The 57,149-nt window shown below is 73.0% G+C and carries 48 protein-coding genes, 1 pseudogene and 1 riboswitch (2 of these 50 running past the window's edge); of the genes and pseudogenes, 15 read left to right on the plus strand and 34 right to left on the minus strand.

Annotated features, from left to right (window positions below; translation table 11 throughout):
- The 3 genes from JE024_RS09070 to JE024_RS09080 all read right to left on the minus strand — a co-directional run.
- A protein-coding gene (locus tag JE024_RS09070; RefSeq protein WP_205373094.1) for a helix-turn-helix domain-containing protein crosses the window boundary here: on the minus strand, nt 1-884 show its 5' portion. 4 nt of this gene lie to the left of the window's left edge; only the first 884 of its 888 coding nucleotides appear in the window; the start codon lies at nt 882-884; the stop codon falls past the left edge of the window.
- Nucleotides 885-1,119: 235 nt separating this feature from the next.
- Nucleotides 1,120-2,676 carry an endonuclease domain-containing protein gene (locus JE024_RS09075; RefSeq protein ID WP_244882719.1) on the minus strand — a complete coding sequence of 519 codons (1,557 nt, stop codon included), beginning with the start codon at nt 2,674-2,676 and terminating at the stop codon, nt 1,120-1,122.
- 264 nt (nt 2,677-2,940) lie between these two features.
- The gene (locus JE024_RS09080; protein ID WP_205373095.1) at nt 2,941-3,933 is read right to left on the minus strand and encodes a hypothetical protein; all 993 of its coding nucleotides are present in this window, start codon (nt 3,931-3,933) and stop codon (nt 2,941-2,943) included.
- Between the two features lie 350 nt (nt 3,934-4,283).
- Here JE024_RS09080 and aspT point away from each other — a divergent pair, with 350 nt between their 5' ends.
- From aspT to JE024_RS09095, 3 genes and pseudogenes are all read left to right on the plus strand, one after another.
- Nucleotides 4,284-5,960: an aspartate-alanine antiporter gene (gene aspT / locus JE024_RS09085; protein WP_205373096.1), complete on the plus strand. Its 1,677-nt coding sequence runs from the start codon at nt 4,284-4,286 to the stop codon at nt 5,958-5,960.
- A 120-nt stretch (nt 5,961-6,080) separates the two neighbouring features.
- A pseudogene (locus JE024_RS09090) lies at nt 6,081-6,962 on the plus strand (aspartate-alanine antiporter-like transporter); the annotation flags it as partial.
- A gap of 120 nt (nt 6,963-7,082) precedes the next feature.
- Nucleotides 7,083-8,735: a bifunctional aspartate transaminase/aspartate 4-decarboxylase gene (locus JE024_RS09095; protein ID WP_205373097.1), complete on the plus strand. Its 1,653-nt coding sequence runs from the start codon at nt 7,083-7,085 to the stop codon at nt 8,733-8,735.
- A gap of 82 nt (nt 8,736-8,817) precedes the next feature.
- Here JE024_RS09095 and JE024_RS09100 read toward each other — a convergent pair whose 3' ends face one another.
- A complete protein-coding gene (locus JE024_RS09100) occupies nt 8,818-9,756 on the minus strand; it encodes a DMT family transporter (protein WP_205373098.1) in 939 nt (312 codons plus the stop codon).
- Between the two features lie 124 nt (nt 9,757-9,880).
- On the opposite strand from JE024_RS09100, the gene JE024_RS09105 reads away from it, so the two are divergent.
- The gene (locus JE024_RS09105) at nt 9,881-10,558 is read left to right on the plus strand and encodes a TetR/AcrR family transcriptional regulator (RefSeq protein WP_205373099.1); all 678 of its coding nucleotides are present in this window, start codon (nt 9,881-9,883) and stop codon (nt 10,556-10,558) included.
- 61 nt (nt 10,559-10,619) lie between these two features.
- On the opposite strand, the gene JE024_RS09110 is transcribed toward JE024_RS09105, so the two are convergent.
- From JE024_RS09110 to JE024_RS09130, 5 genes are all read right to left on the minus strand, one after another.
- Entirely contained in the window at nt 10,620-11,222 is a 603-nt protein-coding gene (locus JE024_RS09110) for a helix-turn-helix domain-containing protein (RefSeq protein WP_205373100.1), read from the minus strand.
- Nucleotides 11,223-11,322: 100 nt separating this feature from the next.
- Complete coding sequence (locus JE024_RS09115; protein WP_205373101.1) at nt 11,323-12,654, minus strand: Cmx/CmrA family chloramphenicol efflux MFS transporter; 1,332 nt, start codon at nt 12,652-12,654, stop codon at nt 11,323-11,325.
- 338 nt (nt 12,655-12,992) lie between these two features.
- Nucleotides 12,993-13,457 carry an SUKH-4 family immunity protein gene (locus JE024_RS09120; protein WP_244882721.1) on the minus strand — a complete coding sequence of 155 codons (465 nt, stop codon included), beginning with the start codon at nt 13,455-13,457 and terminating at the stop codon, nt 12,993-12,995.
- A gap of 203 nt (nt 13,458-13,660) precedes the next feature.
- Nucleotides 13,661-14,995, minus strand: a complete 1,335-nt coding sequence (locus JE024_RS09125; protein WP_205373102.1) for a class I SAM-dependent RNA methyltransferase — start codon at nt 14,993-14,995, stop codon at nt 13,661-13,663.
- A gap of 370 nt (nt 14,996-15,365) precedes the next feature.
- Nucleotides 15,366-17,414: an APC family permease gene (locus JE024_RS09130; RefSeq protein ID WP_205373103.1), complete on the minus strand. Its 2,049-nt coding sequence runs from the start codon at nt 17,412-17,414 to the stop codon at nt 15,366-15,368.
- A 205-nt stretch (nt 17,415-17,619) separates the two neighbouring features.
- Here JE024_RS09130 and JE024_RS09135 point away from each other — a divergent pair, with 205 nt between their 5' ends.
- On the plus strand, nt 17,620-18,288 hold the full coding sequence (locus tag JE024_RS09135) for a potassium channel family protein (RefSeq protein ID WP_205373104.1): 669 nt from the start codon (nt 17,620-17,622) through the stop codon (nt 18,286-18,288).
- The gene (locus JE024_RS09140) at nt 18,288-18,956 is read left to right on the plus strand and encodes a potassium channel family protein (protein WP_147988520.1); all 669 of its coding nucleotides are present in this window, start codon (nt 18,288-18,290) and stop codon (nt 18,954-18,956) included. Before JE024_RS09135 ends, JE024_RS09140 begins: the two co-directional genes overlap by 1 nt.
- Nucleotides 18,957-19,106: 150 nt before the next feature.
- Here the strand turns inward: JE024_RS09140 and JE024_RS09145 are convergent, their stop codons facing one another.
- The 8 genes from JE024_RS09145 to JE024_RS09180 form a co-directional block, all read right to left on the minus strand.
- Nucleotides 19,107-19,862: a DUF3159 domain-containing protein gene (locus JE024_RS09145; protein ID WP_205373105.1), complete on the minus strand. Its 756-nt coding sequence runs from the start codon at nt 19,860-19,862 to the stop codon at nt 19,107-19,109.
- A gap of 3 nt (nt 19,863-19,865) precedes the next feature.
- Entirely contained in the window at nt 19,866-20,291 is a 426-nt protein-coding gene (locus JE024_RS09150; RefSeq protein WP_205373106.1) for an OB-fold nucleic acid binding domain-containing protein, read from the minus strand.
- Nucleotides 20,292-20,324: 33 nt separating this feature from the next.
- Nucleotides 20,325-21,011 (minus strand): response regulator, encoded by a 687-nt coding sequence (locus JE024_RS09155; RefSeq protein WP_147988517.1) that lies wholly within the window; start codon nt 21,009-21,011, stop codon nt 20,325-20,327.
- Nucleotides 21,012-21,115: 104 nt separating this feature from the next.
- Nucleotides 21,116-23,662 carry a DUF4118 domain-containing protein gene (locus JE024_RS09160; protein ID WP_205373107.1) on the minus strand — a complete coding sequence of 849 codons (2,547 nt, stop codon included), beginning with the start codon at nt 23,660-23,662 and terminating at the stop codon, nt 21,116-21,118.
- Nucleotides 23,663-23,953: 291 nt separating this feature from the next.
- A complete protein-coding gene (locus JE024_RS09165; RefSeq protein WP_205373108.1) occupies nt 23,954-24,682 on the minus strand; it encodes an ABC transporter ATP-binding protein in 729 nt (242 codons plus the stop codon).
- 230 nt (nt 24,683-24,912) lie between these two features.
- Nucleotides 24,913-25,686 (minus strand): DUF3710 domain-containing protein, encoded by a 774-nt coding sequence (locus JE024_RS09170; protein ID WP_205373109.1) that lies wholly within the window; start codon nt 25,684-25,686, stop codon nt 24,913-24,915.
- 1 nt (nt 25,687) lies between these two features.
- Entirely contained in the window at nt 25,688-26,200 is a 513-nt protein-coding gene (gene dut, locus JE024_RS09175) for a dUTP diphosphatase (RefSeq protein ID WP_187742796.1), read from the minus strand.
- A complete protein-coding gene (locus JE024_RS09180) occupies nt 26,200-26,832 on the minus strand; it encodes a PaaI family thioesterase (protein ID WP_355654269.1) in 633 nt (210 codons plus the stop codon). Before JE024_RS09180 ends, dut begins: the two co-directional genes overlap by 1 nt.
- Nucleotides 26,833-26,890: 58 nt before the next feature.
- On the opposite strand from JE024_RS09180, the gene JE024_RS09185 reads away from it, so the two are divergent.
- Nucleotides 26,891-27,358: a DUF3093 domain-containing protein gene (locus JE024_RS09185; protein WP_205373111.1), complete on the plus strand. Its 468-nt coding sequence runs from the start codon at nt 26,891-26,893 to the stop codon at nt 27,356-27,358.
- A 127-nt stretch (nt 27,359-27,485) separates the two neighbouring features.
- On the opposite strand, the gene JE024_RS09190 is transcribed toward JE024_RS09185, so the two are convergent.
- The 4 genes from JE024_RS09190 to JE024_RS09205 all read right to left on the minus strand — a co-directional run bounded on the left by JE024_RS09190 (nt 27,486) and on the right by JE024_RS09205 (nt 31,068).
- Nucleotides 27,486-28,478: a hypothetical protein gene (locus JE024_RS09190; protein WP_205373112.1), complete on the minus strand. Its 993-nt coding sequence runs from the start codon at nt 28,476-28,478 to the stop codon at nt 27,486-27,488.
- A 13-nt stretch (nt 28,479-28,491) separates the two neighbouring features.
- On the minus strand, nt 28,492-28,788 hold the full coding sequence (locus JE024_RS09195; RefSeq protein WP_147988512.1) for a DUF4193 domain-containing protein: 297 nt from the start codon (nt 28,786-28,788) through the stop codon (nt 28,492-28,494).
- 382 nt (nt 28,789-29,170) lie between these two features.
- Complete coding sequence (locus JE024_RS09200; protein WP_205373113.1) at nt 29,171-30,409, minus strand: sensor histidine kinase; 1,239 nt, start codon at nt 30,407-30,409, stop codon at nt 29,171-29,173.
- 5 nt (nt 30,410-30,414) lie between these two features.
- Nucleotides 30,415-31,068, minus strand: a complete 654-nt coding sequence (locus JE024_RS09205) for a response regulator transcription factor (protein ID WP_147988510.1) — start codon at nt 31,066-31,068, stop codon at nt 30,415-30,417.
- 323 nt (nt 31,069-31,391) lie between these two features.
- Between JE024_RS09205 and JE024_RS09210 the strand changes: the two genes are divergently transcribed.
- Nucleotides 31,392-31,559, plus strand: coding sequence for a hypothetical protein (locus tag JE024_RS09210; protein ID WP_187742792.1), 168 nt, complete (start codon nt 31,392-31,394; stop codon nt 31,557-31,559).
- A 221-nt stretch (nt 31,560-31,780) separates the two neighbouring features.
- On the opposite strand, the gene JE024_RS09215 is transcribed toward JE024_RS09210, so the two are convergent.
- Together JE024_RS09215 and JE024_RS09220 are read right to left on the minus strand one after the other, a co-directional pair.
- A complete protein-coding gene (locus JE024_RS09215; protein ID WP_205373114.1) occupies nt 31,781-32,581 on the minus strand; it encodes an inositol monophosphatase family protein in 801 nt (266 codons plus the stop codon).
- Nucleotides 32,582-32,601: 20 nt separating this feature from the next.
- Nucleotides 32,602-33,729 (minus strand): ferrochelatase, encoded by a 1,128-nt coding sequence (locus JE024_RS09220; RefSeq protein ID WP_205373115.1) that lies wholly within the window; start codon nt 33,727-33,729, stop codon nt 32,602-32,604.
- 167 nt (nt 33,730-33,896) lie between these two features.
- Between JE024_RS09220 and JE024_RS09225 the strand changes: the two genes are divergently transcribed.
- Nucleotides 33,897-35,156, plus strand: a complete 1,260-nt coding sequence (locus JE024_RS09225) for an MFS transporter (RefSeq protein WP_205373116.1) — start codon at nt 33,897-33,899, stop codon at nt 35,154-35,156.
- Nucleotides 35,125-36,435, plus strand: a complete 1,311-nt coding sequence (locus JE024_RS09230; RefSeq protein ID WP_205376462.1) for a D-arabinono-1,4-lactone oxidase — start codon at nt 35,125-35,127, stop codon at nt 36,433-36,435. The genes JE024_RS09225 and JE024_RS09230 overlap by 32 nt, the downstream gene beginning before the upstream one ends.
- 13 nt (nt 36,436-36,448) lie before the next feature.
- Here the strand turns inward: JE024_RS09230 and JE024_RS09235 are convergent, their stop codons facing one another.
- A complete protein-coding gene (locus JE024_RS09235; RefSeq protein WP_244882724.1) occupies nt 36,449-37,321 on the minus strand; it encodes a hypothetical protein in 873 nt (290 codons plus the stop codon).
- Between the two features lie 484 nt (nt 37,322-37,805).
- On the opposite strand from JE024_RS09235, the gene sepH reads away from it, so the two are divergent.
- Nucleotides 37,806-38,843 (plus strand): septation protein SepH, encoded by a 1,038-nt coding sequence (sepH, locus tag JE024_RS09240; RefSeq protein ID WP_205373117.1) that lies wholly within the window; start codon nt 37,806-37,808, stop codon nt 38,841-38,843.
- A 60-nt stretch (nt 38,844-38,903) separates the two neighbouring features.
- On the opposite strand, the gene JE024_RS09245 is transcribed toward sepH, so the two are convergent.
- Nucleotides 38,904-39,734, minus strand: coding sequence for a sulfurtransferase (locus tag JE024_RS09245; protein WP_205373118.1), 831 nt, complete (start codon nt 39,732-39,734; stop codon nt 38,904-38,906).
- A gap of 264 nt (nt 39,735-39,998) precedes the next feature.
- Between JE024_RS09245 and JE024_RS09250 the strand changes: the two genes are divergently transcribed.
- Nucleotides 39,999-40,778, plus strand: a complete 780-nt coding sequence (locus JE024_RS09250; RefSeq protein ID WP_205373119.1) for a VOC family protein — start codon at nt 39,999-40,001, stop codon at nt 40,776-40,778.
- Nucleotides 40,779-40,926: 148 nt separating this feature from the next.
- Here the strand turns inward: JE024_RS09250 and JE024_RS09255 are convergent, their stop codons facing one another.
- The 4 genes from JE024_RS09255 to JE024_RS09270 all read right to left on the minus strand — a co-directional run bounded on the left by JE024_RS09255 (nt 40,927) and on the right by JE024_RS09270 (nt 46,839).
- On the minus strand, nt 40,927-41,613 hold the full coding sequence (locus JE024_RS09255) for a thymidine kinase (protein WP_205373120.1): 687 nt from the start codon (nt 41,611-41,613) through the stop codon (nt 40,927-40,929).
- Nucleotides 41,614-41,674: 61 nt separating this feature from the next.
- Nucleotides 41,675-42,907 (minus strand): alkaline phosphatase family protein, encoded by a 1,233-nt coding sequence (locus JE024_RS09260; RefSeq protein ID WP_205373121.1) that lies wholly within the window; start codon nt 42,905-42,907, stop codon nt 41,675-41,677.
- Complete coding sequence (locus JE024_RS09265; protein ID WP_205373122.1) at nt 42,907-43,491, minus strand: DUF5998 family protein; 585 nt, start codon at nt 43,489-43,491, stop codon at nt 42,907-42,909. The genes JE024_RS09260 and JE024_RS09265 overlap by 1 nt, the downstream gene beginning before the upstream one ends.
- Nucleotides 43,492-43,536: 45 nt before the next feature.
- On the minus strand, nt 43,537-46,839 hold the full coding sequence (locus JE024_RS09270) for a GNAT family N-acetyltransferase (protein WP_205373123.1): 3,303 nt from the start codon (nt 46,837-46,839) through the stop codon (nt 43,537-43,539).
- A 164-nt stretch (nt 46,840-47,003) separates the two neighbouring features.
- Between JE024_RS09270 and JE024_RS09275 the strand changes: the two genes are divergently transcribed.
- The gene (locus JE024_RS09275; RefSeq protein ID WP_205373124.1) at nt 47,004-47,285 is read left to right on the plus strand and encodes an HPr family phosphocarrier protein; all 282 of its coding nucleotides are present in this window, start codon (nt 47,004-47,006) and stop codon (nt 47,283-47,285) included.
- 206 nt (nt 47,286-47,491) lie between these two features.
- Here the strand turns inward: JE024_RS09275 and JE024_RS09280 are convergent, their stop codons facing one another.
- From JE024_RS09280 to JE024_RS09295, 4 genes are all read right to left on the minus strand, one after another.
- Nucleotides 47,492-48,169 carry a GntR family transcriptional regulator gene (locus tag JE024_RS09280; RefSeq protein ID WP_205373125.1) on the minus strand — a complete coding sequence of 226 codons (678 nt, stop codon included), beginning with the start codon at nt 48,167-48,169 and terminating at the stop codon, nt 47,492-47,494.
- Between the two features lie 358 nt (nt 48,170-48,527).
- A complete protein-coding gene (locus JE024_RS09285) occupies nt 48,528-49,313 on the minus strand; it encodes a M23 family metallopeptidase (protein ID WP_205373126.1) in 786 nt (261 codons plus the stop codon).
- Between the two features lie 12 nt (nt 49,314-49,325).
- Nucleotides 49,326-49,486, minus strand: a riboswitch (cyclic di-AMP (ydaO/yuaA leader).
- Between the two features lie 242 nt (nt 49,487-49,728).
- Nucleotides 49,729-51,096 carry a M16 family metallopeptidase gene (locus JE024_RS09290; protein WP_205376463.1) on the minus strand — a complete coding sequence of 456 codons (1,368 nt, stop codon included), beginning with the start codon at nt 51,094-51,096 and terminating at the stop codon, nt 49,729-49,731.
- 17 nt (nt 51,097-51,113) lie between these two features.
- Complete coding sequence (locus JE024_RS09295; RefSeq protein WP_205373127.1) at nt 51,114-52,454, minus strand: M16 family metallopeptidase; 1,341 nt, start codon at nt 52,452-52,454, stop codon at nt 51,114-51,116.
- 181 nt (nt 52,455-52,635) lie between these two features.
- Between JE024_RS09295 and JE024_RS09300 the strand changes: the two genes are divergently transcribed.
- Nucleotides 52,636-55,086, plus strand: coding sequence for a DNA gyrase/topoisomerase IV subunit A (locus tag JE024_RS09300; protein WP_205373128.1), 2,451 nt, complete (start codon nt 52,636-52,638; stop codon nt 55,084-55,086).
- Nucleotides 55,087-55,131: 45 nt separating this feature from the next.
- Here JE024_RS09300 and JE024_RS09305 read toward each other — a convergent pair whose 3' ends face one another.
- Complete coding sequence (locus JE024_RS09305) at nt 55,132-56,286, minus strand: CobW family GTP-binding protein (RefSeq protein WP_205373129.1); 1,155 nt, start codon at nt 56,284-56,286, stop codon at nt 55,132-55,134.
- Nucleotides 56,287-56,529: 243 nt separating this feature from the next.
- Here JE024_RS09305 and JE024_RS09310 point away from each other — a divergent pair, with 243 nt between their 5' ends.
- On the plus strand, nt 56,530-57,149 hold the start of the coding sequence (locus tag JE024_RS09310; protein WP_205373130.1) for a sensor histidine kinase. Its footprint extends 1,132 nt past the window's final position; the window shows 620 of its 1,752 coding nt (coding positions 1-620); the start codon lies at nt 56,530-56,532; its stop codon lies beyond the right edge, outside the window.

Consider the following 57,149-nt stretch of genomic DNA (forward strand, 5'->3'; position numbering starts at 1 on the left):
GGCGCTCCTCGAAGTTGCCTCAGCAGGCGCCTGGAGTCCTCGGGGGTGAGGGCCTGCGAACGCAGTCTCGCATACCGCTGGAGCATGATGCTGACCTCCTTCGGGTCCGTGATCAGCATTCCGCCGCGCTGGCCTTCCGCGTAGCCGGACCACTTGTGGTTAGGGGATTCCAGGAGCCTCAACGGCCCGTCGAATCCCGCGTGATCGGGCTGATGCCGCGGCATGATCTGCAACTCGACGTTGAACTGCGACGAGCGTTCCAGGAGGCGGTCCAGCACTCCCCGCGTCACCGCGGGACCGCCCGTGCCGCGCTCGAGGAGGGCCTGCTCGACGATGAAGCTGAAGGCGATCGGCGGCCTGCGGTCGAAGAGCCGCTGACGCTCCAGCCGGGCCGCGACCTGTTCGGCGACCTGCTGCTCGTCCTTGACCGGCGGCACACTCTCGGTCACCGCCCGCGCGTACGCCTCCGTCTGGAGCAGGCCGGGCACGACCCGGCACTCGTACGTCCACAGCGTCACCGCCTGCGCCTCCAGCCGCGCCCACTGCCGGAACCAACTGGCCAGCCCCGCCTGCCGCGAGAGGTGCGGGGCGGCCCTGCGCAGCGCCCCCGTGTTGCCGAGGAACTCTTCCGCGCGGTCCACGAAGTCGCTGTCCGGCATGCGCCGGCCCAGTTCGACCGAGGCGACGGTGTGCTTGGAGTACCTGATCAGGGTGCCGAACTCCTCGCGGCTCAGCCCCGCGTGCTCGCGTAACGCCTGGACGACCGCGCCGAAGGTGCGCAGACTGTCCGAGACCTCGGGCTGGGCACCGGTGCCCGCCGCCCCGGGACCCGACGTCGGTCCTGCGACACCGTCCCCGTCACCGCCTGTGTGTTCGTAGGCCACCTGCGGCCACCTCCCGTGCCCGTGCTGCCGAACCGCCGGCTGCTCCGGTTCATCGTCACGCCACGTGATGCGTACCGTCCATCGAACACCGCGTACGCAGCCCCCGCGTACACGGACCGGGACGCGTGCCGGACACCGCGCCCAGGAGCCGCCGATCGAACGGCGTGTCGGGGCGGTCGGGGTCACCGAAGGCCCGCGGCCCCGCCCCGCCGCCGAACACGGCACGGGCTCCGGATCAGAACAGTCCCATGCCCTCGCCGCCGGGGTCCGCCACGACCGGCCGGGGCCGTTCGGGGAGGTCGTCCACCCGGTCGGGGCCTGCCGCGGCGGCGACGGCCGGGGCCGTCTCGGCCAGCCAGCCGCGGAACCGGTCGGCGGCCTCACGGTAGGGCACCCGCGCCAGCACACGGTGCTCACCGGCGGGGCAGAAGTCGACCGAGACGGTGAACAGGCAGGTACGGGGCGTTTTCTGACTGCCCGTCCAGGACACGCGCAGATCTCCGCAGGGCTCGCGTCCGCGCGAGGCCCGATGGGTCGGGCGCAGTGACCGGCAGGCTATGAAGGCGGTCCACGCGGCGAGGTGCGGCAACGGCAGCACGGTGCGAGCGCGGCAGCCGGTGCAACGGTGCCAGTGGCGGAGCCAGTCCCCGGCGCCGGTCCCGAAGAGGCGCGTGTAGCGGTTCGCCACGCGGACGTCGTCGGCGTACAGGTGGTCGGGGCGCTCCCGGGTGTTGCAGGACTGGCAGACGGGGGCGCGCACATAGCCGTGCTCGTGGCAGTGGTCGAGGACGGTGGCGGGTGCTTCCCGGCAGACGGCGCAGAGCCACTCGCCGACCTTCCGGGAGATACCGGGCTTCCTGCTGAGCACCGAGTACAGCCGGCCCTCGAATTCCCTCCCGTAGGGGCGCGGCGCGGCATCGGGCCCCTCGGGGCCCGCCGCCCGCCGGTCCTCGGCCACTCCGGGTGCCGGCGCGGTGGGCGGTGCGCTGCTCCGCGCCGACACCCGCCGGTTCTCGGCCACCCCGGGTGCCGCCCGCCGGTTCTCGGCCACTCCAGGTGCCGGCGCGGTGGGCGGTCCGCTGCTCCGCGCCGACACCCGCCGGTCCTCGGCCACTCCGGGTGCCACCCGCCGGTCCTCGGCCACTCCAGGTGCCGGCGCGGTGGGCGGTGCGCTGCTCCGCGCCGACGCCCACCGCCGGGCGGCGGCGGGCGGCCCGGCCACGGCTGCCCCCGGCCCACCGGGCCGCGCGGCTCGCAGCCACCGGGCCTCGGCGTGCTCGGCCGCGTCGAGCAGCCTCACGACCGTGCGCGGCAGCCACCACGTACGGGACCCGTCACGGACGCGCTCCACGAGCACCTGCCGCCAGTCGACACCCGCCAGATGGCCGGTCCGGTCGGCCCCGTCCCGGGGACCGCCCGGCTCACGCAGCTCCTCCGCGACGCGCCGCCGCCAGCGCAGCGCTGTCCCGCCGTCGCGCTCCGGCTCAGGAGCCTCACGGAACGGACCGACGCGCACCAGGTCCCGCCGGTCCATCCCCACCGCGTTCAGTTCCGCGGCCGCCAGCCGCACCTCACGCTCCGGAGCGCCCCACAGCCCGCCGTCCACCGCGACCGTCGTCACCACCCGGCTCCCGAGCAGGACATACCCCGTCCGGGCACGCGCGGGCGGCCGGGTGCACGCCCCGGAAACCGTCGGGACGTCACCACCGGCGGTCAGACCGGCCCACAGCGCGTCCGCGGCCTCCAGGCTGATCGGACCGTCCGCCCGGCCGGTCACGGCAAGCTCCCTCATCCCGACAAGCTAGCGGCGCGGGCCCCCGGGCCGCGACCAGGTCCTGTGTGACCGTCGCCGACGGCCCCACAGGAGCGTCGGCGTCTCCGGGAACGGACGGGCGGCCGGTCACGCCACCTTCCCGTCAGCCGACGCCGAGCGGACCGGGCCGGTGGCACCTGTGGCCGACGCCGCGAGGAGGCGGGCCGGTGGCGCCTGTGACTGACGACGACGCACCGGCCCGCCTCCTCGCGGCGGACGGCACCACACCCACCCCCGCGCCCCTCAGCCTTCGGCGCAGCCGTGCCGGTCCCCGGACGCCTCGGCGAAGGACGCGAGGATCTGGTTCACGGCTTCCCGCTCCGGGCCGGTGAGCGGCGCGGGGCTGCCGTCGGGGAGTTGGGGCGGTGTGGCCTTGAAGTACGCCGCACCGAGCGCGCCGGGGCAGGTGCGGGAGCGGGTGACGATACCGTCGACGCTTCCGGGGTAGCGCTTGTCGAGATACGTCTCCTGCATCGCGGAGGGCCCGTAGTACGCGTTGACGCGCATGCGGTGGTCCCGCAGGTGCACGTCGCACTCCTCGGTCAGGGCGCCGGCAGGGTACTCGTGCACGGTCGCGATGCCGAGGACCTCGGCGCTGCGGGGGCCGACGACACCGCGGCAGGTCTCCCGCGCCTCGGCGGCCGGACGCTCCGTGGCCCGCGTCGTGTCGACCGTGTCGGGCCGCCGCCCCAACGTCCCCTCGCAGCCGAATCGTTCGGCTGCCCGCCGGGCCGTCTCCGTGGCGAGGCGCGCGACACCGAGGACCTGGGCGCGGCTGAGCTCCTCGGCGTCCTCCGTGGCCTCGGCGAGCACGAGGAGCCCCTTGCCGGCCAGCGGCGCGCAGTCCACCAGGACCGCCGCCTCGGGCCGTCCCCGGACGATGAAGGACCCGTTCCAGCCGTACCCGACCGGCGCGGCGGCGGCCTCGTCCGCCGCCCCGGCGGCCCGGTGGGCGGCGGAAGGACGTATCTGCAACCGGAGGACGGCGCCGTCCTCCTCGTCCCGCGCCCATACCGAGCAGTACTCGACCTCCTGGCCGACCCACTCAGCCGTGTGCCCCCGGGACTCCAATTCCGCGCCCCCGTAGAACCCGCTCGCCTCATCCACCGCCAGTGACCCACGGCAACTGCCGCGCAGCGGATCCTCCGGCTGCCCGACGACCCCCCAGGTCACACCACCCACGACCAGCACAACCGCCGCGACCGCCGCGCCCTTCGCCCTGCGGTTCCACTCCACGCCGCCCCCGCCTCTCCCACTCCACCGTCCGACACCGGCCGCGCCGACTCCGGTTCACGCCACGGGTGCCACGCGGGCCCGGGGGCCTGCGGAACCGCTCACCGCGACCCTTGCCCGCCGATTGTCCCGAGGAGGAGCGGGACGCCGTTCACGGGGTCCCGAGGCGGCGTGCGCCACGAGCAGGTCAACTCCGCCGGAAGCGGGGTGTCGTCGCCCCCGGGCGACGACATGGCCGAGCAGGGTTCGACCCGCGGTCCGCGCGCCCGCCGCCGACGCCACAGCGTGCGCACTATATTTCCGATATGCACCGATTCAGGTACAAGCCCGGCACAGAGACCGGCTGAGCCGGCATGGGCGTGTTCAAGGACAACCCCGAACTGGTCCTGTTCGCGAGCCTCGCGCTCGGCTACCTCGTGGGGAAACTACGGGTCGGGCCGCTCACCCTGGGCGGCATCTGCGGAACCCTGATCGTCTCCCTGCTGTTCGGCGCCTGGACCAAGGCCCAGGTCTCCGACGACGTGAAGACCGTCTTCTTCGCCCTGTTCATCTTCGCCCTCGGCTACCTGGCCGGGCCGCAGTTCTTCCGGAACCTCAACCGCGGGAGCCTGCGGTTCTTCGTGCTGTGCGGGATCGAGCTGGTCTGCGTGCTCGGCATCGCCCTCGGCCTCGCCGAGTGGTTCGACCTCGACGTCGGCACGGCGTCGGGCATCCTGGCCGGCGCCGCCACCGAGTCCGCGGTCGTGGGCACGGCCACCGAGGCCATCGGCGAGCTGTCGAACCTGACGGCGGCCCAGATCAGCGAGTACCAGGGCAACGTCGCCACCGCCTACACGGTCTGCTACCTGTTCGGCCTGATCACCGTCGTGCTCTACACGAGCCAGATCATGCCGATCCTGATGCGCGTCAATCTGCGGGACGCCTCGCGGGAGCTGTGGGAGCGCACGCGCCGCTCCGGCGGCCTGGACGCGGACGAGCGCCCGGCGATGCCCGGTGTGGTGGGGCGCACCTACCTCGTCACCACGGCCGACGGCAGGTCCGTGGCGGAGCTGGAGGCCGGGCACGCCGAGCGGATCACCGTGGAGGCCGTCAAGCGCGGCAGCGTGATCCTGGACGTCACGCCCGAACTGGAGCTGACCCTCTCCGACCTGGTGCTGCTGGTCGGCCGCCGGGCCAACGTGATCGCGGCGGGCCGGCTCATCGGGCCCGAGACACCGGGCGTGCCAGGTCTCGACTCCCCGCTGGCGACCCAGCAGGTGTCGGTCACCGAGAAGGCCACCGAGGGCCGCACCATCGACGAACTCCAGCGGACCCACCCGGAGTTCTACCGGGACGGCGTCTACGTCAGCGACGTGGTCCGCGGCGACCAGGACCTGCCCGCCAACGGCGACACCGTGCTGCACCGCGGGGACGTCCTCACGCTGGTGGGCGCACGGGCGGGGCTCGGCAAGCTGGTGGCGAGGATCGGCTCCGTCGTCAGGAACGACGCCACCGACTTCATCTATCTGGGGCTCGGCATCGCGGCGGGCTCGCTGCTCGGCCAGGTCGTGGTCACCTTCGGGGACGTTCCGCTCTCCCTCGGAACCGGCGGCGGCTGCCTGGTGTCGGGGCTGCTCTTCGGCTGGTTCCGCTCCCGCAGCCAGACCTTCGGAGCGTTTCCGCCGCAGGCCGCCACCACCATCAAGGACATGGGGCTGGCGATCTTCATCGCCTGCACCGGCCTGGTGTCCGGCCCGCAGGCGTGGCCGCTGCTGAAGGAGTACGGAGCGCTGCTGCCCTTCGCGGGGATCGCGATGGTCCTCGTGCCCGCGACCCTCTCCCTCGTCGTCGGCCGCAAACTCCTCAAGATCGAGAAGCCGCTCCTGGTGGGCGCCATCGCCGGCCAGCAGTGCTCGACCCCCGCGATCACCGCCATCACCCAGGTGGCGCAGTCGTCGGTACCGATGCTCGGCTACACGGTCACCTACGCACTCTCCAACTTCCTCCTCCCGCTGACCGGTCCGGTACTCGTCGGGATCCTCGGCCACTGACAGACGCGAGACCCCGTGATCGACTTCCTCAACCGCAACGTCTTCCAGCCCTACCCGGAACTCCTGGTCTTCCTCACCGTCGCCGTCGGTTTCCTGGTCGGGCGGGCCCTGGCCCACTGCGACGTCATCGCCGTGAGCGCCCTGCGGACGTCACTCGTCGACTACGACCCCCGCACCCACATCGGCGGGGAGACCGACGACGTCGAACTCCTCGGCTACCGGACCGAGTCGCTCCATGTGGTCGCCTCCGAGAGGGCCCAGCTGGGCAGGACGGTGGCCCGGCTCCGGAGCGAGCCGTTCATGGTGGGCGTCTACATCGAGAAGATCTACCGGTCCGGCGCGGAGTTCCCGTACCGCCTGTCCACCAGGATCGATCGCGGTGACACCCTCGTCCTGACCGGCCCCAAGCGACTCGTCGACCCGGCCGGCGCGGCCATCGGCACACCGGTGCCGACCTCGTTCGCCACCGACATGATCTGGGTGGGCCTCGGCGTCTTCCTCGGCGGCTGTATCGGAATCCCCGCGCTGACCGTCGGCGGCGTCCCCATCTCGCTGTCGACCTCCGGCGGCGCGCTCATCATGGGCCTGGTCTTCGGCTGGATCCGCGGCAAGTACCCGACGTACGGCAACGTCCCGCCCGGTGCGCAGTGGTTCATGGACACGCTCGGGCTCTGCCTGTTCGTCGCGGTCGTCGGCATCAACGCGGGCCCGAGCTTCACGTCGGGCCTGTCCCAGGCGGGCTGGGGTCTGCTGCTCTTCGGAGCGGTCGCCACCGTCGTCCCGCTGGCCGTCGGCTTCCTGTTCGGCCACCACGTGCAGAAGCTGAGGTTCCCCGTCCTGATGGGCGTTCTCGCGGGCGGCCAGACCACCACGGCGGCGATCGGCGCGATCAACGAGGCCTCCCGGTCCCAGGTGCCCACGCTCGGCTACACGATCCCCTACGCCGTCGGCAACGTGCTGCTGACGATCTGGGGCGCCGTGATCGTCCTCCTCCGGCACTGATCCCGACAGCACCGACCCGACACCCCACCGCGCCGACCGCACCCACCGCTCCGACCGCGCCCAGCCAACCGCACCGAGCCGGCCGACCCCGGTCCGACCTGAAGAGAATGAGGCCGCGTGATGACCAGGACCACCCTGACCCGCGAGCAGATCCAGCGGTACGCCCAGCTGTCCCCGTTCGAGCTGAAGAACGTCTTCATCGAGCTGGCCCGGCAGGCGCAGGCGGACGAGCCCGGGCAGAAGGAGAAGTCCTCCGTCCAGATGCTCAACGCGGGGCGGGGCAACCCGAACTGGATCGCCACCGGCCCGCGCGAGGCGTTCTTCGCCCTCGGCCACTTCGCGCTGGAGGAGTCCCGCCGGGTGTGGACCGCCGACAACCTCGGCGGCATGCCCGAGCAGCAGGGCGCCTACGAGCGCTTCGACACCTTCGTGCGGTGCCACCCCGGCATGCCGGGCATCGAGCTGCTCGCCCAGTGCGTACAACTCGGGATCCAGCGGTTCGCGTTCGACAAGGACGCCTGGGTCCACGAACTCGCGGACGCCGTCATCGGCGACAACTACCCCGTGCCCGACCGGATGCTGCCCCACGGCGAACAGGTCGTCCGCGGCTACCTCGCCGACGAGATGTTCGACAAGCGGCCCCCGGAGGGCGGCCTGTCGCTGTTCGCCACCGAGGGCGGCACGGCGGCCATGTGCTACATCTTCGACTCCCTCATGAAGAACGGCCTGCTCGAGAAGGGCGACAGGATCGCCCTGATGGTCCCGCTCTTCACGCCGTACATCGAGATCGCCGAACTCGACACCTACGGATTCGACGTCACGTACATCGCGGCCGACAAGTTCGCCGAGACGGGCGTACGGGAGTGGCGCTACCCCGAGGAGGAGGTCGCCAAGCTGGAGGACCCGGAGATCAAGCTGCTCTGCCTGGTCAACCCCTCCAACCCGCCCTCGCTGGCGCTGAGTTCACGGGTGGCCGGGCAGATCCGGGACATCGTCGCGTCGAAGAACCCGAACCTGGTGATCGTCACCGACGACGTCTACGGAACGTTCGTCGAGGGCTTCCGCTCCATCGCGGCCGACCTGCCCCGCAACACGCTCCTCGTCTACTCGTACTCGAAGCACTACGGGTGCACCGGCTGGCGGCTGGGCGTGATCGGCCTGCACGACGACAACGTCATCGACGAGCTGATCGCCGCCCTGCCCCAGGAGGAGAAGGACCGCCTCGACAAGCGCTACGGCTCGCTGAGCCTGGAGCCGTCGAAGATCAGGTTCATCGACCGCCTGGTGGCGGACTCCCGCCAGGTCGCGCTGAACCACACGGCCGGGCTCTCCCTGCCGCAGCAGGTGATGATGACCCTCTTCTCCCTCTTCGACATGCTCGACGAGGGGCAGGCGTACAAGCACCGGATCCGCGCGATCGTCCACCAACGCCTCGACCTGCTGCTCGAAGGCGCCCACATGAAGATCAGCCAGGACCCGCAGCGGGCGGGCTACTACATCGAACTGGACCTGCTCGCCGAGGCCGAGCGCGTCCACGGCACACCCTTCGCGGACTACCTGCAGGCGACCTACGAGCCGGTCGACGCCCTGTTCCGGCTCGCCCGGCAGACCGGCGTCGTCCTGCTCAACGGCGGCGGCTTCGAGGGCCCGCAGTGGTCGGTCCGCGTCTCCCTGGCCAACCTCGACGACCTCGACTACCTCAAGATCGGCCACCACCTGAGGGTGATCTTCGACGACTACGTGCAGGAGTGGAAGGACACGCAGGGCGGCTGAGCCGCGGGTCGGGGCACGGGCTCGGGGCGTCGCCGAGCAGTTCGACGCGAAGCCCGGCCCGCCCCGACGGCACCCTCGCCGGTCAGACGAGCTGGATGGTCAGGGAGCCGGCGATCAGCAGAGCGAGGCCCGCGGCGCGCGGCTTCGTGAGGGAGCGCCGGGGGAGCCTGAAGAGACCCCGGTGGTCGATGAGGGCCGAGGTGAGCTGCTGCCCGGTGACGGTGAGTGCGATGGTCACGGCCGCGCCGATCTCGGGGATGAGCAGGAAGGTGCCGGTGACATACGCGGCGGCGCAGACGCCGCCGAGCCAGCCCCACCAGGGCATTCTTCTCAACGGGGCGATCCTGGGCTTCGGCGTCCTCCGAGTCGCGGACAGCACGAGCAGGACGACGGCGATGGTGAGGGTCGCCACGGCGAAGCTGATCGCGGCGACGACGACGGGTTCCTGCAGCTGTGTGCGCAGCCGGGCGTTGACCGCGCCCTGCACGGGCAGGCCGGCTCCGGCGACGATGCCGAGGGCGAGCCAGCCGGCCCGGCGGGGGCTCGACATCCCGGGCACACCGGGAGGGGCCGCGGCCTTCACACCCCGAATGATCACGACGATGCCGGCGAGCACGGCCACGGCGCCGACGAAGATCCCGGCGTTCAGGTCCTGCTGCCGGAGGCCGAGCAGGCCGAAGAGGTCGAGCGCGAGCGAGGCGAACATCTGGCCGGTGACGAAGAGCCCGACGGCCGCCAGGGCGCCGAGCCGGGGGAAGAGCAGGATGCCGCTGGTGATGTAGAGCGGACTGGCGAGTCCGCCGAGCAGGTGCCAGGGCGCGACGTCGGGCAGCCTGCCGAGAGCGCCGAGCGCTCCGGCCGCGATCGCGAGCACCGCCAGCAGTCCGGTGGCGACGCCGAGTTGGACGGCCGAGGCGCCGTAGGGGGTGCCGACGGCCGAGTTGAGCTGGAGGTTCACCGAGGCCTGGACGGCCAGGAGGCAACCGACCAGCAGGGCCGCGGCGAGCAGCGCGGTGTGCATCTGGATCTCCCTGGGACGGGAACGGCGAGGAGGTAAGTGGACAGCGTGTCCGCTTGCACCCAGATGATGCACGGGAAGCGGACACGCTGTCCACTTGCTTTCCGGGGGAAGTAGGGTCTGCTCCATGAGCGACGACGAGCGGCGGGGCCGCGCAGCCGCCTCCGTCCACCGGACCGGAGGGCGACCCGACGATCTCCGACCCGACGATCTCCGGGCCGCGGACGACCAGCCCTGCGCGCCGCCCAGACGCGCGGACGCCGAGCGCAACCGCACCCGGATCCTGGCCGCGGCCGAGCAGCTCTTCGCCCAACAGGACCCGCGCACGGTCACCATGGACCGCATCGCCAAGGCCGCGGGGGTGGGCCGGGCGACGCTCTACCGGAGCTTCCCGGACCCTTCGTCGGTCGCCGTCGCGCTGCTCGACGAGCACGAGCGCACGCTCCAGGGCCGGCTCATCCACGGTCCACCGCCGCTCGGCCCCGGCGCCCCTGCGGGCGAGCGGCTCGCGGCGTTCTACCTCGCGATGCTCGACCTCCTGGAACAGCACCTGCCCCTGGCGCTCGGCGCGGAGACCGGACCCGCACGCTTCCGCACGGGCGCCTACGGCTTCTGGCGCGTGCACGTCCGCACACTGCTCGTCGACCACGGGATCCAGGACCCGGACGCGCTCGTCGACATCGCCCTCAGCCCGCTGTCACCCGAACTCTTCCAGTTCCAGCGGCACGGACTCGGCCTCTCGACCGCACGCCTCGGCCGCTCCCTCGCGGACTTCGCCCGGCAGCTTCTGCGCTCGGGAGAGTGAGGCGGGGCGCCGCCGCGACGGCACCGGCCCCGGCGTCGCCGCCTCCCCGCCCGCCTTCGGGTCACTCGCCGGAGGCGGGCGTTCCCCCGGCCGGCCGGGCGCGGACGTGCATCCGCTCGCCCTGGCGTCCGAAGAGACTGAGCACCTCGACCGAGCCCTGCCCGGTGCTGCCGAACCAGTGCGGCAGGCGGGTGTCGAACTCGGCCACCTCGCCCGGGTCGAGGACCATGTCATGCTCCGCCAGCACGAGCCGAAGCCGCCCGGAGAGCACGTACAGCCACTCGTACCCCTCGTGGGTGCACGGCTCGGGGGTGTCGCGGCTCGCGGGGAGAACCATCTTGTAGCTCTGCAGCGGGCCCGGCCGACGGGTCAGCGGCAGCACCGTGTTGCCGCTGACCACGTGCGGCTTGAGGCGCACCCTGGGGTCGCCCACCTCGGGGGCGCCGACCAGCTCGTCGATCGGGACCCGGTGGGCCCGGGCGATGGGCAGCAGGAGTTCCAGGCTGGGGCGGCGCCGGCCGTTCTCCAGGCGCGAGAGCGTGCTCTTGGAGATGCCGGTCACCTCCGAAAGCCCGGCGAGGGTGACGCCGCGAGCGCTGCGCACGCGCTTCAGCCGGGGACCGACGGCGGCCAGGGCCTGGGTGATGGACGAACACCGCTCCATGCCGTCATGGCATGCGCCGGACCCCGAACGGGCAGAGAGGAATGCTGTTCCCGGACGGCGCGTGCCGGGCGGGCTGCCTCGCCGAAGGTCTCCTCGCGGGTCACGAGGCACTGCTCGCACCACCCCGGGCCGGGGGCCGCGCGCCGGGGATGTCCGGTGCACCGGTGGTCGGCCGACCGGTGACCTCCTGCGCGGCCGTGCCCGCCGGAGCACTCGTGGGCTCGGACGGGCGGGCCGCCCGGTTGCGGGCCATCGTGCGCTCGGCCAGGACGACCGGGAGGGTGACGGCGGCCAGCCCCGCGCCCAGCCACGGGATCGAGGTGAGGCCGGCACCGGTGCCGAGCGCCGTCCCGGCGAGGACGGGAACCACGCTGATGCCGAGCTGGAACATGGAGACGGCCGTCGCCCCGGCGAGAGTCGGAGCGCCGGATGCGACGCTGAACACCCGTCCGTAGAGCGCCGGGTTGAGGACGAAACCGGCGATGCCCAGGAGCAGCACCAGAGGGACGACGGCCACCGCGTGATCGGCGAGGAGCGCGAGCAGCACGGAGCAGACGAGGATCCCGCCGGCTCCGGTGAGCAGGGCGCCGTGGGGGCGTCCGTCGGCGAACCGGCCGCCGACGGAGAGGCCGGTGAAGGCCCCGATGCCGAAGAGGACGAGTATGCCGGGCACCCACACCGGGTCGACACCGGTGATGTCCGTGAGGAAGGCCGCGAGGTAGTTGTACGAGATCATGTACGCGGCGGTGCTGAGCAGGGTCGCGGCGTACACCACCCACAGTTGCGGCTGCCGCATCGTCCGCAGTTCGCGCTGCACGCTCGGCTCCTGCGCGGCCTTGGTGGCGGGCACGGCGACGACCGTGGCGACCGCGCTCGTCACCGTCAGCGCGACCACCGCCCAGAACCCGCCCTGCCAGCCGGTGAAGTGGCTGAGGAAGGCACCGGCCGGGCCGCCGGCGACCATCGCGATGCTGAGGCCGCTGACCACCGCGCCGGATGCCCGGGCGGTGCGGTCGGGGGTGACCAGGGAGATCGCGGTGACCGCGGCGACGGCCCAGAACCCGGCGTACGCCAGGCCGGTCACGAAGCGGGTGACCAGCAGCAGGGCGAACTCGTCGGTCAGCAGACCCACGGCCACGCCGGCGGCGAACACCGCCTGGGAGACCACCAGAGTGGTCCGGCGCGGCCGGCGCAGCGTCAGGACGGCCGACGTCGGCCCGCCGATCACCACCCCGAAGGCGAAGGCCGAGATGAGGGCACCGGCGGAAGAGAGCGAGATGTCGAGGTCGTCGGCGACGTCCGGAAGGACACCGGCGAGCAGGAACTCCGCGCTGCCCATCGCGAACAGGCTGAACGCGAGCAGATGGACGGCGAGGGGAAGCCTTCCGCCGGCCGCCGGAGCGGTGGCTTCCTGGCCGGTCCGGACGCTCATCGGCAACCACCGCCCACCCGCGTGCCCGCGGTCCCCGTGGTCGGGGCCGGGTGCGGGACTGCGAGGTGAACGGGAAGCGGGGGAACGCGTCGCACAGCCACGGGGGCGGCCAGAGACATGAGGGGACTCCTCGTCGAGACGGTTCGGGCATACGGAGCAGGGCGGTCGCGCGCCGGTCTGACGACTGCGGCGGCCCGCCCGATCACGGTGATCACCAGTGGCCTCATGCTGGGACCGAACTCCGCGTCGCGACAACACTTGTTGCCGAAACGGGAACGCTCCGGCGATCCGCGGGCTGCGCGGGATCGCTTCCCAAGCCCTGAATCCGTCGACCGCGGTCAGTGGAGCCGGCGGTCCAGGAGCCCTGGCCAGAGGAACCCCTCGTAGCCGTCGAAGGCCGCCGGATCGATCTCCTTCAGCTCCTCGGCCAGCCGGTCCGACTCGGCGACGGCCCGCTCTTCCTCGTCTTCCGAGAGGTACTCCTCGGGGCCCTCCGGCTCGCCGAGGAGTTCCGAGGCTGTGACGCGACTGCCGTAACGGTGCAGGACGTCGAGCCCCACACCGACACCCGAGTCCGCGAAGACCGCCTCCCCGTCCGGCAGGACGAAGTAGACGGCCCCGGCTTCCGGCTCGACGCCGAACGACGACCGCTCGGCCTGATCACCGGGCTCCGCATGCTCGGTGAGACGGTAGAGCGGGCCCCGGGACGTGAGCAGGGCCGGCTCGGCCTCGCTCTGTATCCCGACCCGTCCGATGAGGCGCGGGGCCGCCGGGATGTCCACCTGGACGAGCCGCGCCTTCATGAGCCCCGGGATCCGCCGGCCGGCCACAACGTCCCGTCCGGCTCGCGTCACCTGCCCGGACGCCGGCCCACCCGGTCAGCTGGTCGAACGTCGCCATCGCACGCCCTCTTCCGCTTCCGTCGGCTGAGGCCCGGCCCCCTGTCGAGCCGGTCTCAGGACACGGCCCGGCCGCGCGTGCGGGACAGCCCGTGCGACACCCCGGGTCAGGCGTCGTTCTTGACCGGCTCCAGAATCGCCACGCACTCCACGTGATGCGTCATCGGGAACAGGTCGAACGCCCGCAGCGTGCGCGGCTTGTAGCCCGACTCCGCGAAGTAGGCGATGTCGCGCGCCAGGGCCGCCGGGTCGCACGCGACGTACGCGATGCGGCGGGCGCCGAGCGAGGCGAGGTGGCGGACGGTCTGCTTGCCGGCGCCCGCGCGGGGCGGGTCGAGGACGATGAGGTCCACGCTGTCGATGCCGGTGCGCGGCAGGACCGCGTCGACCTTGCCGTGCTCGATGCGGACGCGGTCGAACTGCTGGAGGTTGTGGCGGGCGTCCTCCACCGCGCGCTTGCCGGTCTCGATGCCGAGGACCGCGCCCTTGTCGCCGACGCGGTCGGCGAGGGCGCCCGCGAAGAGGCCGACGCCGCAGTAGAGGTCGAGGGCCATGTCGCCCTTGCGGGGCAGCAGACCCTGCATCACGGCGCGCATGAGGGTGTCGGCGGCCTGCGGGTGGACCTGCCAGAAGCCGCCGTTGCCCACGCGGTGGGTGCGCTCGTCGGCGCGCTCGCGGACGAAGGCGCGGCCGTGCACCCGGTGGACGCCGCCGTCCTTCTCGTCGACGCGGAGCACCGAGACGGGCTTGTCGAGCTCGACGAGCGGCAGCCGGGCGCCCGGGCGCGGGGTCAGGATGACCTGGCGGTCGCTGGAGCCGGAGGCGGCGATGGCCTCGACGGTCTCCATGCCCTCCCAGAGGCGCTCCTCGATGCCGAGCTCGCTGACGCCCTCCGCGGCGATCATGCAGTGCTCGATCGGCTCGACCTCGTGGGAGCGGTGGCGGCGCAGGCCGACGTGGCCGGCCTCGTCGATCGCGTACTGGACCCGGGTGCGCCACTGCGGGACCTGGCCGGCGGGCAGCTTGTCGCCCTCGGCCGGCATGACGGTGCCGTCCCAGCCGGCTTCCTCGGGGGTGAGGCCCGCGAGCCGCTGGAGCTGCTCGGCGATGACCTCGCCCTTGAAGCGGCGCTGCGCCCCCGGCTTGGCGTGCTGCCAGTCGCAGCCGCCGCACCTGCCCGGCCCGGAGAACGGGCAGGGGGCCTCGACGCGGTCCTTGGATGCCTCGATGATCGTGACGGCGTCGGCGCGCAGGAAGCGGGAGCCCTCGTCGCCCTCGGTGACCCGGGCGACGACCTTCTCGCCGGGCAGCGTGTGCCGGACGAACAGGACGCGGCCCTCGTCGGTGCGGGCGATGCAGTGGCCGCCGTGCGCGACGGGCCCGACCTCGACCTCGTACTCCTCCCCGACCAGCGACGGCGACGTCTCGGGTGCGTTCTGCATGAGGGGGTGACTCCAGTGATCGGGGGCGGCCGCGGACGGTGGGGATCGTGGGGACGACCCGCGCGCGGACAACGACCCACCAGTCTACGTCCGCCCCGGGGTGCTTCCGACCGCTGTGCGCACGCGCCGGGCTGAGCGTGTTTCCGACGGCCCGGACGCGGGCCGCCCGCCAGTTTTCCGACGGCCCGGGCACGGGCCGCCCGTCAGCCTTCCGAGCGCCACGCGTACACGTACGGCCCGCCCCAGCGTGCCTCCAGACGCCGTCCGCCGTCCGCGCCGTCCGTCGGCCGCCGTCCGCACGGGCGCCCGTCCCCGAAAGCGCTCCGGCGCACCCCGGAGAGCACCCCCCGCCCCCGCGCAGGCCGCCGCCTCACGACTTGCCGCTGTGCTCCTTCTGCCTGCGGTCGACCGGGCCCCGCCGCACCGACCCGGGCGCGTCCCAGTCGGCACGCCTGCGGGCCCGCTTCCTGGCGGCCTCGGAGGATTCGAGCTGGTAGGGCACGGAGGTCACCATCACACCGGCGGTGAACAGCAGCCGCCCCTTGAGGCGCAGCGCGCTCTGGTTGTGGAGGAGGTGCTCGTACCAGTGGCCGACCACGTACTCGGGGATGATCACGCTGACCGCGTCACGCGGGCTCTCGCGGCGCAGGCCCTTGACGTACTCGATGATCGGCCGGGTGATCTCGCGGTAGGGCGAGTCGAGGATCTTCAGCGGCACGTTGATGCCGCGCCGCTCCCATTCGTCGCGCAGCGCCTTGGTCTCCACCGGGTCGACGTTGATGCTGACGGCCTCCAGCTTGTCGGAGCGCATCAGCTGGGCGTACGAGAGGGCGCGCAGGGTGGGGCGGTGGACCTTGGAGACGAGGACGATGGAGTGCACCCGGGAGGGGCGCACGGTGTCGTCGCTCGGCTCGTCGGGGGCGGCGATCTCCTCGGCGACGCGGTCGTAGTGGCGGCGGATCGCGGTCATGGTGCCGAAGAAGATGACCATGCCGAGCAGGGCGACCCAGGCGCCGTGGGTGAACTTGGTCGCGAGCACGACCACCAGCACCAGGCCGGTGAAGAAGGCGCCGAAGGTGTTGATCGCGCGGGAGCGGATCATGTGGCGCCGCTTGGCCTTGTCGCGTTCGGTGCGCAGGTGCCGGTTCCAGTGCCGGACCATGCCGGTCTGGCTGAGGGTGAAGGAGACGAAGACGCCGACGATGTAGAGCTGGATCAGCTTGGTGGAGTCGGCTCCGTAGGCCCAGACCAGCAGGACGGCGGCGCCGGAGAGCAGCACGATGCCGTTGGAGAAGGCGAGGCGGTCGCCGCGGGTGTGGAGCTGGCGCGGCAGGTAGCGGTCCTGGGCAAGAATCGAGCCGAGCAGCGGGAAGCCGTTGTAGGCCGTGTTCGCGGCGAGGAACAGCACCAGCGCGGTGGCGGCGGCGAGCAGGACGAAGAAAAAGGTGCCGTCGCCGAAGACGGCGGCCGCGACCTGGGAGATCACCGGGTGCTGGACGTAGTCGGAGCCGACCGGGACGCCGTTGCTGATCAGGTCCTTCGCCGGGTTCTCGGCCATCTTGACGTCGGTGGCCATGGCGAGCCCGATGATGCCGCAGAACATGGTGACGGCGAGGGTGCCCATCAGCAGCAGGGTGGTGGCGGCGTTACGGCTCTTGGGCTTGCGGAAGGCGGGGACGCCGTTGCTGATCGCTTCCACACCGGTGAGCGCGGCGCATCCGGAGGAGAAGGCGCGCAGCAGCAGGAAGAAGAGCGCGAAGCCGGCGAGTCCGCCGTGTTCCGGCTTGATCTCGTAGTCGGCGGTCGGCGCGCGCATGCTCTCGTCGAGGACGAGTCCCTGGTAGGCGCCCCAGATGATCATGACGAAGACGCCGAAGACGAAGACGTACGTGGGAATCGCGAAGAGCTTGCCCGACTCCTTCACCCCGCGCAGGTTCATCAGCGTGAGCAGCACGATTATCACGATGGCGCTGAGCACCTTGTGCTCGACGACGAACGGGACGGCCGAGCCCAGGTTCTCCACGCCGGAGGAGATCGACACGGCGACGGTCAGCACGTAGTCGACGAGCAGGGCGCTGGCGACGGTGAGTCCGGCCTTGGGCCCGAGGTTGGTGGTGGCGACCTCGTAGTCCCCGCCGCCGCTGGGGTAGGCGTGGACGTTCTGGCGGTACGAGGCGACGACGGTGAACATCAGCACCACGACCGCGACGGCGATCCAGGGACTGAAGTGGTACGCCGACAGACCTGCGATGGACAGGACCAGCAGTACTTCGCCGGGTGCGTACGCCACGGAGGAGAGCGGGTCGGAGGCGAAGACGGGAAGTGCGATGCGCTTGGGGAGAAGGGTCTCGCCAAGTCTGTCGCTGCGCAGCGCCCGGCCGATCAGAATCCGTTTGGGCAGGTCGGTCAGTTTGGACACGCAGAGGATCGTAAGCGTTCGAAATGCGCCGACCGCACACACCATGCGGGCCTTAACGGAATCCTGTTGCGTCTTAGCGGAATGTCATCTCGCCATGACACAGCGGTCCACGGTATGACCGCGCGTGGTTGGCTGGGGTCGTGGTCTGAGACCCTGTAGGGCCTTGACAGCGAGATGAGACCAAGAGACAGCCGGAAGGACGGTCGTGCACATCGTCATCATGGGTTGCGGGCGAGTGGGAGCCGCTCTCGCGCAGACCCTGGAGCAGCAGGGGCACACGGTCGCCGTCGTCGACCAGGACCCCACGGCCTTCCGCCGCCTGGGATCGGGGTTCGGCGGTCGCCGCGTCACCGGTGTCGGCTTCGACCAGGACACCCTGCGCGAGGCGGGCATCGAGGAGGCCGGCGCGTTCGCGGCGGTCAGCAGCGGCGACAACTCCAACATCATCGCGGCCCGGGTGGCCCGCGAGATGTTCGGCATCGAGAACGTCGCCGCCCGTATCTACGACCCGCGCCGGGCCGAGGTGTACCAGCGCCTCGGCATCCCGACGGTCGCGACCGTCCGGTGGACCGCCGACCAGATGCTGCGCCGGCTGCTGCCGTCGGGCGCGGAGCCGCTGTGGCGGGATCCGAGCGGGACGGTCGAGCTGGCCGAGGTGCACACCTCGCCGGCGTGGATCGGCCACAAGATCAGCCGTCTCCAGGAGGAGACGGGGGTGCGGGTGGCGTTCCTCACCCGGTTGGGTGAAGCGGTGCTGCCGACGTCGCAGACCGTGCTCCAGGAGGGCGACCTCGTGCACGTGATGCTGCGCACCGACGAGATCGGAAAGGTCGAGGCGGCGTTCGCCGAGGGCCCCGAGGAGGGCGGTCACTGATGCGGGTCGCTATTGCGGGCGCCGGCGCGGTGGGTCGTTCCATCGCCGCCGAGCTGCTGGAGAACGGGCACGAGGTGCTCCTGATCGACAAGGCGCCGACCGCGATCTCGGTGGAGCGGGTGCCGCAGGCCGAGTGGCTGCTGGCCGACGCGTGCGAGATCACCTCGCTCGACGAGGCCGCCCTGCAGCGGTGCAACGTGGTGATCGCGGCGACCGGTGACGACAAGGTCAACCTGGTCGTCTCGCTGCTCGCGAAGACCGAGTACGGGGTGCCGCGGGTGGTGTCCCGGGTGAACAACCCGAAGAACGAGTGGCTGTTCAACGAGTCCTGGGGCGTGGACGTCGCCGTCTCGACGCCGCGGCTGATGTCCGCGCTGGTCGAGGAGGCGGTGAGCGTCGGCGACCTGGTCCGGCTGCTCCGTTTCAGCCACGGCGACGCGAACCTCGTCGAGCTCACGCTGCCGCCGGAGTCGGCCCTCGCGGGCACCCGGGTCGGGGAGGTGGACTGGCCGCAGGACACCTCGCTGGTCACGATCATCCGCGGTTCCCGGGTACTGACGCCGAGCGTGGAGGAGTCGCTGGAGGCCGGCGACGAGCTGCTCTTCGTCGCGGCCCAGGCCCGTGAGGAGCAGCTGGAGGACCTGCTGTCGGTCCGCCGCGAGTCCTGAGCACAGGGGGGCGCCCCCGAGTACAGGACGCCCGCGCGTCCCGTGCTCGGGCCGCCCGCACGTCCCCGAGCACGGGACGCCTCGCAGCGAAGGGCCCGGAACCGTGACCGGTTCCGGGCCCCCTCGATGTACGGCGTGTACGCGGTACGTCTACTGCACGGTGTCCTGCCGGGCCGCGGCCTTGCGGGCCTCCTCGGCGCGCTCCTCGGCCTCCATCTCGGCGAACACGTCGATCGGCGCCGGCGCCTTGGCCAGGAAGACCCAGGTCAGCCAGACGGCGAGCAGGAACGGCGGGATCTTCAGCGCGACCAGCACCCAGCCGAGCTGGGTGGTGTCGGCCCACCAGTAGAGCGGGAAGAGGATCGCGCACTTGGCGAGGAGGATCAGCCCCCACGCGTAGCTGGCCTTGGTGTACGCCTTCTTGCGGCCGGGGTTGCGGGTGCGCCAGGAGAGGTTCTCCTTGAAGACCGGCCCGAGGATCAGCCCGATCAGCGGGACGCCCGCGGCGGCGGTGACGAGGTACGCCGTCGCCAGGCCCAGCGTGTAGAGCATGCCCGGCAGGTAGAAGTCCTTGGCGTCGCCGGTCATCATCGCGAAGACGACACCGAAGCCGACGCCGAAGACGCCGCTGAAGGCGTGCTTGACGGTGTCCCTGCGGATCAGCCGGACGGCGACCAGCGCCAGCGAGACCGCGACCGCCGCGATCGCCGACATCTGCAGGTTCTTGTTGACGGTGTAGATCGTGACGAAGAGCAGGCCCGGCAGGACCGTCTCCACCATGCCGCGCACGCCGCCGAACGCCTCGAACAGCGCCGCCTCCGTGACTGCCCTGGAGTCGGCCGGGTCACCCGGGTCGCCCGGCTGCTGATCGTTGGTCGTGGGGGTCGGCTTGTCTGCGGACGTCACCGGCTACTCCTGTCCGAGCGGTCGGAGTTCGTATTTGGGATTGAACAGCACCCGGCGGCCGTGGCTCATCGAGATCCGGCCCGAGGCGATCAGTCGCCGTCCCGGTTCGATGCCGACGATGGAACGGCGGCCGAGCCAGACGACGTCCAGCGGGGCGGTGCCGTCGAAGAGCTCCGCCTCCAGCGCCGGCACCCCGGCCCGCGGCCGCAGGGTCACCGTGCGCAAGGTACCAGTGACCCGGACGATCGCGCGGTCGTCGCAGTCGCAGATCCGGGTGCACCCGGAGGCCTGGGTGTCCTCCTGGAGCTCCTCCGACTCGAGGTCCTGCTGCGAGGACGCGAGCCGGTCGAACATGCGGCGGAAGCGGCCGGCCGGTCTGACCGCCCTCTCGTCGCGCGCCGCCTTCTCGGAGCGGGGTGTTGCACTCATACGGAAAGCGTACCGGCCCCCCTCAGGGACGCATCAACGTTCGAAGCGGTAGCCCATGCCCGGCTCGGTGACGAAGTGGCGGGGGTGCGAGGGGTCGGCCTCCAGCTTGCGGCGGAGCTGCGCCATGTACACGCGCAGATAGTTGGTCTCGGTGCCGTACGAGGGGCCCCAGACCTCCTGGAGGAGCTGCTTCTGGCTGACCAGCCGGCCGGTGTTGCGGACCAGGACCTCCAGCAGGTGCCACTCGGTGGGGGTGAGCCGCACGTCGCGTCCGTCGCGGTGCACCTTCTTCGCGGCGAGGTCGACGGTGAAGGACGCGGTGTCCACGCTCACCACGTCGTCGTCGCCCCCGCCGACGGGCTCGGCCCGGCGCACGGCGGCCCGCAGCCGGGCGAGCAGCTCGTCCATGCCGAAGGGCTTGGTGACGTAGTCGTCGGCGCCGGCGTCGAGCGCCTCCACCTTCTCGTCGGAGGAGTGGCGGGCGGAGAGCACCAGGATGGGCACCCTGGTCCAGCCGCGGAGGCCCCTGATCACCTCGACGCCGTCCATGTCGGGCAGCCCGAGGTCGAGCACGACGACGTCGGGATGGCGGGCGGCCGCGAGTTCGAGGGCGGTGGCGCCGTCGTGGGCCGAGTCCACCTCGTACTTGCGCGCCTTCAGGTTGATCACGAGGGCGCGCACGATCTGCGGCTCGTCGTCGACCACGAGCACCCGGGTCATGACCGGTCCGCCTTTCTGCCGTGCGGGATGGGACTGGGGAGTGGGCTGGGGATCGGGCTGCGGCCGCGGCCGGCCGTCGGGGACGGGCGGCGGTGGCCGGAGGGTCATGAGGTCGCCTCCGCCGGCATCTCGGCGGACGTCCCGGGCCGCGGGCCCGGCGCCGCGCCGAGGGTCAGCACCATCGTCATGCCGCCGCCGGGGGTGTCCTCGGCGCTGAGCGTGCCGCCCATCGCCTCGACGAAGCCGCGCGCCACCGCCAGCCCCAGACCGACGCCCGCGCCGCGCGGGGCGTCGCCGACCCGCTGGAACGGCTCGAAGATCCGTTCCTTGGCGTCGTCGGGGACGCCGCTGCCGCGGTCCACCACGCGCAGTTCGACCCGGTCGCCGAGGGTGCTGGCCGCGACGACGACCGGGGTGCCGTCGGGGGTGTACTTGACGGCGTTCTCGACGATGTTGGCGACGGCCCGCTCCAGCAGGCCCCGGTCCACGGCCACCATCGGCAGCGTCTCGGGGATGTCGAGGCCGACGCTCTCCGGCGGGACGCCCGCGAGGGCGAGCGGGATGACCTCGTCCAGGCTGGTCTGGCGGATCAGCGGGGTGACGGTGCCGGTCTGGAGCCGGGACATGTCGAGGAGGTTGCCCACCAGGTGGTCGAGCCGGTCGGCGCCCTCCTCGATGCCGGCGAGGAGTTCGGCCTCGTCCGCCTCGGACCAGGCGACGTCGTCGGAGCGGAGCGAGGTGACGGCGGCCTTGATGCCGGCCAGCGGGGTGCGCAGGTCGTGGCTGACGGCGGCGAGCAGCGCGGTCCGTATCCGGTTGCCCTCCGCGAGCGCGCGGGCCGCCTCCGCCTCCCCCACCAGCCGCTGGCGGTCCAGGACGACGGCCGCCTGGGCGGCGAACGCGGCGAGCACCCGGCGGTCCTCGGCGGGCAGCACCCGGCCCGACAGGGCGAGCGCCATGTGGTCGCCCACGGGCATGTCCACGTCGGCGTCGTCGGGCCGGGCGGCGGGGGCGGGGCCGACACTGGCGGTGCAGGTCCAGGGGTCTATGTCGCCGGCGCGCTCCAGCAGGGCGACCGACTCCATGGCGAACGTCTCGCGGACCCGTTCCAGCAGGGCGTCGAGCGCGGCCTCGCCGCGCAGCACGCTGCCCGCGAGGAAGGAGAGGATCTCCGACTCGGCGCGCAGCCGGGCCGCCTGATGGGTGCGGCGGGCGGCCAGGTCGACGACGGACGCGACGGCCACCGCGACGGCGAAGAAGATCACCAGGGCGACGAGGTTCTGCGGTTCGGCGATGTCCAGGGTGTGGCGCGGCGGGGTGAAGTAGTAGTTCAGCAGCAGCGACCCCGCGGCGGCGGAGGCGAGCGCCGGCCGCAGACCGCCCAGCAGGGCGGCCAGCACGGTCAGGAAGAGGAAGAGCAGGACGTCGTTGGCGAGCCCCGGTCCGTCCTCGACGCTCAGCAGCACCAGCGTGAGCAGCACGGGCGCGGCGACACCGACGAGCCAGGCCGCGATCGTGCGGCTGCGGCCGATCCGGGCGCCGCGGTTCCCGGGCAGTCCGCGCCCCTTGCCCGCCTCGTCGTGGGTGACGATGTGGACGTCCAGGTCGGGGCCCGAGTCCTGGGCCACCGTCGCGCCCACACCGGGGCCGAAGAGGTACTGCCAGGACCGTCGGCGGCTGGAGCCGAGGACGATCTGGGTGGCGTTCACGCCGCGGGCGAAGTCGAGCAGCGAGGACGGTATGTCGTCGCCGATCACATGGTGGAAGGTGCCTCCGAGGTCCTCGACCAGGGTGCGCTGGACGGTCAGTTCCTTCGGGGACGCCGAGGTCAGGCCGTCGCTGCGGGCTATGTACACGGCGAGGATCTCGCCGCCTGCGCCCTTGGCCGCCATCCGCGCGGCCCGCCGGATCAGCGTGCGGCCCTCGGGGCCGCCGGTGAGACCGACGACGATGCGCTCCCGGGCCTGCCAGGTGGAGCGGATGTTGTGCTCGCCCCGGTACTGCTGGAGGTACTCGTCGACGCGGTCGGCGAGCCAGAGCAGGGCCAGCTCGCGCAGGGCGGTGAGGTTGCCGGGGCGGAAGTAGTTGGAGAGGGCGGCGTCCACCTTGTCCGGCTGGTAGATGTTGCCGTGCGCCATCCGGCGGCGCAGCGCCTGCGGCGCCATGTCGACGAGCTCGATCTGGTCGGCCCGGCGGACCACCTCGTCGGGCACGGTCTCCCGCTGCCGGACCCCGGTGATCGAGTGGACGACGTCGCCGAGTGATTCGAGGTGCTGGATGTTGACGGTGGTGATGACGTCGACACCCGCGGCGAGGAGCTCCTCGACGTCCTGCCAGCGCTTGGCGTTGCGCGAGCCGGGGACGTTGGTGTGGGCGAGTTCGTCGACCAGCGCGACGGCGGGCTGCCGGGCGAGGACGGCGTCGACGTCCATCTCGGTGAACTGCGCGCCACGGTGCGTCAGCTCCCGGCGCCGCACCTGTTCCAGCCCGTGCAGCAGCACCTCGGTGCGGGGCCGGCCGTGGTGCTCCACGTACCCGACGACGCAGTCCGTGCCGCGCTCGGCGCGCCGGTGCGCCTCGGAGAGCATCGCGTAGGTCTTGCCGACTCCGGGCGCCGCGCCCAAATAGATCCGAAGCTTGCCGCGTCCCATGGCCCCATTGTCATCTCTGTGCCGCGCACCCACCGGCGGCTCCCGCCGCCGCCGCGCGCAGCGTCGACCCTACGTCCGCGAGGTGGCCGGAACGGGCCGAGCGGGCCCCTCGGGGTCCGTATTGACGGGATTCTGACGCCGCGCGGCGCCGCGCGGCGTCGGAAGACGCCTGGTGGGGCGGGGCGTGACGCCGGGTGGGGCCGGCGAGCGCCCGCCCCGGGGCGGGGCCGGCGGCGGGGGTGGGGGGGTGGCTGTTGGGGTGGTGGCCCCGGCCGCCCCGGGCGGGCGGGGTCAGTGTTCGACGATCTCGCCGTCGCGGAGCTCCAGGACGCGGTCGGCCAGGTCCAGGAGCTGGGCGTCATGGGTGGCGACCAGGGCGGTGACGCCCTCGCTGCGGACCACGGCGCGCAGCAGTTCCATCACCGCGAGGCCGGTCTCGGCGTCGAGCTGGCCGGTGGGCTCGTCGGCGATCAGCAGCGCGGGACGGTTGGCCAGCGCGCGGGCGATGGCCACGCGCTGCTGCTGGCCTCCGGAGAGCTCGCCGGGCCGCTGGGCCGCGTGGTCGGCGAGGCCCACGAGCGCGAGCATCAGCGCGACCCGCTCCTCGCGGACACGCGGCTCCGTCCTGCGCAGGCGCAGCGGGACGCCGACGTTCTCCGCGGCGCTGAGGATGGGGATCAGGCCGAAGGACTGGAAGATGAAGCCGATGCGGTCGCGGCGCAGTTCCAGCAGACCGCTCTCGCCGAGGCCGGCGAGTTCGGTGCCGTCGACGGTGATGCTCCCGCCGTCGGGCGAGTCCAGACCGCCGACGAGGTTGAGCAAGGTGGTCTTGCCGGAGCCGGAGCGGCCCTTGAGGGCGACGAGCTCGCCGCGGGGTATCTCGAAGGAGACCCCGCGCAGCGCGTGCACGGCCGCGGCCCCGCTGCCGAAGGACCGGCGCAGGCCGCTCACCCGCACCATCGGGCCGTCGCCCGGCTCCATGACGGCGGTGCCTGCGTGCTCGCTGTTGCTCTCGGTCATGCCGAGTCCCCCCAAAGCTGCCGGCGCGGTGTGCCGGCGGTGTGTGCCGGATCGGTGTGGCCACAGTATGTGCAGGGGCCATACGGCCGGGCAACGGCCGGGACGGCCGCCACGCGACGACGGCACACCACGACGGCGGGACGGCGGCACACGACGGCGGGCGGGGCGCGCCCGTGCCCGGGTGCGCCCCGCCCGCCGTGCCGGCCGGCCCGGGGCCGGCCGTGGATCCGTCAGCGGACCTCGGTGATCTCCGGGCCGCGCTGGAGCTGGCCCATGCCGCCGGAGAAGCGGGAGCCCTCCTGCTCGGTCTGCTGGACACCCTCGGGCACCATCTGCGCGTCGTCCGGCAGCTTGAGGACGATCGGGTCGCGCGGCGCCATCGGGCCGTCGCCGCGCACCACGACGGTGTCGCGGAAGATCTGCTCCAGCAGCCCGGCGGCCTGCGGCTGCACCGCGCCCTGTCCGGAGATCACTCCGCGCAGGAACCAGCGGGGGCCGTCGACGCCGACGAAGCGCACGAGCTGCACGCCGCCCTTGCCGTCGGGGAGCTGCACGGGCACCTGCGCCCGCAGCTCCCAGCCGAGCGGGCCCTCGACCTCGTCGATGATGCCGCCCTGCTGAGTGATGCCGGTGGCGATCTCCTCGCGGACCTCGCCCCAGATGCCTTCCTTCTTGGGCGCGGCGAACGCCTGGAGCTGTACGGCGCTGTCGCGCAGCACGACCGTGGCCGCCACGATCGCGTCGCCGGCGACCTCGACCCGCAGCTCCATGCCCTCGACCCCGGGCACGAACATGCCGCCCAGGTCGACCCGGCCCTCGCCGGGCCGGGAGACCTCGGAGGCGTCCCAGGGTCCGTCGGGCCGCGGGGCCGGCGGGAGGTTCACCCGACGGGACTCCCCGGCGTCCTCGCCGAGCTCGGCGGACTCGTCGGCGACTCGCTCGGCCTCGCCCGTTGCGTCCGCCGCGTCCTCGGCGGAACCACTCTTCTTGCGACGTCCGAACACGTCACTGTCCTTCCCGGTCGGATACGACCGAAGCGTATCGATTCCCACCCGTAGAGCCGTCCACGGCGGCATGACCGCCGGTGGACCCGAAGCCCCCCTCGGCCCGCGCGGAGCCGGGAAGCTCCGCCACCTCGTGGAAGCGCACCTTCTCGACCTGCTGGACGACCAGTTGGGCAATCCGGTCGAACCGTTCGAACCGTACGGTCTCGCGCGGGTCGAGGTTGACCACGATCACCTTGATCTCCCCACGGTACCCGGCATCAACCGTCCCTGGGGCATTCACGAGTGCCACTCCGCAGCGGGCGGCCAGCCCCGAGCGGGGGTGCACGAACGCCGCGTACCCGTCGGGCAGGGCGATGGAGACGCCGGTGGGCAGCACGGCGCGCTCGCCGGGGGCCAGCTCGGCAGCCTCGCACGTCATGAGATCGGCCCCGGCGTCGCCGGGGTGACCGTAGGACGGCAGGGGGACCTCGGGGTCCACGCGGCGGATGAGGACGTCGACGGGCTCGCGCATCAGGGGTTCACCTCGAAGGCGCGGGCACGGCGCACCTGGTCCGGGTCGGCCATGGCCGCGCGGATCTCCTCGGGCCGGCCGTTGTCGATGAAGTGGTCGACCTTGACCTCGATGAACAGCGCCGACGCGCGTACCGCGACGGGTCCCTCGGGGGAGCCGATGCGGCCGACGGCCGAGGAGTAGATCTTGCGTCCGGCGACGGCGGTGACCTCGGCGTCCAGGTGCAGCACGGTGCCGACGGGCACGGGCCGGACGAAGTCGGTCTCCAGCTTGCCGGTGACGGCGATGACGCGCAGCAGCCAGCTCAGCGAGCCGAGGGTCTCGTCCAGGGCCGTGGCGAGGACTCCGCCGTGGGCCAGTCCGGGGGCGCCCTGGTGGGCGGCCTTGACGGTGAACTCCGCCGTCACCCGCACGCCGTCCTGGGCCCGCGCCTCCAGGTGGAGGCCGTGCTGCTGTTCCCCGCCGCAGCCGAAGCACTGGCCGTAGTGCGCGCCGAGGAGCTCGCCGGGGGCCGGCGCCTCGGGGTGGCGGACGGGCGCCGTGGCGTCGGCGGGCGGGGTCAGGGCCGGGGAGCCGGTCGGGGGGCCGGACGAGGGGCCGCCACTCGCCCCTCGGGTGTTCTCGTTGGTCACAGGCGCAGACCTTACCCGCGCGGCTGTCCGGCGGTCGCGCCGTGCCAAGCTTGGATCCATGCAGCCTTCCGCCCCGCAGTACTCAGAACGTCTCACCGCGCCCCGTTCGTGGTGGGTCGTCACCGCCCTCTTCGGGATCTCCGGCGGTCTCGTCACGCTTCCGCTGGGGACGCTGCCCATGCTGGGCGGCCTGATCGGGGCGGCGGCGCTGGCGGGTGCGGTGGTCAGCGCCTACGGCTCGGCCCGGATCCGGGTGGTGGCCGGCTCGCTGGTCGCGGGCGACGCCCGGGTGCCCGCCGCGGCGCTGGGCGAGGCCGAGGTGCTCGACGCCGAGGAGGCGCGGGCCTGGCGGTCGTACAAGGCGGACCCCCGCGCGTTCATGCTGCTGCGCAGCTATGTGCCGACGGCGGTGCGGATCGAGGTGACGGATCCGGCGGACCCGACGCCGTACCTCTACGTGTCGACGCGGCACCCCGAGGAGCTGGCGGCGGCACTGGCCGCGGTCCGGACGTCCGAGGCCGCCTGAGCGGCGTCCCGGGCCGCCCGGGCCGGGGCACCGGGCCGGTCGCGGCCGGGGTGCGCCCGTGCGCGGGGCGTGGCGGGGGCGTGTGGCGGGTTCGGCCGGGCGCCGTGCGCTCCGGACGGACGCGGGCTCAGTGCCGGGGCGGCAGCGGGCGGCGGCCCTCCAGCAGTTCCCGGGGCAGCGCGTCCGCGGGCTGGTCCAGGGCGGGGAGGCCCTCCAGCGCTTCCCAGGGCACCTGGCGTCTGCGCAGGTCGGCCCGGATGTGGTCGGCCAGCTTGCGGGTGTCCCGGCGGTTCATCACGGCCCCGACGGCCGCGCCGACCATAAACGGGATCAGGTTCGGCAGATTGCGCACCATGCGCTTCATGATCTGCTGGCGGAGCTGGCGCTTGAAGTGGGAGCCCATCGACATGTCGTACGTCGAGGGCTTGGTCACGTCGATGCCGCGCTCGGTCGACCAGGAGTTGAGGTAGGCGACGCTGCGGTCCTTGAGGTTGCCCGGCGGGCGCAGGCCGTAGACCTCGTGCAGTTCGGCGATGAGCTTCAGCTCGATCGCGCCGACCCCGACCACCTCGGCGGCGAGTTCGGTCGGCATGGCCGGCGGTACCGGCATCATCGCGGCGGCGCCGATGCCGGCACCGACCGTGGAGGTGGCGTTGGCCGCCCCCGAGACGAGCTTGTCGGCGAGCTGCTCGGGGCCGAGCCCCGGGAACTGCCGGCGCAGCGTCGCGAGGTCCCGTACGGGGACGCGCGGCGCGTTCTCGATGAGCCGGTCGGCGAGGTGGCCCAGGGCCGCCTTGGCGCCTTCCCGTGTGCGGACGAACCCGGTGCGTGCGCCCCGTCCCGTCCGTGTCAGTCCGGCCATGGCACCGGCGCTGCCTCTGGCGACGCCGTGACGTACGGCATCGAGGCGCCGGGCCCTGGCCGGAGGTTCTGCCGGGTGCGCTGCTTCGAGCGAGGTCCCGGGGCCTCGCTCCGCGTCACCCGTGCCGTACGGCAGCAGGGCGTCCTGCTGCCCGTCGGACGGTGTTTCGCCCGACGGGGTGCCCTGACCGGCCTGGTGCGCCTCCGACGGCTTCTGACGCCGGAAGCGCCGCTTCCTGGACGGTTTCCCGGCTGCCACTGGCGACCGGTCCTCAGTCGCAGTCGCGGCAGATCGGCTGGCCGTTCTTCTCGCGCGCCAGCTGGCTGCGGTGGTGCACGAGGAAGCAGCTCATGCAGGTGAACTCGTCGGCCTGCTTGGGCAGGACCCGGACGGCGAGCTCCTCGTTGGACAGGTCGGCTCCGGGGAGCTCCATGCCCTCGGCGGCGTCGAACTCGTCGACGTCGACGTTCGAGGTGGACTTGTCGTTCCTCCGGGCCTTCAGTTCCTCAAGGCTGTCCGAATCGACGTCGTCGTCGGTCTTGCGTGGGGTGTCGTAATCCGTTGCCATGTCGCTCTCCCCCTCTGGGTGTATGCGGTGTCTCCAGCGCACGTAACGCGCGAGAGGCCGGACTTGTGCCCGACCTGAGGCGGAGATTTTGCCTCACATCAAGGTCTGTTACTCAATCGACACCCAGCCGGACCTCCCGAGGGTGATCGGGCCGGGTGGCGACGGTGACCGTACACGGTCCGGCGGACCGGGTTCACGGGCGCCACCCCGTGTACTTCCCGTGCTCACAGCCCCCGAAAACTCGGGCTTTTTCCGGCTTTCCCGGGGCGGTGACGATCACGGAGAGTAGATCAGGTGTCCTGCGGTCCTGTGAGCGATCACACACGGACTTCCCGGGTGTCGATCCCGAAAATTCCGCTTAAAGCGAACGCCGTCCAGGATGTCAGGTCGGCAGCGTGACGCGCATCACAAGGCCGCCTCCTTCGCGGGGCTCCGCGATGATACGTCCACCGTGCGCCCTCGCCACGGAACGCGCGATGGACAGGCCCAGGCCGACGCCCTTGTCGCTGCCCGTACGCTCCTGCCGCAGCCTTCTGAACGGCTCGAAGAGGTTGTCCACCTCGTAAGCGGGAACCACTGGTCCTGTGTTCGAGACGACCAGCACGGCCTCGCCCTGCCGGATCTCCGTCGACACCTCGACCCAGCCGTCCTCGGCAACGTTGTAGCGCACGGCGTTCTGCACGAGGTTGAGCGCGATGCGCTCCAGCAGGACGCCGTTGCCCTGCACGACCGCCGGACCGCGCTCCCCGCGCACCTCCACGCCCAGCGCCTCCGCCTCGGCGCGCACCTGGTCGATGGCGCGCGAGGCGACCTCGGCGAGGTCGACGGGCTTGCGCTCCACGATCTGGTTGTCGCTGCGCGCCAGCAGCAGCAGGCCCTCCACGAGCTGCTCGCTGCGCTCGTTGGTGGCCAGCAGCGTCTTGCCGAGCTGCTGGAGCTCCACCGGCGCCCCCGGGTCCGAGAGATGCACCTCCAGCAGCGTGCGGTTGATCGCGAGCGGGGTGCGCAGCTCGTGCGAGGCGTTCGCCACGAAGCGCTGCTGCGCGGTGAACGCCCGCTCCAGCCGGTCGAGCATCTCGTCGAAGGTGTCCGCGAGCTCCTTGAGCTCGTCGTCCGGCCCGTCGAGCTCGATCCGGCGGGTGAGGTCGGATCCGGCCACCTGCCGGGCGGTGCGGGTGATGCGGCCCAGCGGCGACAGCACCCGGCCCGCCATGGCGTAGCCGAAGGCGAAGGCGATGATGCTCAGGCCCAGCAGCGCGAAGAGCGACCGGCGCAGCAGATCGTCCAGCGCGAGCTCGCGCTGGTGCGCGAAGCAGGACTTCAGCGCCGCGTTCGCCTGGTCCGCGGAGAGGCCGGCCCGCAGCGCCTCGCAGGAGTTGTCGGTCAGCTCGATCTTGCTGTCGGGCAGCAGCCGGAACGGCAGCTCGCTGATGTTGTGCAGGGCCTGCGCGGTGAACAGGTAGATGATCGACAGCAGCAGGATGCCCGCGATCAGGAACATCCCGCCGTAGAGCAGGGTGAGCCTTATCCGGATGGTGGGGCGCAGCCAGGGCTGCACCGGGTCCCTCGGGTCCCACGTCGGCTTCGGAGGCGCCTCGGGAGGCGCGGGTACGGCGGCCACGCGGATCAGATCCGGTAGCCCGAGCCGGGCACGGTGACGATCACCGGCGGCTCGCCGAGCTTGCGGCGCAGGGTCATGACCGTCACGCGCACCACGTTGGTGAAGGGATCGGTGTTCTCGTCCCATGCCTTCTCCAGGAGCTGCTCGGCCGAGACCACGGCCCCCTCGCTGCGCATCAGGACCTCCAGCACGGCGAACTCCTTGGGGGCGAGCTGGATCTCCCGGCCGTCCCGGAACACCTCGCGGCGGTTCGGGTCGAGCTTGATCCCGGCACGCTCCAGGACCGGGGGCAGCGGCACGGTGGTACGCCGGCCGAGCGCCCGCACCCGTGCGGTGAGCTCGGTGAAGGCGAAAGGCTTGGGCAGGTAGTCGTCCGCGCCGAGCTCCAGCCCCTCGACGCGGTCGCTGACGTCACCGGAGGCGGTGAGCATCAGCACCCGGGTCGGCATGCCCAGCTCCACCACCCGGCGGCAGACGTCGTCGCCGTGCACGAGCGGGAGGTCGCGGTCGAGCACCACCACGTCGTAGTCGTTGACGCCGATGCGCTCCAGGGCGGCGGCACCGTCGTACACGACGTCGACGGCCATGGCCTCCCGGCGCAGCCCGGTGGCCACCGCATCCGCGAGCAGCTGCTCGTCCTCGACGACGAGTACGCGCACGTCGCTTTCCTTCCCTTGTGCCCGCCACGCCGGACAGGACCGAGTCTCCGCACTGGTTGTGCGGGTCCCATCCTGCCCGTTACGCGCGTAAACCGGCGGTAAGGCGGAGGCGGGTGGGCAGGGGCCCGGGAATGCGCCGGATTGGCCCGGCGGTTGAGGTTTCCATGAGGTAACGCCTGGGGATGACGTCTGAACACCCCACGATCACGCCTTGTATGTGGCGCAGTACGACCTGTTCCAGGGTTGATCACCCGCCTCTCGCCCCGCGAGGGGGACCCCATAGGCACACCCCCGTGCCAACGACCTAGCCGAGGGGGCGCATCATGGACGCTTTCACCACAGGACTTCTGCAGCGCATAAAGGCCGCCGAGTCCGACCTGACGATGGCCCGCGAGACCGGCGACGACTTCCTGGCGGACGTCGAGCAGGCCGAGCTGGAGGACCTGCACCGCCTGGCCGCCGAGCACGGTGTGCGGGTGACCGCGGCCTGACGCTTCCGCCGGACCGCGAGGCTCCGCACCCCGCCCCGCGGCCGGCAGGACCCGACGGCCGGCCCACCGCCGCGCACCCGTGACGACACGGAAGCCCCGACGCCGTATCCCCGGCGCCGGGGCTTTCGTCCGCCGTGCCACCCGCCGCGGGACGGGACGGGCTTGCGGTGCACCGGGGCGCGGGCCTCCGCCGGGGCCGGGCGCGCCCGGGTGCCCCGGGGTCAGTCGTGCCAGGCGCCCAGTTCCTCCAGCAGCGCCTGGAGGGGTTCGAAGACCCCGGGCGAGGCCGCGACCGTGAGGTCGCCGGACGGCGGCTCGCCGGGGCGTCCGCCGGTCAGCGCGCCGGCCTCGCGGGCGATCAGGTCGCCGGCCGCCAGGTCCCAGGGGCTCAGGCCCCGCTCGTAGTAGCCGTCGAGCCGCCCAGCCGCGACGTCCGACAGGTCGATCGCCGCGGAGCCGCTGCGGCGGATGTCGCGCAGCCGGGGGATCAGCCGCTGCGCCACGTCGGCCTGGTGGGTGCGGACGGTGTGGACGTAGTTGAAGCCGGTGGACACCAGGGCCTGGTCCAGCGGCGGAGCCGGGCGGCAGCGCAGCGGCCGGTCGCCGAGGCGGGCCCCGCCGCCCCGCACGGCGTGGAAGGTCTCGCCCCGCATCGGGGCCTCGACGACGCCGACGACCGTCTCGCCGTCGATCTCCGCCGCGATGGACACCGCCCAGGTCGGCAGCCCGTAGAGGTAGTTCACGGTGCCGTCCAGGGGGTCGATGACCCAGCGCACACCGCTGGTGCCGTCGCGCGAGGCGCCCTCCTCGCCGAGGAAGCCGTCGTCCGGCCGGTGGTCCTCCAGATAGCCGGTGATCAGCTTCTCGGCCGCGATGTCCATCTCGGTGACGACGTCGATCGGGCTGGACTTGGTGCGGGCGACCGCGAGGTCGTCCGGCCTGCCGTCCCGCAGCAGCGCGCCGGCCCGGTGGGCCGCTTCGAGGGCGAGGGTGAGCAGTTCGGATGTCCGCTCGTCGGTCACGGGGGTCTCCTTCGGGCGATTCACGCGTACGGGCTGTCGGCTCCGGCGGCCGCGGGGCGGGGGGCCCGTGCGGGGCAGCAGCCGACCGGGCAGAGGTCGTGGCTCGCGCCGAGGGAGCCGAGGGCGCAGCGTTCGGCGTCGATGCCGCGTTCGGAGGCGGCGCGTTCCAGGAGCAGGTCGCGGACGGCGGCGGCGAAGCGGGGGTCGGCGCCGACGGTGGCGGAGCGGCGGATTGGCAGGCCCAGTTCGGCGGCCTTGGCGGTGGCCTCGGTGTCGAGGTCGTAGAGGACTTCCATGTGGTCGGAGACGAAGCCGATGGGGACCATGACGGCGGCCGGCGCCCCGGCCGTGTGCAGCGCTTCGAGGTGGTCGCAGATGTCCGGCTCCAGCCACGGGATGTGGGGGGCGCCGCTGCGGGACTGGTAGACGAGTTCCCAGGGGTGGTCGATGCCCGTCTCGTCGCGGACCGCGCCGGCCACGAGCCGGGCGACCTCCAGGTGCTGGCGGACGTAGGCGCCGCCGTCGCCGTGCTCGCCGGCGGGCCCCGAGGCGTCGGCCGCCGCGGTGGGGATGGAGTGGGTGGTGAACGCCAGGTGCGCGCCCGCCCTGATCTCCTCGGGCAGCTCCGCGAGCGAGGCGAGGACGCCCTCGGTCATCGGGCGGACGAAGCCCGGGTGGTTGAAGTAGTGGCGCAGCTTGTCCACACGCGGCGGGTGCAGGCCCTCCGCGCGCAGCGCGGCGATCGCGTCGGCGAGGTTCTCCCGGTACTGGCGGCAGCCGGAGTAGGACGCGTACGCGCTGGTCGCCAGGACCGCCACCCGCCGGTGCCCGGCCTCCGTCATCTCCCGCAGCGTGTCGGTCAGGTACGGGGCCCAGTTCCGGTTGCCCCAGTACACCGGCAGGCCGAGCCCGTGGCCCGCGAAGTCCTCCCGCAGCGCGTCCAGCAGCGCCCGGTTCTGGGCGTTGATGGGGCTGACCCCGCCGAACAGGAAGTAGTGCTGCCCCACCTCCTTCAGGCGCTCCGTGGGGATGCCCCGGCCACGGGTCACGTTCTCGAGGAACGGGACGACGTCGTCGGGACCTTCGGGACCGCCGAAGGACAGCAGCAGAAGGGCGTCGTAGGGCGCTGGATCACGCAGATCGGACATGGGGACGATCCTGCCACCCCGGTCCGGGCGGTGCCGATAAGGCCCCCGGCGGCGCGGGGCGCGGACCCTCGCGGCAGGTACCGGGGCAGCGGGGAAACCCCCGTGCATCCGAGGACATCCTGCGCGTAATCTGTGAAGGCTGCCCTTACGCCTTACCGGAGTCCCCCTTGCCCAGTCCGTACCGCGCGATCTTCGCCACCCCCGGCACCCTGGGGTTCTCCGCCGCCGGCCTCCTCGGCCGGATGCCCCTGTCCATGATGGGCATCGGCATCATGACGATGGTCTCCGAGATCACCGGCCGCTACGGGCTGGCGGGGACGCTGACCGCGACGCTGGCCCTGTCGGCCGCGGTCCTCGGCCCGCAGATCTCCCGGCTGGTCGACCGGCACGGGCAGCGCAGGGTGCTGCGTCCGGCCACGCTGATCGCGCTGTTCGCGGTCACCGGCCTGCTGATCTGCGCGCAGCAGGGCGCCCCCGACTGGACCTTGTTCGTCTTCACGGCGATGGGCGGCTGCGTGCCGAGCGTCGGGGCGATGACCCGCGCCCGGTGGGCGGCGATCTACCAGGGGCGTCCGCGCGAGCTGCACACCGCGTACTCGTTCGAGTCGATCGTGGACGAGGTCTGCTTCATCTTCGGGCCCATCATCTCCATCGGTCTGTCGACGATGTGGTTCCCCGAGGCCGGCCCGCTGCTGGCGGCCGGCTTCCTGGCGGTGGGCGTCTGGTGGCTGACCGCGCAGCGCTCCACCGAGCCGAAGCCGCATCCGGCAGAGCACCACACCGGCGGCTCGGCGCTGCGCTCCCCCGGACTCCAGGTGCTGGTGGCCGCGTTCGTCGCGACGGGCGCGATCTTCGGCGCGGTGGACGTGGTGACGGTCGCGTACGCCGAGGAGGTGGGCAGCAAGGCGGCGGCGAGCTGGGTGCTCGCGGTCTACGCGCTGGGCTCCTGCCTCGCCGGGGCCGTCTTCGGCCTGCTGCACCTCAAGGGCGACCCGTCCCGCAGGTGGCTGCTGGGCATCTGCGCCATGGCCGTGAGTATGATCCCCCTCCAACTGGCCGGGAGCCTGCCTTTCCTGGCCGTGGCGCTCTTTGTCGCGGGTCTCGCCATCGCACCGACGATGGTGACCACCATGGCCCTCGTCGAAGCGCACGTGCCACGCAGCAAGCTGACCGAGGGCATGTCCTGGACCAGTACCGGGCTCGCGGTCGGCGTGGCTCTCGGTTCGTCGGCCGCCGGCTGGGTGGTCGACGCGCACGGAGCGGCGGCGGGGTACGCGGTGCCCGGGGTCTCGGGAGTGTTCGCGGCACTGGTGGCGTTCCTGGGGTACCGCCGGCTGCGCAGGCCGGTGCCGACGCGGGAGGGGCAGCGTGAGCAGGACCGCGAGCAGGCCGAGCATTCCGGGGACCGGACGGAGCACGTGGCGTAACTGGGCGGGGACGGTCTCCGTGACCCCGGTCCGCGAGGCGCGTCCGGCGTCCGTCGGCGAGCTGGCCGAGGAGGTGCGCCGGGCCGCCGAGGACGGTCTGCGGGTCAAGACCGTCGGCACGGGGCACTCGTTCACGGCGGTGGCCGCCACCGACGGGGTGCTGATACGCCCGGACCTGCTCACCGGCATCCGCCGTGTCGACCGGTCGGCGATGACGGTCACGGTGGAGTCCGGCACTCCGCTGAAGCGGCTGAACGAGGCCCTCGCCCGCGAGGGCCTGTCGCTCACCAACATGGGCGACATCATGGAGCAGACCGTCGCCGGCGCGACGTCCACCGGGACCCACGGCACGGGCCGGGATTCGGCCTCGATCGCCGCCCAGATCAAGGGCCTGGAGCTGGTCACGGCGGACGGTTCGGTGCTCAGCTGCTCCGAGACGGAGAACCCCGAGGTCTTCGCGGCCGCCCGGATCGGCCTGGGTGCGCTGGGCGTGGTCTCGGCGATCACGTTCGCCGTGGAGCCGGAGTTCCTGCTGACGGCCCGCGAGGAGCCGATGCCGTTCGACCGGGTCCTCGCCGAGTTCGACGCCCTGCACGCGGAGAACGAGCACTTCGAGTTCTACTGGTTCCCGCACACGGGCAACTGCAACACCAAGCGCAACAACCGCAGCGCGGGCCCCGCGGCGCCTCCCGGCCGGGTCAGCGGCTGGGTCGAGGACGAGCTGCTCTCCAACGGCGCCTTCCAGGTCGCCTGTTCCCTGGGCCGGGCCGTGCCCGCCGCGGTCCCCGCGATCGCCCGCCTCTCCAGCCGGGCCCTGTCCGCGCGGACGTACACGGACATCCCCTACAAGGTCTTCACATCTCCGCGCCGCGTGCGGTTCGTGGAGATGGAGTACGCCGTTCCGCGTGAGGCCGCGGTCGCCGCGCTGCGCGAGGTGCGGGCGATGGTGGAACGCTCCCCGCTGCGGATCAGCTTCCCGGTCGAGGTGCGCACCGCGCCCGCGGACGACATCGCGCTCTCCACGGCGTCCGGCCGGGAGACCGCGTACATCGCGGTGCACATGTACCGGGGCACGCCCTACCGCGGGTACTTCTCGGCGGTGGAGCGGATCATGACCGCCCACGGCGGCCGCCCCCACTGGGGCAAGATCCACACCAGGGACGCCGCGTATCTGGCCGAGAACTACCCGCGGTTCGGGGAGTTCACGGCGCTGCGCGACCGCCTCGATCCCGGCCGCCTCTTCCAGAACGCCTATCTGCGCAGGGTCCTGGGCGACTGAACGGCTCCGCCCGTCACCCGCTGCCGGTGGACGCGGAGGGTCCGGGGGTGTCCCCGTCGGCGGGGGCGCCGCTTCCGGAGGGGTCGGGCGCGGGGGCGGTGGCCTCCGGGGACTGCTCGGCCGGAGGGCTCGGGGCCGGGGTGCCGGCGCCGTCGGGCGAGGCGCTGCCGGAGGGGTCCGCCGAGGTGTCCCCGTCGCCGGGCGCGGAGCCGTCCTCGCCGCCGGAGCCCTCCCCGGTGCCCGCCGAGGGCGTGGGTGACGGGTCGGCCGTGCCGCGATCGCGGTCCTCGCCGTCCCGCCGGTCGCCCGCCGGGTCCGTGGGTTCGGAGCGGCGGTCGTCCCCACCGGTGCCGCCCGGGCGGAACGCCGAGCCGACCGTGGTGCCCGCGCCGCCGCCGAGTTCCTGGCCGGCCGCCACCTCGTAGACGGTGATCCCGCCCATGGCGACGCCGAAGACCACGGCCGCCGCGGCGACCGGGCGCTTCCAGCCCCGCCGCCGGGTGCCGTAGGTGCGCGGGGCGCCGAACTCCCCCTCGCGGGGCGCCTTCCCGTCACCGTCGGGGGTCGGTGCGGCGGCGGGCAGGGACGGCGCGGGGGCGGGGCCGACGGCCCGCGCCTGGGCGGTGGCCTCCCGGAGCTGCTCGCCGGTCCGCTTGAAGACGTGCTGGAGCAGCGGACCGCCGCAGGTGGCCACGACGCTGACCACCCCGGCGCCGACGATCGTCCCGTAGACGCCGAGTTGGGAGGCGAGGATCGCGGCGGTCACGGCGGCGAGGACGCTGCCGGCGACCTGAGGCACGCTCAGCTCGATCCGCCGTCCCGCCGTCGCCTCCCGCTCGTCGGCCCGTTCTCCGTGATTCGTCCCGTCATCCGGCTTCTGTCGCATCTCCGGCCTCTGTCCGCCCATCTGTCCTTCGTGCACCAACTAGTGACAGTTGGGCGAAGCCGATAGTTCCGCTTCCGCCGATTCTGTGAAGCACAACACCCGGTCAGAGGCGTTACGGGTCCCGACCCCGCATCGCCGGGGAGAAGTTCGGCGGCGCGGCAGTCCACCCCGATGGCCCGAATGGAGTACTGTGGCGAACCCTGGGCACGATCGCTTTTGTGGCGATCGGACCCCAGGTAGGGGGCCGGATGCGGCGCTCGATCCGGCGTCGCCTTGGTATCGCACGGAGTTCTGTCACCGAGAGTGATGTTCGTTCACTCTGGGTGTTCAACAGTCCACCGTGTCACACCGGCGATCAAGGGCCTGTGCCCGACACGCCGGGGAACTCGGCAAGGTTGTGGCAGGCTGCACCCGGGCAGGCCACACTCGACTAGCGGAAGCAGCGACGCAGGTGACGTCGGCAGGCACCACCCGGGAGGTCCCCATGCCCGAACTGCGTGTCGTGGCCGTCTCAAACGACGGCACACGACTGGTGCTCAAGGCTGCCGACAGCACGGAATACACACTTCCGATCGATGAGCGGCTGCGCGCCGCCGTGCGCAACGACCGGGCACGGCTGGGGCAGATCGAGATCGAGGTGGAGAGCCATCTCCGCCCCCGCGACATCCAGGCGCGCATACGGGCCGGTGCCTCGGCCGAGGAAGTGGCCCAGCTCGCCGGGATCCCGGTGGAACGGGTCCGCCGCTTCGAGGGCCCGGTGCTCGCCGAGCGCGCCTTCATGGCGGAGCGCGCCCGCAAGACACCGGTCCGCCGCCCCGGCGAGAACACCGGCCCCCAGCTCGGCGAGGCCGTGCAGGAGCGGCTGCTGCTCCGCGGTGCCGAGAAGGACACCGTCCAGTGGGACTCCTGGCGCCGCGACGACGGCACCTGGGAGGTGCTGCTGGTCTACCGGGTGGCGGGCGAGCCGCACTCGGCGAGCTGGACGTACGACCCGCCCCGGCGGCTCGTCCAGGCCGTCGACGACGAGGCCCGCGCGCTCATCGGCGAGACCGACGACACGATCGCCCAGGAGCCGAGCTTCCCGTTCGTCCCGCGCATCGCGCGGCTGCCCCGGGACCGGCCGCTGGACCGCGCCCTGGACCGCCAGATCGAGCGGCCGGCCCCGCCGGCCGACCCCGAGGACGGCGAACGCGACTCGCTGACCAGCCTCCTGGAGGCGGTCCCGAGTTTCCGTGGCGACATGGTGGTGCCGGAGCGCCCCGCTCCGGCCGAACCGGCCGCCATCGAACCGGTGCAGGAGCCGGAGGCCGAGGAGGAGCCGGTCGCGCCGGCCGCCTCGGCGGGCGCGGGCTCGGCCTACGCGGATGTGCTGATGCCGCGCTCGGTCGCCGGTCACCGCGACCGGCTGACCGGCACGACGGACCGCCAGGCCGAGGCGGACGGCGTCCGCCCGGGCCGCCGTGCCGCGGTCCCGAGCTGGGACGAGATCGTCTTCGGCACCCGCCGCAAGAAGCAGGACTGACCGCAGCGGACGGTACCGGAGGGACGGCGCGGCTCCCGCGCCGTCCCTCCGGCACGTGTGTCAGGACGGGTCGGGGCCCGTCGCCACCGGGCGGGCCGGGTCGCGGGACCACTCGGACCAGGAGCCCGCGTACAGGGCGGGCACGTATCCCGCCAGTTCCAGCGCCACGGCCTGCTGCGCCGCGGAGACACCCGATCCGCAGTAGACGCCCACCGTCCGGTCCTTTTCGCCGGCCCCCAGTGCCGCGAAGCGGGCGGCGAGGTCACCGGCCGCCAGGAAGCGGCCCGAGGCGTCCAGGTTGTCGCCGGTCGGGGCCGACACCGCGCCGGGGATGTGGCCCGCCACCCGGTCGATCGGCTCCGTCTCGCCGCGGTACCGCTCCCCCGCGCGGGCGTCCAGCAGCAGCCCGTCACGGGCGAGGGCCGCCGCCTCGTCCGCGTCCAGCAGCGGCAGCGCGCCGGGGCGGGGCGCGAAATCGCCCTCCGCCGGAGCCGGGACCTCGGTCTCCAGCGGCCCCTCCCACGCGGCGAGCCCGCCGTCGAGCACGCGCACCTGCCCGTGACCGGCCCAGCGCAGCAGCCACCACAGGCGCGCCGCGCCCCAGCCCTTGTCGCCGTCGTACGCCACCACCGGCGTGCCCGCCGAGACACCGGCCCGGCGCATCACCGCGCCGAAGGCCTCCGGGTCCGGCAGCGGATGGCGGCCGCCGTCCCCGGGCGGCCCGGCCAGCTCCGCGTCGAGATCGACGAAGACGGCGCCGGGGAGGTGCCCGGCCTCGTAGTCGGGCCGGCCGTGCGGTCCGCCGAGCCGGTAGCGGACGTCGAGCAGCACCGGCGGAGTGGGGCCGGCGAGCTCGGTCGCGAGGTCGGCCGCGGAGATGATGGGTGTCATACGGCCATCCTCGCGCACCCGCCCGCCGGGCCGTCGTCGCCGAAGCGGATGAGACGTGCCAAAGCGGGCATCCTCCGGCGGGAACCCGCCATATGCGGCGCGGCCCGGGCGCAACGGACGCCAGGTGGTGAAAACATCGGCCAGGATCCCTCCCCGCGCAGTACGACTTCCGCCCGGGAGGGCCCCTGGGCGCAGATCGGCCCGCACGACGGCGCGCCCGTCCCCCTTGCACGGCCACCACGATGGTCCGAGGAGAGAGTGACGATGACCGAGGCGACTCGGCACGAGCCCGGCGCACCCTGCTGGGTCAGCCTGATGGTGCACAGCCTTGACACGATCAAGGAGTTCTACGCGGACCTGTTCGGATGGGAGTACGAGCCCGGCCCCCAGCACCTGGGGCCGTACGTCCGCGCGCTGCTCGACGGCAGGGAGGTGGCGGGCCTCGGCCGGCTGCCCGCCGACCGTCATCTGCCGGTCGCCTGGACGCCGTACCTGGCCACCGAGGACGCCGACGCGACCGCCGAGTCGATCAGGAGCTGCGGCGGCACGATCGGCGTCGGGCCGCTGGACGCGGGTGAGGCGGGCCGGCTGGTGATCGGCTCCGATCCCGGCGGCGCGGTCTTCGGCGCCTGGCAGGCGCGGGCGCACGCCGGCACCGCGCTCCGGGGCACGCCCGGCACGCCCGTCTGGCACGAGCTGATCACCCGGGAGACGGCGTCGGTCGGCAAGTTCTACCAGGTGGTGTTCGGGCACGAGGCCCGTCCCTGCGACCCGGACGACGACGGGGATCGGCTGACGCTCTCCGTGGCCGGCCGGCCGGTGGCCTCGGTGCACGGCCTCGGCTCCGCGCTGCCGCGGCCCCGCGGCCCGCACTGGATGACGTACTTCGAGGTCGCGGACGTGGATGCGGCGGCGGGCCTGGTGGCCGGGCTGGGCGGCGAGGTGCTCCGGCCGCCGGGGCCGGGCGCCGCGGGCCCGGAGGCGACGGTAGCCGACCCGGAGGGCGCGGTGTTCACCCTGGTGACGACGGCCCCGGCGGGTTGACCGGGCGGCCCGGGCGGACGACGGGGAGGCCCGGGAGCCCGCCGTTCGGACGACGGTGCAGCGCGGAGCCAGGCCGCTGGGACGACCCGGAGCCCGGCCGAGGGGCGGCCGGCGTCCCGGGCCGGGCCGGAGGACCCGGCCGCCGCCTTCAGGTCCTGGTCGGGGCGGCCGTGCCGCGTGCGGCGTCCTCGTGCTCCACGGGGAGCACGTCGGGCGACAGGGCGGCCGCCCGGGCGCTGGCGGCCGTCATCCGGCGGCGGTGGTGGCGGCGGCACAGGACTTCGTAACCGACCTCGCCGGCCGCCTGGTTGACGTCGCCGACGACGACCTGCGCCCCCTCGACGACCATCACACCGCCCACCGTGCGCGCGTTGTGCGTGGCGCGCGCGCCGCACCAGCACAGCGCCTCGACCTGGAGCACCTCCACCCGGTCGGCCAGTTCGACGAGCCGCTGCGAGCCGGGGAACAGCTTCGAGCGGAAGTCGGTGGTGATGCCGAAGGCGAACACGTCGAGGTCGAGGTCGTCGACGACCCGGGCGAGCTGGTCGATCTGCTCCGGCGCGAGGAACTGCGCCTCGTCCGCGATCACGTAGTCGCAGCGGCCGCCCTTGGACAGATGGGCCACCAGGTAGGCGTAGAAGTCGAAGCCCTCCGCCGCCTCGACGGCGTCCGTCACCAGCCCGAGCCGCGAGGACAGCTTGCCCTCGCCGGCCCGGTCGTCGCGGGTGAAGATCATGCCCTGGAGCCCGCGGGTGGACCGGTTGTGCTCGATCTGAAGCGCGAGAGTCGACTTCCCACAATCCATCGTTCCGGAGAAGAACACCAGCTCGGGCATGGGTAGTCGATGACCTTTCGGGTCTGTGGGGGGCGTCTGCGGGGTCGGGGCGCGGGGCGGGTCAGGAGCGTACTTCGAGGAGCGGGACGAGCTGCTCGACCGGGGTCATGGAGCCGTGCATGCCGACCATGGCGGACTCGTGCGGCTCGTTGACGGAGGCGGTGATCACCACGTCGTCGCAGGCCGCGGCCACCACGTCGCCGATGCGTCCGTACACCCGGTCGTCCACCCGCTCGCCGAACCAGCCGGCCGCCACGGCCTCGTCACGGCCCGCGATCCAGAACCGGTCCCCCAGCACCTCGCGCCAGACCGCGAGCACATCGCGCTCGGCACCCGGCACGGCGTAGACGTGCCGCGCCCGGCCCTCGCCGCCGAGCAGGGCCACTCCCGCGCTCAGCTCCCAGTCCTCGTCGAAGTCGATCCGCGACTCCTCGTCGAAGGGGATGTCGATCATGCCGTGGTCCGCGGTGACGTACAGGGCGGCACGGGGCGGGAGCTGTTCGGCGAGGCGCTGCACCAGCCGGTCCACGTACATGAGCTGGCCGCGCCAGGCGTCGGAGTCCACGCCGAAGCGGTGCCCCTTGCCGTCGACCTCGCTGTAGTACGTGTAGACCAGCGAGCGGTCCCCGGCGGCCAGTTGCGATGCCGCGAGGTCCATCCGCTCCTCGCCGGAGAGGCGGCCGTGGAAGGTGCCGCCGCTGAGGGCGACCTTGGTCAGCGGCGTCTGCGCGAAGGTCGGCGAGGACACCTGCGCCGTGTGCACGCCGGCCTCGTCGGCGAGCCGGAAGACCGTCGGATAGGGCTGCCAGACCTGCGGCGGGGTCCAGGGCTTCCAGCGGAGCTGGTTCATCAGCTCGCCGGTCTCCGGGTTGCGCGCGGTGTAGCCGGGCAGCCCGTGGGACCCCGGGGCCAGGCCGGTGCCCACGGACGCCAGCGAGGTGGCCGTGGTCGCGGGGAACCCGGCGGTGATGGGGCGGCCGGTGCCGCCGCGGGAGGTGACGAGCAGCGAGTTCAGATAGGGGGCCTCGTCCGGGTGCGTCCGGATCTGCTCCCAGCCCAGCCCGTCGATCAGGAAGACGCAGTTGCGGTCGGCCGGGGTGAGCTCGGGGATACGCGCCTCGAACCCGGGCACGCCCTGGCCCGCGGCGAGCGTCGGCAGCAGATCGGCGAGGGATCCGCGGCCGTACTCGGGCACGGGCGCGGACTCCGGCGCGAGGGGTGCGGGATGACCGTTTCCCCAGGCGGACGCCGGGGCGTCGTCGGGCCAGAAATCGCTGTGCGTGCTCTGCACCATCAGCGGGTGGCGGCCGTGGCTTCGGAGAGCGCCTGCGCGAAGGCGAGCGTCTGGCGCACGGTGTCGGGGCCGTCGCCCGCCTCGCTGACCCGCAGGCTGAGGTCGTCGGCCGTGGAGTTGCCGGTGTAGCCGTGGTCGGCGTCGCAGTTCGGGTCGCCGCAGGCGGCGGGCTCCAGGTCGAGCCGGGAGACCGCGCCCCAGCCGATGGTCAGGACGACCTCGCGGGGCAGGGTGCCCGGGGTGTACGACTCCGGGTTGGCGACGACGCGGCTGACGACGACGGACGAGATCCGGCCGAGCTTGACCGACTCGGTCGAGGTGGTGGCGTACGGCGTCGGCGAGCTGGAGTCGGCGGCCTGCTCGTCGGTGTGGCTGACGATGAAGCGGTTCGCCGTCAGGACGAGGACCGTGACATGGCGGCGGACCTCGTTGGCGTCGAAGGTCGTCTCCTGGTGCACGAGGTACGAGGAGATGGCCTCGCCACCGACAGCGGCCTCCACCGCCTCGGCCACGAGGGCCGGGTAGTAGCCGCTGCGCTCGATCGCCGCGCGCAGCCCCTGGGTCGTCGTGCCGGTCTTCGCCATGCCGTCCATCCTAAAGGGCCGTGGGGGTCCGAATCGCTCACAGGCTCAGTAGCTCGGCAGCCGCCGGGGGCCGAGGTCGGTACGGGTGGGAGGAGGGGCGAGCCGCACGGAGGCGTCCAGCACCGACAGGCCGTGCGGGGCGACGACGACCGGCTCCAGTCCGATCGACACCACCTCGGGGTGGTCGTCGACGAGCCGGGAGACCCGCAAGAGCAGTTCTTCGAGCGCCGCCGTGTCGACGGGGGCGGATCCCCGCCACCCGAAGAGCATCGGCGCCGTGCGGATGCTGCGGATCAGCTCCGCCGCGTCCCGGTCGGTGGCGGGGACGAGGCGGTGCGCGGTGTCGCCGAGCAGTTCGGAGGGGGCGCCGGCGAGGCCGAAGGAGAGCACGGACCCGGCCGCCGGGTCGATGGACGCCCGCACGACGGTGTCCACCCCGCGCGGGACCATCGCCTGCACGACCGGCTGCAGCTCCGCCGCCTTGCCCAGCGTCTCGGTCAGCTCGTGGTACGCCTGGCGCAGTTGGTGCTCGTCGGCGAGGTCGAGGCGCACCCCGCCGAGGTCGGCACGGTGCCGCAGATGGGGGGCGGTGGTCTTCAGGGCGACGGGGTAGCCCAGCCGGGCGGCCGCGTCGGCGGCGGAGTCCGGGTCGGACGCGGGCAGCGCGGCGCGCACCGTGATGCCGTAGCGGGCGAGCAGCTCGTGGGCGTCGGGGGTGCTGAGGGTGAAGCCGCGGGTGTCCGCCTCCTGGCCGAGCAGTCGCTCGATCTGGGCGGCGGCACCGGACTCGTCGATGTCGTCGTACTCGGGCACCTTGCCGGGCTCGGCGGCCTGGCGCCGCCACTGCGCGTACCTGACCGCCTCGGCCAGCGCGCGCACGGCCCGCTCCGCCGCCGGATACGCCGGAATCCGCCGCGCCTCCCCGACCGGCCCGTCCGCGCCCTGCGCCTCACCGGCGGGCAGCGCCGTCACGGGGGCGGGCGCGGACACGGGAGCGGGGGACGTCGGGGGTGTGGGGGTGGCGGTGGTGGCCGCGGCGGGGACGGGGGCGGTCGGCCCGGGTCCGCCGGCGGACCGCCCGCGCAGCCCGAACCAGCTCCGGCCCCGCCCGGCCGTGGACCGCGGGGTGCCGTGCGGTGACCCGGGCTCGGAGCGGGGGGCGCCGGAGGCGTCGGGGGCGTCGGTAGCGGGGGGCTCCGGGGCCGGGTCGGGGGTGGGGGCCGGGTCGGGGGTGGCCGGGTCGGCGGCGGTCGCCGGCGCGGCAGCCGCGCGGCTGGACGGACCTGAGTCGGCGGCCGGGCCCGCGTCGGAAGCGGCCGGGGCAGAGGCGGTGCCCGTCCTGGACGCGGCCGTGCCGGAGGTGGTGCCCGTGCCGGAGGCGGCCGGGTCGGCCCCCGCGTCGGGGGTCGGGCCCGGGACCGCTGTCGAGGGTCGCGCGGGCGGCTCGGCGCCCGTGGGGCCGGCGGCGCGGAGGGGGGAGGCCGGGCGGGTGCTGGTGGCCGCCGCCAGGGCGTCCGCCAGCGCGCCCATCTCGACATGGACCACCGCCACCGGCTTCGCCGGACTCGCCGCGGCCGCGTCCGTCAGCGCCGCCGCGAGGCTCTCCCCGTCACCGGCCTCGGTGACGCCGTCCTCCCCCACCCACGGGATCGCCGTCACGATCACCGCGTCGCAGCGGTCGTCGCCGAGCGCACCGGCCAGCGCCGCCCGGAAGTCGGCGGGCGTCGCGCCCGTGGTCAGGTCGAGCGGGGGCAGCGGGCGCAGGCCCTCCGTGAGGCAGGCGTCGTAGGCGAGCAGACCGAGGGACTCGGAGTTGCCGAGGATCGCGACCCGGGGCCCGGCGGGCAGCGGCTGGCCCGCGAGCATCAGCCCCGCGTCGACCAGTTCGGTCACCGTGTCGACACGGATCACGCCGGCCTGGCGCATCAGCGCCCCGACCGTCGCGTCCGGGATGCGGGTCACCGGCACCGCGTGCCCCGGGGGCGCGCTGCCGCTGTGCCGGGCGCCCTTGACGACGACCACGGGCTTGACCGCGGCCGTGCGGCGGGCGAGCCGGGTGAACTTGCGCGGGTTGCCGATGGACTCCAGGTACAGCAGGACGACGTCGGTGCCGGTGTCCTCGTACCAGTACTGGAGGAAGTCGTTGCCGGAGACGTCGGCCCGGTTCCCGGCGGAGATGAACGAGGAGAGCCCCGCGCCGCGCCGGTGCAGCCCCGCGAGCAGCGCGATGCCGATGGCGCCGGACTGGGTGAACAGCCCGATGCGGCCGGGGGCGGGCGACTCGGGGGCGAGCGAGGCGTTGAGCCGGACGGTGTCGGCGGTGTTGATGATCCCGAAGGCGTTCGGTCCGATGATCCGCATGCCGTACGAGCGCGCCTGGCGGACCAGTTCCCGCTGCCGCTCCCTGCCGCCCGAGCCCGTCTCCGCGTACCCGGCGCTCACCACGACCAGGCCGCGGGCGCCGTGCTCACCGCAGTCGGCGACCGCCTCGGGGACCCGGTCCGCCGGTACGGCGATCACGGCCAGGTCGACGGGCTCGCCGATCTCGCCGAGGGAGCGCACGGCCGGCACGCCGTCGACGGTGTCGAGCTCCTCGGGGAAGGCGCTGTTCACCGCGTGGACCCGGCCCGTGAATCCGGCCTGGAGGAGATTGCGCAGCGCGGTGCGCCCGACACCACCGGGCCGTCGGCCGACCCCGACCACGGCGACGGAGCCGGGGGCGAGCAGCCGCTGCACGGACCGGGCCTCCGCGCGCTGTTCCCGGCCGCGCTGGACGGCGAGGGACGCCTCGGTCGGCTCCAGTTCGAGGGTGAGGTGGACGGAGCCGTCCTCGAAGCTGCGCCGCTGGGTGTAGCCGCCGTCCCGGAACACCTTGATCATCTTGTTGTTGGCCGGCAGCACCTCGGCCGCGAAGCGCCGGATGCCGCGCTCCCTGGCGACCGCCGCGATGTGCTCCAGCAGCGCGGAGGCCACGCCACGGCCCTGGTGGGCGTCCTGGACGAGGAAGGCGACCTCGGCTTCGTCGGCGGGCGGCCCGGCGGGGCGGCCCGTCGCGTCGATCCGGTCGTAGCGCACGGTGGCGATGAACTCGTCGCCCGCGGTCATGGCGAGCCCGACGCGGTTCACGAAGTCGTGGTGGGTGAAGCGGTGCACGTCCTTGTCGGACAGACGGGGGTAGGGCGCGAAGAAGCGGTAGTACTTCGACTCGTCGGAGACCTGCTCGTAGAAGCTCACCAGGCGGTCGGCGTCCTCGGCGGTGATCGGCCTGATCCGGGCCGTGCCGCCGTCGCGCAGGACCACGTCGGCTTCCCAGTGATCGGGGTAGGCGTGCTCCGGCGGCGTCTGCATGGGCCAAGCGTACGGCCGTGTCACCGGTCGCGTGGAGGGGTGTGGACAGGCACGCTGAGAGGGCCTCCGGGCCGGGCCGCCGGGCCTCGTTCCGTCGGCGGGAGCACGTCGCACCACATGAGAGAATGGTCTAGACAACCCGTTAAGACTTGAAGGGCAACACCATGGCTGAGCGTCGCGTCAATGTCGGCTGGGCCGAGGGCCTTCACGCCCGCCCCGCGTCCATCTTCGTCCGTGCCGCCACGGCCTCCGGCGTCCCCGTGACGATCGCCAAGGCCGACGGCAACCCGGTCAACGCCGCGTCCATGCTGGCCGTGCTCGGCCTCGGCGCCCAGGGCGGCGAGGAGATCGTGCTGGCCTCCGACGCGGACAACGCCGATGCCGCGCTGGACCGCCTGGCCAAGCTGGTCGCCGAGGGCCTGGACGAGCTGCCCGAGACCGTCTGAACGGCGGCCGGGCCACGGGCCCCGCGGGTGCACCCCCGCACGCTTCGCGGAAAAGCCGCGGCAACCCCCCGAGGGCGCCGCGGCTTTTTTGTGCCGCTTGCCGGTAATTCACAGGCCCGGCACGGCTAATGAATTACCGGCCGGGAGAATTCGGGCAGCAGAAAGAGGCGCCCGCGAATGGCTCCTCTTTGTATACGGCCCCTCTGTTAATTGCGGGCGCTCCCGATGTTTACGGCGTGTTGCGAAGTCCTCACCCGCTCCGGGCGGCGCAGCCGGTGCGCGGCGGCCGCGCGCTCGGCGTGCAGGGCGGTGAGCGCACGCGCCCGCTCCACGTCACCGCGTGCGACCGCGTCCACGATGGCGCCGTGCTCGGCCCAGGACTCCACGGGCGCCGCGGGCTGGTCGACCGTGTACATCCACGCGGTCTTGTGGCGGAGCTGGGTGAGCAGCGCCGTGAGCCCGGGGCTGCCGCAGGCCTGGGCGAGCGTCTCGTGGAACCAGGCGCCCAGCGAGCGCAGATCCTCGCCCTGACCGCGCCGTGCGCGGTCCTGACCGAGGCGCACCAGGCCGCGCAGCACCTTCAGATGGGCCTCGGTGCGCCGCTGTGCCGCGCGCGCGGCACCGAGGGGCTCCAGCAGCAGCCGGATCTCCAGGAGATCGGCGGCCTCCTGGTCGGTCGGCTCGGCGACATGCGCCCCGGCGTGACGGCGGGTGACGACGAAGCCCTCGGACTCCAGCGTGCGCAGCGCCTCCCGCACGGGGACGCGGGAGACCCCGTAGCGGCGAGCGAGCTGCTCCTCGGTGAGCCGGCTGCCGCGCTCGAAGACACCGGTGACGATGTCGTCGCGAATCGCCGTGCATACAGAGTGCGCGGGAATGCGCATGGCCGAACCTCCGTCTGATCCGCACGAAAATCTGCACCGATTGACTCGTGTCCGGCGACTCTATTCCAGTCCGCGGGATTTTCCGAAGGCCGAGGGGAATCCGTGGATATCTTCTGGGCTTTTGGCCGGAATCGGAAGGCCGGATCGCGGGCGCGGACGGCCCCGCCGGACCGGGCGGCCGGATCGCGGGAGCGGACGACCCCGCCGGACCGTCCCTACCGCATCGCGGGAGCGGGACGGGCCCGCCGGCCGGGCGGCCGGACAGCGGGCGCGGGGACGGCCCCGCCGCCCCTCGTGCACCCCTGCCACGCACGACAGCCCCCGGCGCGGTGCCGGGGGCTGTCGGAGGCGGTGCGGGTCAGACGCTGACGCCGCGGGCGCGCAGATACGCGACCGGGTTGATGTCGGAGCCGTACTCGGCCGTGGTGCGGGCCTCGAAGTGCAGGTGGGGGCCGGTCGAGTTGCCGGTCGAGCCGGACAGTCCGAGCCGCTGGCCCGCCATGACCTGCTGGCCGACGGAGACGGCGATCGACGACAGGTGGCCGTACTGCGTGTACGTGCCGTCGTTCATACGGAGGACGACGTTGTTGCCGTACGCGCCGCCCCAGCCGGCCTCGACCACGGTGCCGGCGCCGACCGCGACGACGGTGCTGCCGGACGCGGCGCGGAAGTCGACGCCGGAGTGGCTGCCGGAGGACCAGAGGTTGCCGCCGGTCTGGTAGCCGGTCGTCACATGGGAGCCGGCGACCGGGATCCGGAAGGCGTTCAGCCGCTTGCGCTCGGCCTCGCGGGCGGCGCGCTCCTTGGCCTCGCGTATCTCCTTGGCGCGCGCCTCGGCCTTGCGCTTCGCCTCGGCCTCGGCCTCGGCCTTCGCCTTGGCGCGGGCGGCGGCCTCGGCGGCCTCCTTCTTCTGCGCGGCCGCCTGGTCGGCGATCTCGTCGGCGATGGACCCCATGGACACGATCTGGGTGAGGCCGGTGTCCTCGACGGAGGCGGCGGCCTCGGCGTCGGCGGCGACCGCCGGGGAGGCGAGGGTGCCGATGACGCCCGCGGTGGCGAGGGTCGCGACGCCGGCCAGGTTCGCGCTCCTGCGCGTCAGGCGGCTCGGGGCACGGTGCTTCCCGGTGGCACGGGTGAACGCCATGAAGAGGCTGGTCCTTTCCTTCCTTCTCGCCTACCGGGTTAGCTGACGGGTTCGGAGCAGGAAGGTCTCCTACGGGCACCTCCGCGGACGAAGGCATCCGATTCACCCCAGGGACTGCATGGGTCCCCGGCTCCCCAGGCTCGCGCCTGACGGGGACTCGGCGATGACTGTCCGATGCCGCGGGCGCGGCGGGGTTTCGGCGAACAGCCGGATCGACGCTAGGCAGGCCGCCAGTCGATCACCAAACGGAACGGCGCTTTTGTCACGCATGCCACAGGACAGAGAAGGACGCTCTCCCCAAAAGGGACAAGGGACGGGAAACGAGGGGACCCCGGCATCACGCATCGCACCGGGGTCCCCTCGCCACCTCTTCGCCCCTTTTCGGGCGCTTTCGCGCCTGCCGGGGCCCGGCCGGTCAGCCGGTGACGACGCTCACCTCGCCGATGCCGAGCGCCTTGACGGGCTCCGCGATCTGCGAGGCGTCGCCGACCAGGACCGTCACCAGGCGGTCCACCGGGAAGGCGCTGACCGCCGCGGCGGTGGCCTCCACCGTGCCCGTGTCGGCCAGGCGCGCGTACAGCCGGGCCTGGTAGTCGTCCGGGAGGTGCTGCTCCACCTGGTCGGCCAGGGTCGCCGCGACGGAGGCCGCCGTCTCGAACTTCAGCGGGGCGACACCCACGAGGTTCTGCACGGCGACGTCGCGCTCGGCGTCGGTGAGGCCGTCGGCCGCCAGGGTGCGCAGCACCTTCCACAGGTCGTCCAGCGCGGGACCGGTGTTGGGCGTGTCCACCGAGCCGCTGATGGCGAGCATCGCGGCACCCGATCCGTCGGGGGCCGACAACAGCACCTGCCCGAAGGCCCGCACGCCGTAGGTGTACCCCTTCTCCTCGCGCAGCACCCGGTCCAGACGGGAGGTCAGCGTGCCGCCGAGGCAGTAGGAGCCGAGCACCTGGGCCGGCCAGACGCTCGCGTGGCGGTCGGGACCGACACGGCCGATGAGGAGCTGGGTCTGCACGGCGCCGGGACGGTCGACGATGACCACCCGGCCGGTGTCGTCCGCGGTCACCGGCGGGACCGGACGCGGGGACGCCTTGTCGCCCGTCCACGCGCCGAGGGTCTCCGCGAGCACGGCGTCCACGTCGGTGTCCGCGAGATCGCCGACGATCACACAGGTCGCCGTGGCCGGCCGGACGTGGGCCTCGTAGAAGGCGCGCACGGCCGCGGCGTCGATCCGCGACACCGTGTCCTCCGTGCCCTGGCGCGGACGCGAGACACGCAGGGTGGGCGGGAACAGCTCGGCGGAGAGCTGCTTGGCCGCCCGGCGGGCCGGGTTGGCCATCTCGTGCGGGATCTCGTCGAGCCGGTTGCGCACCAGCCGGCCGACCTCGCCGTCGGCGAACGCCGGGGCGCGCAGGGCGTCGGCGAGCAGGCCGAGCGCCTTGGGCAGACGCGACGCGGGGACCTCCAGGGAGACCCGGACGCCCGCGTGGTCCGCCATCGCGTCCAGCGTGGCGCCGCAGCGCTCCAGTTCGGCGGCGAAGTCCTCGGCGCTGTGCTTGTCGGTGCCCTCGGAGAAGGCCCGCGCCATGATCGTGGCGACGCCGTCGAGGCCCGCGGGCTCCGCGTCGAGCGGCGCGTCGAGGAGCACCTCCACCGCGACGACCTGCTGACCGGGGCGGTCGCAGCGCAGCACGGTGAGCCCGTTGTCCAGGGTGGAGCGCTCCGGCGCGGGGAACGCCCAGGGACGGGCCGTACCGGCGGCCGGCTGCGGGTGGAAGTCCATGGTCACGGCAGCGTCGCTCACTGGTCCGCCCCCTCGGTGTCGTCGTTCTCGTCGGCGGTGATCGGTTCGTAGACCAGCACGGCCCGGTTGTCCGGGTGCAGTCGCGCCTTGGCGACGGCCTGCACCTCCTCGGGGGTGATGTCGAGGACGCGCTGGACGGCGGTCAGCGCGAGCTGCGGGTCGCCGAACAGCACCGCGTAGCGGCAGAGTTCGTCGGCGCGGCCGGCCACGGTGCCCAGCCGGTCCAGCCATTCGCGCTCCAGCTGGGCCTGCGCGCGCTCCATCTCCTCGGGGGTCGGCCCCTCGGCGGCGAAGCGGGCCAGCTCCTCGTCGACCGCGGTCTCGATCTGCGGGACCTCGACGCCGCCGGACGTCTTGACGTCCAGCCAGCCCAGCGACGGGGCGCCGGCCAGGCGCAGCAGCCCGAAGCCGGCGGCCACCGCCGTCTGGTCGCGGCGGACCAGCCGGTTGTGCAGCCGGGAGGACTCCCCGCCGCCGAGGACGGTGAGCGCCAGGTCCGCGGCGTCGCACTCGCGGGTGCCGTCGTGGGGCAGCCGGTAGGCGGCCATCAGGGCGCGGGCGGGCACCTCCTCGACGACCTCCTCGCGGAGCTGGCTCCCGATGGTGTCGGGGAGGGTGCCGTCGCGCGGCGGCTGCTTTCCGTCGTGCGAGGGGATCGACCCGAAGTACTTCTCGACCCAGGCGAGGGTCTCCTCGGGGTCGATGTCGCCGACGATCGACAGCACCGCGTTGTTCGGCGCGTAGTAGGTGCGGAAGAACGCCCGGGCGTCCTCGAGGGTGGCCGCGTCGAGGTCGGCCATGGAGCCGATCGGCGTGTGGTGGTACGGGTGGCCCGCCGGGTAGGCGAGGGCCGTCAGCTTCTCGAAGGCGGTGCCGTAGGGCACGTTGTCGTAGCGCTGGCGGCGCTCGTTCTTCACGACGTCGCGCTGGTTGTCCATGGACTCGTCGTCGAGGGCGGCGAGCAGGGATCCCATGCGGTCGGCCTCCAGCCAGAGGGCGAGCTCCAGCTGGTGGGTCGGCATCGTCTCGAAGTAGTTGGTCCGCTCGAAGCTGGTGGTGCCGTTGAGCGATCCGCCGGCGCCCTGCACGAGCTCGAAGTGCCCGTTGCCCTTCACCTGTGCGGAGCCCTGGAACATCAGGTGCTCGAAGAGGTGCGCGAGGCCGGTGCGCCCCGCCACCTCGTGGCGGGAGCCCACGTCGTACCAGAGGCACACCGCGGCGACGGGGGTCAGGTGGTCCTCGGAGAGCACCACGCGCAGGCCGTTGGCCAGGCGGTGCTCGGTCGCTGTCAGGCCGCCGGAGCCGGCCTGGCCTGTGGCCGTGTGACCCATGGGCATGTACGTCCCTTCGATCGCGATGTGAAAGAGTCCTGCCACCCTATGCAAGCGCACCGGGGCCTGGCGAAGTTCCCGCCCGCGCACCACGTCCCTCTTCCGGGTCGCGTCGGTGCTGTCAGTGGGACGGTCCACAATGGTGTGCGTCGGATCCAGACTGGTACGTGAAGGAGCAGCCGCCGCGATGGCCCGCCGCAGCACGAAGACCCCACCGCCGGAGGAGTTCGAGGAGAAGATCCTCGACATCGACGTCGTGGACGAAATGCAGGGCTCCTTCCTCGAGTACGCGTACTCGGTGATCTACTCCCGTGCCCTGCCCGACGCCCGTGACGGCATGAAGCCGGTGCACCGCCGCATCGTCTACCAGATGAACGAGATGGGCCTGCGCCCCGACCGCGGCTACGTGAAGTGCGCCCGCGTCGTCGGCGAGGTGATGGGCAAGCTCCACCCGCACGGCGACGCGTCGATCTACGACGCGCTGGTGCGCATGGCGCAGCCGTTCTCCATGCGCCTCCCCCTCGTCGACGGGCACGGCAACTTCGGCTCGCTGGGCAACGACGACCCGCCGGCCGCCATGCGGTACACCGAGTGCCGGATGGCCGACGCCACCAGCCTGATGACGGAGTCGATCGACGAGGACACGGTCGACTTCCAGTCCAACTACGACGGCCAGGAGCGCGAGCCCGTCGCCCTCCCCGCCGCCTACCCCAACCTGCTGGTCAACGGCGCGGCCGGCATCGCCGTCGGCATGGCGACCAACATGCCCCCGCACAACCTCGGCGAGGTCGTCGCGGCGGCCCGGCACCTCATCCGCCACCCGAACGCCGACCTCGAGACGCTGATGCGCCACGTCCCCGGCCCCGACCTGCCCACCGGCGGCCGGATCGTGGGCCTCGGCGGCATCAGGGACGCGTACGAGACGGGCCGCGGCACCTTCAAGATCCGCGCCACCGTCTCGGTGGAGACGGTCACCGCCCGCCGCAAGGGCCTGGTCGTCACCGAACTCCCCTTCGCCGTCGGCCCGGAGAAGGTCGTCGCGAAGATCAAGGACCTGGTCGGCTCCAAGAAGCTCCAGGGCATCGCGGATGTCAAGGACCTCACCGACCGCCAGCACGGCCTGCGGCTGGTCATCGAGATCAAGAACGGCTTCATCCCCGAGGCCGTGCTGGAGCAGCTCTACAAGCTGACGCCGATGGAGGAGTCCTTCGGCATCAACAACGTCGCCCTGGTCGACGGACAGCCGCTCACCCTCGGTCTCAAGGAGCTGCTGGAGGTCTACCTCGACCACCGCTTCGAAGTGGTGCGCCGGCGCAGCGAGTTCCGCCGCACCAAGCGCCGCGACCGGCTGCACCTGGTCGAGGGCCTGCTCGTCGCCCTGCTCGACATCGACGAGGTCATCCGTCTGATCCGCTCCAGCGAGAACTCGGCCCAGGCAAAGGAGCGCCTGATCGGGCACTTCTCGCTGAGCGAGGTCCAGACGCAGTACATCCTCGACACCCCGCTGCGCCGGCTGACCAAGTTCGACCGGATCGAGCTGGAGAGCGAGCGCGACCGGCTCAACGGCGAGATCGACGAGCTGACGGGCATCCTGGAGTCGGACGCCGAGCTGCGCAAGCTGGTCTCCGCCGAACTGGCCTCGGTGGCGAAGAAGTTCGGCACCCCCCGCCGGACGGTGCTGCTGGAGTCCGCGGGCTCCCCGGCCCCCACCGCCACGCTCCAGGTCGCCGACGACCCGTGCCGGGTGCTGCTGTCGTCCACCGGGCTGCTGGCCCGCACGGCCACCGGCGAGCCGCTGCCCGAGCAGGGCGGCCGGCGCACCAAGCACGACGTGATCGTCTCCGCGGTGCTCGGCACGCAGCGCGGGGAGGTGGGCGCGGTGACGTCGGCCGGCCGGCTGCTGCGCATCGCCGTGATCGACCTGCCGCAGCTCCCGGACACGGCGTCCGACCCGAACCTGGCGGGCGGCGCGCCGCTCGCCGAGTTCCTCACGCTGGAGGCCGGCGAGTCCGTCGTCTGCCTCACCACCCTCGACGAGTCCTCGCCCGGTCTCGCCCTCGGCACCTTGCAGGGCGTGGTGAAGCGGGTCGTGCCCGACTACCCGTCCAACAAGGACGAGTTGGAGGTCTTCGCCCTCAGGGACGGGGACCGGATCGTCGGCGGTTCGGAGCTGCGCACCGGCGAGGAGGACCTGGTCTTCATCACGTCCGACGCCCAGCTCCTGCGCTACCCGGCCTCCCAGGTGCGGCCGCAGGGCCGGGCCGCGGGCGGTATGGCGGGCGTCAAGCTGGCGGACGGCGCCGAGGTCCTCTCGTTCACCGCGGTCGATCCGGCCGTGGACGCGGTGGTGTTCACCGTGGCGGGCTCCCGCGACACCCTCGACGACGCGCCGACGACGGCGAAGCTCACGCCCTTCGACCAGTACCCGCGCAAGGGCCGCGCCACCGGTGGTGTGCGCTGCCAGCGGTTCCTGAAGGGCGAGGACATGCTGGTCTTCGCCTGGGCCGGCGCGGCCCCGGCACGCGCCGCGCAGGCGAACGGCACCCCGGTCGACCTGCCCGACGCCGACCCCCGGCGGGACGGCTCCGGTACCCCGCTGGCGACGCCCGTGGCGGTGCTGGCGGGCCCGGCGGCCTAGCTGACACGGATGTGCCCCGGGCGTCCCGCCCGGGGCACATCCGTGTCAGCCGTACTGGCGGCCGGAGTCATCCGCGTCGTCCGCCTCCGCGGGGTGACGCGGGTCGTCCGGCTCGCCCTGCTCCGCGGCGTCCTGTCCGTCCTCCGGGTCGCGGTGGACGTAGCGCAGGACGCCCCACATGCTCCGCTCGTCCGGCACGTCCCCGGGCAGGCCGGTCTGCGCGCAGCCGTCGATCTCCTTGCGGAGCGCGTCCGCGTCGGTGCCCGAGCCGATCAGCACGAGCTGCGTCCGCCGGGGCTCGCCCGGCGGCCACGGCTCCGGGTAGAAGCGCAGGAACCGGCCCACCGCGTGGAGCGCGTAGCGGTGGTCGGGGTCGGCGTCCCCGAAGTCGGCCCAGCCCTTGATCCGGTAGAGGCCGGGCGGCCGGGTGTCCAGGAAGTCCATCAGCCGCCGCGGATGGAGCGGCACCGCGGAGACGGCGGAGACGCTCTCGTACGCGGCGTGCAGATGCCCCTCGTGGCCGTGCTCGGCGTCGTACGCGTCCGCGTGGAGGTCCTCGAAGGAGAGCTGGCGGACCTTCTCGTCGCGCTCGGGCCGGACGGCCGGGTCCAGGAGCAGCTCGGGGTCGATCCGGCCGTACGCGGTCTCCACCACCGGGGTCCCGGGGGCGATCCCGGCGAGTGCCTCGCGCACCCGGGCGACCGAGGCCGCGCCCGCCCGGTCCGTCTTGTTGAGGACCACCAGGTCGGCGAGGGCCAGATGCCGGTCGATCCCGGGGTGCCGGGCCCGGGTGGCGTCGAACTCGACCGCGTCGACGACCTCGGCGAGACCGCCGTAGACCACGCGGGGGTTCTCGCTGGCGAGGACCATGCGGACGAGTTCCTCGGGCTCGGCCAGGCCGGAGGCCTCGACGACGATGACGTCGATCCGGGCCGAGGGCCTGGTGAGCTTCTCCAGGTACTCGTCGAGCTCCCCGGCGTCGACGGCGCAGCACAGACAGCCGTTGCCCAGGGAGATCGTCGAGCCGACCTGTCCGGCCACGGTCATGGCGTCGATCTCGATGGACCCGAAGTCGTTGACGACGACCCCGATGCGGTTGCCGCCGTTGCGCCGCAGCAGATGGTTGAGGAGCGTGGTCTTGCCCGATCCGAGGAAGCCCGCGAGGACGACGACGGGGATCTGGGACCTGCTCGGACTCACTGCGGCACCTCTCGACTCACGACATCACGACGACGGCTCGCACGCTCCGGACGGCTCACGGCCGGCCGCTGCCCGGCACCGCCCGCCCCGACGGCGCGGTCCGTCCGGGTGCACCAGGATAGGCGTGCGGCACGCCCCCACGTGCGCGCGGACCGCCGTCCCCGAGCCCTCCCACCGGTCCGGGCCACCCCGTCCGACCTGGACGTTTCCGAAAGCGGGCGGCGCCGTCTACCGTTTTCGGACATGAGCCCCGTACCGACCGGCCCCGCCCGCCGACGGCGGTTCGGCTGGCCGCAGCGGGTCTTCTCCCAGGTCCTGCTGATGCAGCTGACCGTCGCCACCGGAGTCACCGCACTGGCCACCGGCCTCTTCCTGGCCCCGCTGAGCGACCAGCTGGACGACCAGGCGATGCGGCGTGCGCTGGCCATCGCCCAGACCACCGCCTCCCCCGCGCTCGCCGGGGAGCTGACCACCACGCGGCCCGACGCGGGCGGCGCGGTGCAGCGGGAGGCCGAGCGCATCCGGCTGGCCACCGGCGCCGAGTACATCGTGGTCATGAACGCGGCCGGCGTCCGCTGGTCCCACACCTCACCGGACGAGATCGGCCGGCCCGTCTCCACCGACCCGAGCGACGCGCTGGCCGGCCGTGCCGTGATGGAGATCGACAGCGGCACCCTCGGCCGCTCGGCGCGCGGCAAGGTCCCGCTGCGCGACGACGAGGGCCGGATCGTCGGCGCGGTGTCCGTCGGCATCGAGTACGACAGCGTCCGCGCCCGGCTGCTGGAGGCCATCCCCGGGCTGCTCGCCTACGCCGGCGGCGCGCTGGCCGCGGGCGCGCTCGCCGCCTATCTGATCTCCCGCAG

This window comes from Streptomyces zhihengii (assembly GCF_016919245.1).
GTDB lineage: Bacteria > Actinomycetota > Actinomycetes > Streptomycetales > Streptomycetaceae > Streptomyces > Streptomyces zhihengii.

Excerpts from the sequence above, each read along its gene's own strand:
- JE024_RS09275 (WP_205373124.1), top strand. The coding sequence starts at position 47,004 with ATGGCTGAGCGTCGCGTCAATGTCGGCTGGGCCGAGGGCCTTCACGCC.
- JE024_RS09095 (WP_205373097.1), top strand. The coding sequence starts at position 7,083 with ATGACCAGGACCACCCTGACCCGCGAGCAGATCCAGCGGTACGCCCAG.
- JE024_RS09265 (WP_205373122.1), bottom strand. The coding sequence starts at position 43,491 with ATGGCGAAGACCGGCACGACGACCCAGGGGCTGCGCGCGGCGATCGAG.
- JE024_RS09155 (WP_147988517.1), bottom strand. The coding sequence starts at position 21,011 with ATGACCCGGGTGCTCGTGGTCGACGACGAGCCGCAGATCGTGCGCGCC.
- JE024_RS09250 (WP_205373119.1), top strand. The coding sequence starts at position 39,999 with ATGACCGAGGCGACTCGGCACGAGCCCGGCGCACCCTGCTGGGTCAGC.
- JE024_RS09165 (WP_205373108.1), bottom strand. The coding sequence starts at position 24,682 with ATGACCGAGAGCAACAGCGAGCACGCAGGCACCGCCGTCATGGAGCCG.
- JE024_RS09115 (WP_205373101.1), bottom strand. The coding sequence starts at position 12,654 with ATGAGCGTCCGGACCGGCCAGGAAGCCACCGCTCCGGCGGCCGGCGGA.
- JE024_RS09125 (WP_205373102.1), bottom strand. The coding sequence starts at position 14,995 with ATGCAGAACGCACCCGAGACGTCGCCGTCGCTGGTCGGGGAGGAGTAC.
- JE024_RS09260 (WP_205373121.1), bottom strand. The coding sequence starts at position 42,907 with ATGGTGCAGAGCACGCACAGCGATTTCTGGCCCGACGACGCCCCGGCG.
- JE024_RS09075 (WP_244882719.1), bottom strand. The coding sequence starts at position 2,676 with ATGAGGGAGCTTGCCGTGACCGGCCGGGCGGACGGTCCGATCAGCCTG.
- JE024_RS09150 (WP_205373106.1), bottom strand. The coding sequence starts at position 20,291 with ATGAGTGCAACACCCCGCTCCGAGAAGGCGGCGCGCGACGAGAGGGCG.
- JE024_RS09255 (WP_205373120.1), bottom strand. The coding sequence starts at position 41,613 with ATGCCCGAGCTGGTGTTCTTCTCCGGAACGATGGATTGTGGGAAGTCG.
- JE024_RS09195 (WP_147988512.1), bottom strand. The coding sequence starts at position 28,788 with ATGGCAACGGATTACGACACCCCACGCAAGACCGACGACGACGTCGAT.
- JE024_RS09185 (WP_205373111.1), top strand. The coding sequence starts at position 26,891 with ATGCAGCCTTCCGCCCCGCAGTACTCAGAACGTCTCACCGCGCCCCGT.
- JE024_RS09110 (WP_205373100.1), bottom strand. The coding sequence starts at position 11,222 with ATGGAGCGGTGTTCGTCCATCACCCAGGCCCTGGCCGCCGTCGGTCCC.
- JE024_RS09245 (WP_205373118.1), bottom strand. The coding sequence starts at position 39,734 with ATGACACCCATCATCTCCGCGGCCGACCTCGCGACCGAGCTCGCCGGC.
- JE024_RS09280 (WP_205373125.1), bottom strand. The coding sequence starts at position 48,169 with ATGCGCATTCCCGCGCACTCTGTATGCACGGCGATTCGCGACGACATC.
- JE024_RS09140 (WP_147988520.1), top strand. The coding sequence starts at position 18,288 with ATGCGGGTCGCTATTGCGGGCGCCGGCGCGGTGGGTCGTTCCATCGCC.
- JE024_RS09105 (WP_205373099.1), top strand. The coding sequence starts at position 9,881 with ATGAGCGACGACGAGCGGCGGGGCCGCGCAGCCGCCTCCGTCCACCGG.
- JE024_RS09210 (WP_187742792.1), top strand. The coding sequence starts at position 31,392 with ATGGACGCTTTCACCACAGGACTTCTGCAGCGCATAAAGGCCGCCGAG.
- JE024_RS09270 (WP_205373123.1), bottom strand. The coding sequence starts at position 46,839 with ATGCAGACGCCGCCGGAGCACGCCTACCCCGATCACTGGGAAGCCGAC.
- JE024_RS09300 (WP_205373128.1), top strand. The coding sequence starts at position 52,636 with ATGGCCCGCCGCAGCACGAAGACCCCACCGCCGGAGGAGTTCGAGGAG.
- dut (WP_187742796.1), bottom strand. The coding sequence starts at position 26,200 with ATGCGCGAGCCCGTCGACGTCCTCATCCGCCGCGTGGACCCCGAGGTC.
- JE024_RS09290 (WP_205376463.1), bottom strand. The coding sequence starts at position 51,096 with ATGGACTTCCACCCGCAGCCGGCCGCCGGTACGGCCCGTCCCTGGGCG.
- JE024_RS09100 (WP_205373098.1), bottom strand. The coding sequence starts at position 9,756 with ATGCACACCGCGCTGCTCGCCGCGGCCCTGCTGGTCGGTTGCCTCCTG.
- JE024_RS09120 (WP_244882721.1), bottom strand. The coding sequence starts at position 13,457 with ATGAAGGCGCGGCTCGTCCAGGTGGACATCCCGGCGGCCCCGCGCCTC.
- sepH (WP_205373117.1), top strand. The coding sequence starts at position 37,806 with ATGCCCGAACTGCGTGTCGTGGCCGTCTCAAACGACGGCACACGACTG.
- aspT (WP_205373096.1), top strand. The coding sequence starts at position 4,284 with ATGGGCGTGTTCAAGGACAACCCCGAACTGGTCCTGTTCGCGAGCCTC.
- JE024_RS09285 (WP_205373126.1), bottom strand. The coding sequence starts at position 49,313 with ATGGCGTTCACCCGTGCCACCGGGAAGCACCGTGCCCCGAGCCGCCTG.
- JE024_RS09295 (WP_205373127.1), bottom strand. The coding sequence starts at position 52,454 with ATGCCCATGGGTCACACGGCCACAGGCCAGGCCGGCTCCGGCGGCCTG.
- JE024_RS09160 (WP_205373107.1), bottom strand. The coding sequence starts at position 23,662 with ATGGGACGCGGCAAGCTTCGGATCTATTTGGGCGCGGCGCCCGGAGTC.
- JE024_RS09220 (WP_205373115.1), bottom strand. The coding sequence starts at position 33,729 with ATGTCCGATCTGCGTGATCCAGCGCCCTACGACGCCCTTCTGCTGCTG.
- JE024_RS09235 (WP_244882724.1), bottom strand. The coding sequence starts at position 37,321 with ATGCGACAGAAGCCGGATGACGGGACGAATCACGGAGAACGGGCCGAC.